Here is a 57,671-nt window from a genome sequence, read left to right as displayed (position 1 = left end):
AGATCGGCTTTCCCAATCTCATTTAATTGAAATTGGATTAAATCAAGACGATGGGCTAACTCTTGTTCATTTTCATTAAAACTTTTTAAGCGTTGTTTCACATTTAAAAAATTCTTATATATGGCTAGGTATTCCTGTAATGCTTGTTTAACGATATCTCCACCGTATTGATCAAGCATATAGATATGTTGTTCCTGATTCATCAAATCCTGATGCTCATGCTGTCCATGAATATCGATTAATGTTCTGCCAAATTCACGAAGAATGGAAATGGTCACGAGTTTCCCATTGATTCTGCAGACACTTTTTCCTGATTTCGAAATATCTCTTCGTAAAACAACCATTCCCTCGCTTATTTCAATACCAAACTCTGTTGCTTTTGCATAACAAGGGTGATTGTCATCTTCAATTAAGAAAAGACCTTCAATTTCTGCCCGTTCTTCCCCATATCGTACAAATTCAACGGAGCCTCTTCCACCAACCAATAAATGAATAGCATCAATGATGATGGATTTACCCGCTCCTGTTTCACCAGTCAGGACAGTTAAACCTTTTTCCAATGAAATCGAAAGAGATTCAATAATGGCGAAATTTTTAATTGATAATTCTGCTAACAATTCCTACACCTCCTCTTCCACTGCCCTGCGTCATAGCATGTCTAGGAATCGATTTGACACCGTTTCAGTTTGCTCTGGGCTTTTGCAAATAATTAAGATGGTATCATCTCCACATATTGTTCCTAAAATTTCTTCCCAATCTAAATGATCAATTAAAGCACCAATAGCATTTGCATTCCCTGGTAGAGTTTTCATCACAAGCATATGGCCAGCTGAATCGATTTTTACGAAAGCATCCATTAATGAACGTTTAAGTTTTTGAAGCGGATTAAATCGTTGGTCTGCTGGTAAACTGTATTTATAACGACCATCAATCATAGGTACCTTTACTAAATGAAGTTCTTTAATGTCACGGGATACGGTCGCCTGTGTAATGTTGTACCCCTCACTTTTCAAAATATCCACAATCTCATCTTGTGTTTCTATATCATGACTCGTGATGATTTCACGAATTTTAATATGTCTTTGCCCCTTATTCATAATGAATTCCTCTCACTTTCATCGTAAAACGTGGTTTATTTACCTCCTATGTTAGCCGATTCAGACAAAATTGTACATTTTTTTTAACAATTTTCAGGTTAACACTATGGATGAACGAATAATATTTTTAGAAAGAAAAAGGACAGCACAGTGGCTATCCCCCTTCGATTATCATTTATCATTCTTTAAGTTTGCATGTGCTGTTTCAACTACCTCTTGTTCGGTCATAGGTAGTCTATTTTCACCAACATTAGTAGGCCCATTCCAACGTAAATGTAGTAAAAATTCGATATTTCCTTCTCCACCTGTTATTGGTGAGTATGATAAATTAATGCAATCATACCCTTCCTTTAAGGAAAATTCAATAATATGCGTAAGTACCGCCTCATGGGTTTTCGGATCACGAACAATGCCCTTCTTACCAACCTGCTCTTTTCCCGCTTCGAATTGTGGTTTTACAAGAGCTACAACATCACTATTTGGTACAAGAAGCGTTTTTAAAACAGGTAAAATCAACCGCAACGAGATAAATGAGACATCAATAGTAGCAAACTCCGGTAAACCACTTTGAAGGTCAGCCGGTGTTACATACCTAAAATTGGTGCGTTCCATGACGACGACACGTTCATCCTGGCGCAACTTCCACGCTAACTGGTTATACCCCACGTCAAGAGCATATGATTTTTTGACGCCATTTTGAAGGGCACAATCGGTAAAGCCACCAGTCGAGGAACCAACATCAATCATGATTTTATCTTGAATGTTTAAATCAAAATCTTTTATCGCTTTTTCAAGCTTCAACCCACCTCTACTAACATAAGGAATAACATTTCCCTTAACAGTGAGAGGTATATCAATTTCTACTTTCTCTCCGGGCTTATCTAGCCGTTCTTCATTAGAATAAACGAGACCAGCCATGATGGTACGTTTCGCTTTTTCTCTTGTTTCGATTAAGCCACGTTCAACTAATAAAACATCAAGTCTTTCTTTTTTTGTACCCATGCCTACACTCTTTTCTTCTTAGGTACGAGCTTTTGAACACGCTCAACTACATTCTCTGTTGTCATACCAATTTCACGAAGTAGTTCATTCACGCTTCCATGCTCAATAAATAGATCCGGAATACCCATACGATCGATTTTGGCATTTTGATAGTCATGATCATTCGCAAATTCAAGAACTGCACTTCCAAATCCACCCATCAACACAGATTCCTCAATTGTTAATACTGGAAGATTTGATCCTAAAATTTGATGCATCATATCATTATCAAGGGGTTTTATAAAGCGAGCATTTACGACTCTTACTGAAATATCTTCTTGTTCGAGTAACTCTGCAGCCTTAAGTGCCATAGGTATGGTTGTCCCAAACGTTAGAATTACGGCATCTGTGCCAGGTTTTAGAATCTCCCATGAACCAATTGGAATAAGTTTAAGATCTTCATCCATTTCGACACCAAGACCATTGCCTCTTGCATATCTTAAGGCAATCGGACCGTCATCATAATGAATTGCCGTATTCACCATATGCTGACCTTCATTCTCGTCCTTTGGCATCATGATAACCATATTAGGAATATGTCTTAAAAAAGCAATATCGAATACACCTTGATGTGTTTCTCCATCTGCCCCTACTAAACCAGAACGATCGATTCCAATGAATACATTCAGATTTTGACGGCACACATCGTGGACAACCTGATCATATGCCCTTTGTAAAAAGGTCGAATATATAGCAAGAAACGGCTTCATACCTTGGGTAGCAAGACCAGCAGCCATTGTAGTTGCATGCTGTTCCGCAATTCCTACATCATACATACGCTCTGGAAATTCCTTCGCAAATTTTTCAAGCTTAGAACCTACAGGCATTGCAGGTGTAATCGCGACAATTCGCTTATCATCTTTCGCAAGCTTTCGAACGGTCTCACTAATGACTGCACTCCATGCCGGAGGTGCATTTTCCGGTTTAACGAAATCACCTGTTTCAATTTTATAAGGTCCTGTACCGTGCCACGTGCCCACTTTGTCTGTTTCAGCAGGGGTGTAGCCTTTTCCTTTTTTCGTAATGACATGAACTAATACTGGCCCTTTTGTTTTCTTAGCATATTCAAGGGTTTCAAATAAATCCTCAAAATTATGTCCATCAATCGGACCTAAGTAGGTAAATCCTAGTTCCTCGAAAAAGACTCCTGATACAAGAAGATATTTAAGACTGTCTTTTACACGTTCAGCTGTTGCTGCAAGCTTTCCGCCTACCGCTGGAATTCTCTTGAGTAAAAGTTCTAGCTCATCTTTAACCCAATTATATTTACCTGCAGTACGCAATCTTGCAAGGACATGGTGAAGAGCACCTACATTTGGTGCAATTGACATTTCATTGTCATTTAGGATCACAATCATGTCTTTCTTTTCATGTCCAATATGATTTAACGCTTCCAATGCCATTCCACCAGTTAAGGCACCATCGCCAATAATGGGGATGACAAATTCCTTTGTTCCTTTTACATCTCGGGCAACCGCCATACCCATAGCTGCGGAAAGACTTGTTGAGCTATGTCCGGTTTCCCAAACGTCATGTTCACTTTCAATACGCTTCGGAAACCCACATAGCCCTTTATATTGACGTAATGTATCAAATTCACAAGCCCGTCCGGTCAAAATTTTATGAACATAAGACTGGTGACCAACATCCCAAATCAATTTATCCTTTGGACTGTCAAACTCCCTATGTAATGCAATTGTTAATTCAACCACACCAAGGTTAGGGCCAATATGTCCACCAGTCTTTGATAGTTTCTCTATTAAAAATTGACGGATTTCCTGACTTAATTTATCCAATTCAGCTATTGACATATTTTTAAGGAACTTAGGGTCTTTAATACTTAGAAGATCCAAAGGTTTCACTCACTTTCATTTACTATTCAGCACTCATATACTTTAAAGCTAAAATACGTGTTCAAAAAGGAGGATAAAAAGGACCAAGAAGTTCGAGGCAGCGAAGCTTTGAGTAGCGGAACGTATGTTGTTAATACGTGAGCAACGGAAAAGCAAGCCAACGAAGAAATTCGCTGTGTCATTTTTACCGGACTTTTTGAACATCCGCTAAAAGTATATTTAATGATCTCTAGATGCGATTAGATTACACATATAGTCTAGTATATCATGTTTCATATCAACACTATATAAAAACCGTTTTGCTTCATCTATATGAAAGGTTAATTTTTCCTTTGCACCCTCAAGCGTTAATAAAGCAGGATATGTATTTTTATGATTACCTGTATCACTGCCGACCGGTTTCCCAAGAACTACTTCTGTGCCTTCAATATCTAAAATGTCATCACGAATTTGAAAGGCTAAGCCTAAATGATGCGCAAATTGTGTGAGCTTCTCTAGCTGTTCACTAGTAGCATCTGCAAGAATCGCTCCTGCAATAACACTGTATGCTAATAATTTCCCAGTTTTATGACGATGAATGTATTCTAGTTCATCAAGATTCAAGACTGCTCCTTCGCCTTCCATATCAGCAACCTGTCCCCCTACCATTCCTTCAGGTCCTGATGCTTTGGCTAACTCAGTAACGAGCAATAGCTTTTTCTCAGGGGATATTTGGTCTCCCAAGGATTCAGAAACAATCTGAAAACTATACGTCAATAAGGCGTCCCCTGCTAAGATCGCAACCGCCTCTCCAAACACTTTATGATTGGTAGGCTTTCCCCTGCGAAGATCATCATCATCCATACTAGGCAAATCATCATGTATAAGTGAATACGTATGAATCATTTCAATTGCACACGCAGTCGGTATTCCGATACTCTCATCTTTTCCAAAGGAGTGAAGCGTGCCTAATAGCAATAATGGGCGAATTCGTTTCCCACCCGCTTCAAGAGAATAGTGCATTGCATCCTTGATAATGTTCGGAGCTGATAAATGTGAAATATACGTTGGGAGCTGTTCTTCTATATTTTTCTTTTGTTTGTCTAAAAATCGCTCTACCTCAGTTCGTCCCACTATTATTCTTCCTCCTGAATCGTAAATGGCTCAAGTTCGCCATCTTCACGCAAGATTTGCTCCATTTGCTTTTCAACATGCTGAAGCTTGTCATGACAAAGCTTTGAAAGCTTCATTCCATCTTGAAAATAAGTGATTGCTTTTTCTAAAGGGACATCCCCTTCTTCAAGTCGTTCAACAATTTGCTCAAGTTGCTCCATTGCTTCCTCAAAGGTTAATACCTTCTCTTCACTCATTTATTGTCTCTCCTCTATTTCAATTACTTCACAGTCAAGGGTACCGTCCATAAGTTTTACCTTGATTAAATTCCCCGATTCAACTTGCTTTACACTTTTAACTAAATGTTGTTCCTGATCATATACGAGGCTATAGCCACGATCCATAATTTTTAATGGGCTTAATGCTTCAAGCTTAGCTACTTTTGATGAAAAAGCATATTGCTTTTGTTTAAGGATTTGGTTGAACTCTTTTACAAGCATTTTCGTATTAAGATCCTGCTTTTGTCTTGCTTGAGTTAACTTTTCACTTGGATGGTTATGTTGCAGCCTAAGCTTTACCTTTTGAAATGCCTCTTGCTTACGAGAGATAGCCCTCACCGCTTCTCTTTCTAAACTTTCTACTAAGCGGTCAAGCTGCTGCTCTTTTTGTTCATAAAGATTCTTTGGAAAACGAAAAGCATAGGACTTTTTCAAAGTATCTAATCGTTGTGTATCATTTACCAGTTTTTCCTTCATAGCACGTAATAAACGTGTATGTCGCACTAATAAACGTTCAGATAGCTCTGCCATGTGTGGAACAGCCAACTCTGCTGCACCTGTTGGTGTGGGAGCCCGTAAATCTGCAACAAAATCAGCAATCGTAATATCGGTCTCATGTCCTACTGCTGAAATCACCGGAACCTTTGACTGAAAAATCGCACGTGCTACAATTTCCTCGTTAAAAGCCCAAAGCTCTTCGATTGAGCCACCACCACGTCCAACAATAAGAACATCAATATTCCCAAGATCATTCGCTTTTTGAATGGCCTGTACGACAGAAGGTCCTGCATTTACTCCTTGAACTAACGCAGGAAAAACGATAACCTTTGCAATTGGAAATCGACGTCTAATCGTTGTGATTATATCTCGGATTGCTGCACCTGTTGGTGATGTAACAATCCCAATATAATTCGGGATCTTAGGAATTGGCTTTTTATACTTTTGCGAAAAAAGTCCTTCTGCCTCAAGACGCTTTTTCATTTCCTCATAGGCTAAGTATAAGTTCCCGATACCATCTGGCTGCATTTCTTTTACATAGAGCTGATAATTTCCGTTCGATTCAAATACAGTTACCTCACCACGAAGTAATACTTTCATCCCGTTTTCAGGAGTAAACTTCAAATCGCGGTTATTCCCAGCAAACATAACTGATTGAATTCGTGCTTGTCCATCTTTAATCGTAAAATACATATGCCCACGACTATGTGCTTTAAAATTTGAGATTTCTCCCTTCACCCAAATATCCTGGAGGTGAGGGTCAGCATCAAATTTTCGTTTAATATACTTCGTTAGAGCTGATACAGTTAAATAACGATTTTGATCCATTTTACCCGATCCCTACTTCCTTGAAAGAAGGGCAACATTCTTTGCGGATTGAACGGTATTATGCAAAAGCATTGTAATTGTCATTGGACCAACTCCACCTGGGACTGGTGTAATATAGCTTGCTTTTTCTTTTGCATCCTCAAACACAACGTCACCCACTAGCTTTCCCGTTGATTCAAGACGGTTTACGCCAACATCGATTACAACTGCACCTTCTTTAATATAATCACCAGGTATAAAATTCGCCTTACCAACAGCAGCAACTAGGATATCAGCTTGAAGAGTCATTTCTTTTAAATTCGTCGTTCTCGAATGGCAATATGTCACTGTAGCATTTTCTTTTAGGAAGAGTTGACCAACAGGTTTTCCGACAATATTACTTCTTCCAACTACAACAACATGTTTGCCCTCAATTGAAATTTGCTTGGATTTCACCATTTCAATGATTCCAAATGGTGTACATGGAAGAAAGGCATCTTGTCCAGTCATCATTCGACCGATATTAATGGGATGGAAGCCATCCACATCTTTTTCAGGTGAGATTCTTTCGATAACAGCTGTCTCATTAATTGTATTTGGCAATGGTAATTGAACAAGAATTCCATGAATAGATGGATCTTGATTTAAGCGGTCAATTTCCCCAAGTAAAAATTCTTCTGTAATTGTTTCCGGATATTCGAGCATTAAGGAGTGGATACCCGTTTCCTTACATGCTTTGTCTTTCCCTTTTACATAAGATCTTGAAGCAGGGTCATTGCCCACCAAAAGCACGGCTAAGCCTGGAACGATCCCTTCCTGAGATAATTTCTGAACTTCTAATGCGATTTCATTACGTTTTGATTGCGCTAATTCTTTCCCACTTATAATCTCTGCTGCCAATTTTCAACTCTCCCTTTTTATACATTTCAACTTTTTTGAATCAATTTATTTTTCAAAACAAACAGATAGGGTTACTTTACTAATGAGTCTTTTATTTTCGATAAAATGGCATTGACAAAACGACTAGAGCTATCATCCCCAAATTCTTTAGCAAGCTCAATTGCCTCATCAATACTGACCTTTACTGGGATTTCCTCCACGTATTTCATTTCAAAGACAGCAATTCGCAAAATTGAGCGATCTACATTTGCAAGTCTTTCAAGATTCCATTTTTCAAGATGCCCTCGTAATAAGTCATCAATTTCTTCCTTATGTTCGACAACTCCATAAACAAGTTGCTTCAAGAAAGGATCTAAAGACTCTTCTTCCAGTACACTTTCAATCGCTTCCTTCGGCTCACTTCCACTTACATCAATCTGAAATAACGATTGTAAAGCCTTTTGTCGTGCTGTACGTCTTTTCATTCTATTTCTCCTTTATGTATATTAAAGCTAGTATTTACATTCTAATAACATGATAATATCATAAAATAATTTCAAAATAAAAACCAACCTTAATGTTGAAAATAAAAAATGCCTGATAGCGTTTGCCATCAGACAATTTTCCCCTTACATTTCTTCTTCAATTAATGCTTCCTGCTTTTGGGTTTCAAATAAGACACCAACAACATGGATGTTTACCTCATTTGCATCTAAAGCTGTCATATTCAATAAAGCTTGGCGTACATTATCCTGAATTTGGCGAGCCACATTTGGAATCGAAACGCCAAAGTTCATGACGCAGAATACATCAACAATAATACCTGTTTCTGTTAATTCGACTTTGACACCTTTTCCGTGATTTTTCTTTCCTAGCTTTTCAACCACTCCAGAAGCAAAGTTACCTCTCATTTGTGCTACTCCTTCAACTTCCGAAGAAGCAATACCTGCAATTACTTCAATCACTTCTGGTGCAATCTCAACCTTACCAAGACCGTTACTACCTTGATCCATTTCTAAAATATTCGTTTCCGCTGCCATCAGCAAGCACCTCCTACATATAACTTTATTCAGTCCCCCACTTCTATATGTGGTGGATAAAACTGTATAAGCCAATCAATTCAGATGAGGGTTCTAATCCCATCTGAATAAAGTTAAGCCTCCGGCGGATGCCACGATTTTTCAAAGGAAATTTTTCGAGCTTGCTCGAAAAAAATCGGGCGCAAATACGCCAAGGCGTATTTGATCTACTACTTCATAACCTCGTATAATTCAAGAAATTTTGTGTTGAAGTCTCCCCCAACAAATTTTTCGTGATTCATAAGCTTGTAATGGAATGGAATGGTCGTGTGTACACCTTCAATGACAAATTCACTGAGCGCACGCTTCATTCTTGCAATCGCTTCTTCTCTCGTTGCCCCATAAGTAATGAGTTTCGCAATCATTGAATCATAATATGGAGGTATTGAATAACCAGGATATGCAGCAGAGTCCACTCTTACCCCAAAACCACCAGGAGGTAAATACATTTCAATTTTTCCAGGAGAAGGCATGAAATTTTTCTCAGGATTCTCTGCATTGATTCGGCATTCAATTGCCCAACCATTAAAGGTTACATCACTTTGGCTTAATGAAAGCTCTTTTCCAGATGCAACGCGAATCATTTCTTTAATTAAGTCTACACCCGTTACCATTTCAGTTACGGGATGCTCAACTTGAATTCTCGTATTCATTTCCATGAAATAAAATTGATCATTAATATGGTCATAAATGAATTCAATTGTTCCCGCACCTGAATAATCAACAGCTTTTGCCGCTTTAACGGCCGCTTCACCCATTTTTTGTCTCGTTGTTTCATTTAGAGCAGGTGATGGAGTTTCCTCCACAAGCTTTTGCAAACGTCGTTGAATTGAGCAATCTCTCTCTCCTAAATGTATCACATTTCCATGGTTATCGGCTAATACTTGAATTTCTACATGGCGGAAATCTTGAATATATTTTTCGATATATACGCCAGGGTTACCAAAGGCAGTTGCTGCTTCTTGCTGAGTAATATTAATTCCTTTAACAAGTTCCTCTTCATTCTTAGCCACTCGGATCCCTTTACCACCGCCACCAGCGGTAGCTTTAATAATAACTGGGTAACCCATTTCATTGGCAAGGGCGATTGCTTCATCTGCATCTTTGATGATCCCTCGAGAACCAGGGACGATTGGTACTCCAGCTTCTCTCATCGTTTCACGAGCTACATCCTTTGTCCCCATCTTGTTAATCGCTTCAGGACTTGGACCGATGAAAGTGAGGTTAACTTCACGACATAGCTCTGCGAAATCAGCATTTTCTGCTAAAAAGCCATATCCAGGATGAATTCCTTCACTCTCTGTCAGCTTTGCAACACTAATGATATTTGTAAAATTTAAATAGCTATCTTTTGAAGATTTAGGACCAATACAATAAGCCTCATCTGCTAATTGAACATGGAGTGATTCACGGTCTGCCTCCGAAAAAACGGCTACCGTTTCAATTCCAAGTTCTTTACAAGCCCGAATTATACGGACTGCAATTTCTCCACGATTTGCTATTAATATCTTTTTTAACATAGGGTAAGCTCCTTACTTTATGTGATGTTCAAAAAGTTGGCGAATCAAATGTAACACATTTCGTCTTTAAAACCCTCCTCCTTTTTGAACAAGACTTTATGCTTTTACTAGGAATAATGGTTGGCCATACTCCACAAGCTGACCATTCTCAACTAATATTTCAACGATTTCTCCATTCACTTCTGCTTCGATTTCGTTAAATAGCTTCATGGCTTCAACGATACAAACAACTGAATCTTCTTTTACTTTATCACCTTTGTTAACATACACATCAGCATCTGGTGATGGAGAAGCATAGAATGTACCAACCATCGGTGAAACGATTTTATGTAAATTTTCATCTACTGCTGGCGCTGGTGAAGTTGCAACAGGTTCTGCTTGCTGTGTTTGTGGCTGTGCCGGTTGCGCTGCAGCCTGAGATACTTCAGTTACAACTGGCGCAACTGGCTGTGCTTGTGCCTTGTTTTCAACTACTGTTTGCACAGTTGTTTCTTTATTTTTTTTCATTTTAATTTTTGAGCCTTCGCTCTCAAATGTAAACTCATCAATATTTGAATGATCAACTAACTTAATAAGCTCACGTAGCTCTTGAATTTTTAACATTCGGTTACACTCCTTGTGATTAAATAAAAATATATTTTCAAATGTAGTCAGCATTTTATTGCTAGTATTAGTACCACATACTAATATGATACGATACTTAAAAGGTGCATTTCAATATTTTACAGAGATTTTTTATCGAAAACGTTTTTATCTGTAAACAAATCATATCAAAACCTTCCCCAAATTTCATTTATTTATGAAAAAAATAAAAAGCACGGCATTTATACCGTGCTTTCATAACGATTATTTTTCTTTTTCACCCGTTACTTCGAATTGTACAGCAAGATTTTGAAGGTCACCTAGCTCACTGCGTACAAGACGTAAAATATCATTTGCTGCTTTTTTAGAACTTTCCTTTGCTTTAACTGTAATCTTAATTTTGTCACCCTCAACGCGAACTAGTGCATCCTCGTAATTATTTCCCTTGATCAACATTTCAATAATCTTTTCCTTTGTTTCAATATCATCAAGCTTCTTTAGTTCATCATAAGCTTTTAGCTTTTGATCCGCTGTAAGCTCTGTTGAAGCCGTTTGATCTTCTAGGTTACTTCTTACTTTACTACGATACTCGTCAATTTCTAAACGTAACGCGGCAAACATATCATCACTTGCAACAGATGAAATGACATTGCCATCTTCATCCTCTTCTACAGTAACACTCGCACCGTCTTTATTTTCAGTAGACGTTTCTACATTTTCTTTTTCATTGTCCTTTTGCTCATCTTGCTCCACTGCCACGTTATTATTGTTGTTTTCAGGTGTTGTAATATAATAGACTGACAACACAACAACTAGACTTAACATTGTTAATAACCATACCGTTTGCTTTTTCAATAACATTTTATGAATCCCCCTTCGTTTTCCTTGGTACAACAGCTACTTTATGATTTGGAACATCAAATCCTTTTGTTACTGCCTCTACTACCATTTGTTTTATTTTTGCGTTCTCAACACCTTTAGCGACGATTAGAACACTTCGAATATCAGGCTTTTCAATTTTCAAGACAATCGGTGTTTCTGAATCACCACTCCGGATGATGACAACTTGTTCATCGCTTGTTATATCCTCTACTTGTCGTTTTCCACCATCCCTGTCCTCCTCACTAGTGATTTGGCTTTGGGTTACGGTGTTCTTTTCAAGTATTTTTGTTTCAGTAGCATCTACGCTAACTGAAACAATCACATCCTCTACTCCAGCAATGGCTTCTAATGCCTCCTTGAGCTCGTTTTCATAACGATCCTCATATTTTGAAATCGCCATTGTCAGGTCATCCTTTTGCTGCCCAAACGCTGGCTCATCTTTTGCACTTTCCACTGATGATGAAGCTGGCATAACAGAAGATGTAGGTTTGTCACCAGAAAACAGATTGCTAATTAACATAAAGGCTATTCCAACTGCTAATAAAAGTAAGAAATATTGGTTTTTTTTGTTTCCTTTTTTATCTGGTGGTCCATCCTTAGACCCGGAGAACATCCCTTTGATTGTATTCAAAATTCCTTTGTTCTTATCCATCTACGACTCTTTCCCCCCTTCCACAGTGACTACGATTTTATCTGAGTCAATTTCCCATCTAGTAGATAATGATTTGGTGATTGCTTTGACGTTGGTTTGATCTACTTTTTTATACACTGGTTCAGTCTGTTTGGAGGTATCAATCTCAACTGGTTTGACAACTGGGACATCATCAGGCTCGGCAGTCTCTTTTGATAACACCACCTCGATTGACTGAATGTCATCCAAAGTAACAGTTTCCTTAACGTCCACTGCACTTGAAAGGAATACATTTACTTTTTGAACAGTTAAATCATATTCGTTTTGCACCAACTCCTCTTCTACTTCAGATTCCAATTGGACAGCCATTGTTTCTAAAATATATGCACGTTGTGAGGCTTGTATTTCTTTTTTCTTCAAATCTATTAAATTTTCTAGATTTTTTTCCGATTGAACCGGTTTAAGATTCATATTTAACAAGGCTTGATCCAAATCAGTTTTAAAAAGTGAGAACAAAGGAGTAAGGATGATCAGGATTAACAATAGCCCCGTTACCATTTTCACGTATTTTTGCATACTCGAGCTTGGCAAAAGCATGTCCACAATGGTAGCAAGTAAGATAAATAAAATAATATTTGTTATCCATTCAGCAATAAAACTCAGTGTCCTCACCTCCAAGACTATTTGTCTAGCTTTTAGGCATCTTCCGCTTTTCTATCTAACCATTAAGGTCAGGTTTCCAGCTGCGACAATAACCGTGATACTTAGGAAAAACATCAGTGACACGATTGCTAATGCAGCAAAAATATAAACAACACTTTTACTGATGATATCTAAGCAAGCAATGACAGGTCCCCCGCCAAGTGGTTGTAAGAGTGCTGCTGCCAATTTATAAATAATGGCTAAAGATAGCACTTTAATTGCCGGAAATACAGCAATTAATAAAAGAATGACCACCCCAAAAATTCCAACCGTATTTTTTAAAAGGACCGAAGCACTTATAACCGTATCGGTGGCATCTGTGAACATCCGGCCTATTACAGGTATAAAATTTCCGGTAATAAATTTTGCAGTCCGAATCGTTATTCCGTCCGCAACCGCTGTCGTGGTACCCTGTACCGATATAACCCCAAGAAAAATGGTCAAGAATACACCAATGATTCCGATACTCGCATTTCTTAGTAACTGGGCAAGCTGTGTTACTTTGTATTGTTCACTCAGAGTGCTTACGATGCTCAATAACGCTGCCATAAACAATAACGGCAAAACGATATATTGAATCAAAAGCCCACTTGTATTCATTAAAAATAAAATCAGTGGGTGGAACAATGCCGCTGAAGCAACTCCACCAGATGACGCGACCAATGCTAGCAACAATGGCACAAGCGCTAAAATAAAATTAATCATCGATTGAATGGCTTCCTCGGTGTACATGATTGCAACCCGGAAGCTATTTAATGCGATAATGATTAACACCATGTATACAATCGCATAGGCCACCTTGCTGACAGTACTTTTCTCAAATGAATTTTGAAGGGTTTGTAAAAACATACTAAAAATCGTAAGCATGATCAGTGTACTTAAAAGCTTTCCATTTGCAATTAACTCATGGAATACGAATTTGACGAGTCCAAGCAACCACTCCTTTAACGAGAGCTCCTTCTCGCCACGGATGAATTCTAGTAAACTACCCTTTTGGCTTTCAGGTAAATATCCACCATAATCCGTTACTATTTCATCCCAAAATTGTTTTATTTCGTCGATGCCGAGGGTTTCTAACTGTTCCTCAACCTGATCTTGAATTTGATTGTCGATGATTTCTTGCTGTGAGGGTGATGCTTGTACAAATTGAGGTAATGAGAAAAAGAAAAGCAACAATGCTACGAAAGAAAAGACTTTACTACTGGTCACTCAACCACCCCCTTGGAAACCAGATTTAACTAGGTATAAGTCCAATGATTGTTTCTATTAAAACTGTTAAAATTGGTATCGCCATTGCTAAAATTAATATTTTTCCTCCGAGTTCAATCTTTGAGGCAATTGATCCTTGACCAGCATCCTTTGTAATTTGTGCTCCAAACTCAGCGATATAGGCAATTCCGATGATCTTAAGAATGGTTTCCACATAAACGGTGTTGACATTTGCATTTATGGCAACTTTCTCAAGCATCCGAATGATATCCGAAATTTCCCCCACTAAAAAGAGAAAAATTACACAACCAATAAACACAACAAGCATAAAGGCAAAGGTTGGTTTTTGTTCTTTTACAATGAGTGCAAGAAAGGTCCCGATTAGACCTAATCCAACGATTTGTATAATCTCAATGGCTCACCCCTCCTTACCCCTGAAAGAGAAATACAGCTTTAATCTTTTTAAAGAGGTCCTCTACGATTGTTGCAACCATAAACAGAATATAGATGAAGCCCAACAATGTTACCCACTGGGCATACTCTTTTTTACCCATCTGATCTAGGATTGTATGGAGAAAGGCAACCACAATTCCTACACCGGCTATTTGAAAAATAATATTTACATCCACTCCCATGCGTTTCTTCTCCCCCTAAATCAATAAAATGACTACTAATAATCCTGACAAAAAGCCCAGGCTTTTCACCATTTTTTCATAACGCAATTGTCTATCTTTTGCTTCGCTTTCTTCTCGTTCTAGATGGGTAATAGCCAGTAAAATGTGTTTTTGTTGTGAGGTTCTGTCATGCTGTCCAAGCGTCTCACCAAACTGCTGAAGAATCTCAATTTCACCTTGGTGAAAAGCAGTCAACTTGGACACCTCTTTCAGACTCTCATCCCAGGCTACCTTTACACTGACCTCTCCTGTTTGAAGCCGTTTTGCAAATCCCTCAAAAAAGTAAGAAACTGGCTTCGGAATTTGTCTTGCAAGATGGGTAGCCACATCTATTAATGGGACATGTCCGTACATGATTTCAGCTTCAAGTGATTGCAATGCTGTTTTAAGCATTCTCAACTGGCGCGGTCGTTCACTTAACTTGCGTGCCGCCTCAAATCCAGTCCATGTGGTTGCAAGTAATATTAAAATAGCTCCAATCATTTTTATCATTTATGTCACGCTCACTTTTGGTAAAAGTTGCTTGCCAGTTGGACCAAGAATGGCTTTAATAGTACCTGGTCCTTTTGTGCGTGAAAGCTCTACAAACCTCTCGATTACCCCTGCGTTGATTATTTTTTCTAGAGACGGCCGTTTCATGAGGTCTGAAATATGATGACCATGTGCTGTAACAATCAAACTTACACCAGCATTTACAGCCTCCATGATCGCCTGACTGTCTTCATCTCTACCAATCTCGTCCACTATTAAAACATCAGGACTCATCGACCTTATCATCATCATCATGCCTTCTGCCTTTGGACAGGCATCTAGGACATCAACCCTTGGTCCTAGTGACGCTTGTGGAACACCTTTTACACATCCGGCAATCTCGGAACGCTCATCCACAATTCCCACCTTCATTGCGGGAATTCGTCTTGTTTCAATACCTGTACTTATCATCCGGGCAAGGTCCCTTAATAATGTTGTTTTACCAGTTTGCGGTGGACCAATTAGGATCGTATTTTTCCAATATAAGTCATAGAGATATGGAGCAAGCGGTTCAGCGACACCGATTTTTTGTTTGGCAACCCGAATATTGAAGGAGGTAACATCGCGAATCGCTTTGACCATTCCACTTTCTGTAATGACCTTACCAGCTAGTCCCACCCGATGCCCACCTTGAATCGTGACATAGCCACGCTTCAGCTCTTCCTCAAGCGTATAAATCGAGTATTGACCAAGCTTGTTAAGGAGCTGCATCGCATCTTCACTTGTCACGATATAGTTGTGGAAAATCGGAATTCCACCCTCAATAATTTCTAGAGGTCTTGATACCCTAATTCGGATTTCTTCCATTTTTTCTTTGCGTGCTGGAGGATACTTGGCTATAAGATTAGCAATTGATTTCGGTAAAACGTCTACGATCTCTTTCATATAGTAAACTCCTCATCTAAACTCTCATAATTCAATGTATGCTAGCTTGGACACATTATGCCTACACATGTGATTTCTAGCGGAAGATTCCATACAAAATAAATGCAACTCCGAGCCCTATGAATAAAAGCTTTGAATAAGACAACTGATCAGCCAATCCAATAAGTCCAATCGACATTGTTGCAATCAAAATAAGTGGCCCTACAATTGCGAGCATCGCATTGACGGCTAGTGCTTTTTTCACATCATTAAAAGTCAGCATTAAAATGGCCGCCGTGATTTCTAAACATCCAGATATGATCCTCAGTCCAGCCATCGTTAAAACCGTTGAATCAAACACCGATAATAATCGTTTCATTGAAGTCCCCACCCAATAATTTTCTTTTGTACAACCTATGCTTGTTCACTGATTTTCAGAAGAGGAAATTTTAGAGGTGTGCATGAGGGGAGGTGGGGTAATGATGTTTGCGGGTTTACTTATTCCTATTTTTATCCATTTACGTGGTTGTTTTTGGTGTTTGCGGATTTTTTTCTCTCCTAATTTTATCTATCTACAAACCTCTTTTTGATGTTTGCAATCAAAAAAAGAACCCACCAAAAATGGTGAGTCCTAAAAAAATCTCAATATTGATTACGCACGTGAGATGTAAGATCCTTCAGTTGTGTTGATGATTAACACATCGCCTTCATTAATGAAGAAAGGAACTTGTACGATTAACCCTGTTTCTAGAGTAGCAGGTTTAGAACCGCCAGAAGCTGTATCCCCTTTGATACCAGGCTCTGTTTCAACAACCTTAAGCTCAACAGTATTTGGGAGCTCAACTCCAAGTGTTTCACTTTGGAACATCATGATGTGAACTTCCATGTTTTCTTTCAAGAACTTTAATTCATACTCAATTGCAGACGCTGGTAATTCGATTTGCTCATAGGATTCATTGTCCATGAATACATGTGAATCACCATTCGCATATAAATACTGCATTCTGCGGTTTTCGATTTGTGCTTTCGCTACTTTTTCACCGGCACGGAATGTTTTTTCTTGAACTGCACCTGTTCGAAGGTTACGAAGCTTTGAACGTACGAACGCAGCTCCTTTGCCTGGCTTAACGTGTTGGAAATCCATTACTCTCCAGATTCCACCGTCTACCTCAATTGTTAAACCTGTACGAAAATCGTTAACTGAAATCATATACTATTTCCTCCTAATCCAATTCCGACAAAACTTTTGCCTATAGAATAATTAATTCCTTTTTAGAGAAAGTAAGAGCATCGTTGCCGTCTTTTCTAACAACAAGATCATCTTCAATTCTCACGCCACCAAGTCCTGCTATGTAAATTCCTGGTTCACAGGTTACAATCATTCCAGGCTCAAGTACATTATCCGATCTGAATGATAGTCCTGGCTGCTCATGAACTTCCATACCTAATCCGTGCCCAGTAGAATGTCCAAAGAATTCACCATAGCCTTTTTCCGTAATATAATCACGGGTTAGAGCATCAGCTTCTTTTCCTGTAATGCCAGCCTTGATGCCTGCCATACCACGAAGTTGAGCTTCTAAAACAACATCATATATGTTTTTTAATTCATCGCTAGGAGTTCCAACTGCAACGGTACGTGTGATATCTGAGCAATATCCTTTATAATAGGCACCATAATCAAGAGTAACGAAATCACCTTTTTCAATCACTTTGTCGCTTGCTACGCCATGTGGTAAAGCAGAGCGATAACCAGATGCAACAATTGTGTCGAATGAAGATGAAGTAGCTCCCTGCTTACGCATAAAGAATTCTAACTCAGTAGATACTTCAATTTCCGTAATACCTGGGCGAATAACATCTAAGATATATGTAAAGGCGGCGTCAGCTATCTCCGCAGCTTCCTTTAATATCTTAATCTCTGACTCTGTCTTAATCAAGCGTAACTTTTCAATTGCACCTGAAACTGGGACAAGTTCAGCTTTCACTTCTGTGTCGTATGCGGTAAATGTCGCATAAGAAAGGTCCTCTTGCTCAAATCCAAGCTTTTTAATTCCCATTTTTTCAGCTTGTTTTGCAACCTCTTCAATAATTGGACCTGAATGTTGAACAATTTCAAATTCCTTTACCTGTTCATTGGCCTGCTCGACATAGCGAAAATCTGTAATAAATACGGCTGCATTTTCAGAAATGAGTGCAACTCCAGCTGTACCGGTGAAATTTGTTATGTAACGTCTGTTATAGCTATTCGTAACTAATAACCCATCGATTCCAAAGCCAGAAAAACTTTCGCGCAATTTTTCTAATTTACTCATCTAGTTTTCCCCCTAAGTACTCTAATACGTAAAACTCCCTTAAAAATAGAATGTTCGAACAAGAACATTCTATCATAATTTTCCCTAATTCACCTACTCATTTGTTGAGACCGCGTGTCTTTCGCCCTTCATTTCATTTTCCTCAAATGAAATCGAGTATCCAATAAAGACACCATATAGAATATAAAAGCATATAGTAGTAATAACTGTATTACGCTCTAGTTCTGCAACGGTTTTAATATCCGGAAAAATCGGATTAAACACATAAAAAACAATAAGCCATAAGACAATGCCAAATATGGCACCAACCCACATGGACTGAAATTTTTTTAGTAAAGCATAATATAAAAGTGCTACACCGATTGAGATAATACCAATCACAAAAATCCCAATAAACTGACCTAACATATGATTTTTCCAATCACCAAGGATCCATGGCTTTAGGATAAGGTTAGGGCTCAGTTCAGTAAAATGAAAAACATACGTAAAATAGGACAGCAAACTCCAAAAAATGCCTCCGAACAAACCTATAACAACAACCTTACCGATTAAGGACATTTCACCATCATGCTTGTTTTGTTCAAGTTCTGGATTCTTTTTTTCAGCATCTACCACAGGTCAACACCTCCATTCGGTAGTATGTCCATAACTTTTTTAATCTATTTGAAAAAATTCATGGAAAAATGTGTAGCAATGGAAATTGCTGGGCACAATAGTAAATGTTTATGAATAATTTATAAATTTTCTAAATAAATGATGTCGTTAACATAGAGGTTTATTAGCATATCCTGTAGAATATATATATAAGAAGTACTAATTTTTCATACAAATATCTATTAACTATGTGAAATATATGAGCAACAACGTTATGAATTTTTAATACAATATAAGGATAGTTTTCAGGAGGTGTATCTCATGAATCGTCGTAAATCAAATATAGTCGTAATGATTTTACTAGGATTAGGTGCACTTGGATTTGTCTACACTCTTTTCACTCGTCCAGGTTCATTACTCGTGCAAGCAGGCATGATTTTCCTATTCATAGGAATAATCTATCTACTATATAAATTTGTGATTAGTCGACGAATGGGAGGAAAAGAACATTCGGCTTATTTACGCGCAGCTAAACAATCAAGAAAGCGATTTAAATCTGGAAGTCAGAGAAAGTCCCAAACTATGGGAATGGGTAATAAGAAACATACGACAGCCGCAACAAAACGATCGACTGTATCGCCTATTCACAAAAAGCGAAAAACGAATACAACACACCTGACCGTAATTGAAGGAAAAAAGGGAAAAAAGAAGAACCGCGCACTATTTTAAGCTTTATTCAGCACAGGCTGAATAAAGTTTTTTTGATTCTTCTTTTATTTATTGGGTTAATAACTCCACGTTCGTAAAAAAGATTCGGTACGGATTTTACCTTGCTGAATAAGCTCTTGCTTTTTTTCATCCGTTAGTCCAAATTCTGTCGTCAACCCACTTTCAATTGGAATAAAAATGATATTCTTTTCATGCCGACGTGAAATATACCTTGCATCATGGGCATTTTTCATGGTTTCGAAGAGGGCTCCAAACATATCGATGGCATTATGAATTTTATTTTGTTTTTGCTGCTGGCTGTTCCCACTTAGCTTGATTCCAAGGACCGGTCGTTTTTTTAACATTTTTTCCTCATCAAAAAGCCAGATTGGAAAGTTTGATAATACCCCACCATCCACAACAATTGTATTACCTTGATAATCTTTTAAACGGACTGGCTCAAAAAAATACGGGAGGCTGCAGCTCATCCGAACCGCTTTTGCAACCGGAAAAGATGATGGATGAATGCCATAGCGCTCTAGGTCATCAGGCAACACAATGATTCTCCCATTGGTTAAGTCGGAAGCAATAATCCTTAAACGGCCAGGAGGGAGGTTTTGAAAGGTGACAACACCCTTGGCGCGAAGTTTTTGATAAATCCATTTCTCTAACATATCGCCTTTATATAAGCCAAGCCGCCAATATAAAAGAAGCCATTTAGCTAAGGGTGTAGGTAAAAGGGCTTTTCGTTGATCTAAAAAGTCACCGAGGTCTAATTCTTCCATAAGATCAATAATCTCACTACTTGTGTACCCCGCTGCGATTAAGGCAGCAATTAGGGAACCTGCACTAGTTCCGGCCATTCGTTTAAAGGCTAATCCTCTTTCTTCGATCGCTTGGTATGCGCCAATTAACGCAAATCCTTTAATACCCCCACCCGAAAAAACGCCATCGATTAACATAGAACCCCTCCCCATCCCCCACTATTGAAGCAAGGACGTTCTGTTGAAAATGTTAAAGCAATGCCTTTATACATTTTTAATCAAGAAGCTTGGGATTTAGTACGTATGATTCTTTTGGAGCATAAAAAAAGAAGGAATCGATTTGATTCCCTCTTCATGTTTAGAATTACAATCCACATTTAAGTTGTGCACCACAATTTGTACATGTGTTACATCCACCAAGGTCTTCGACTGTACCTTGACGACAAACTGGGCAAGTGTCACCCACTTCTGAACCAATGGTTACATCTGTTTGACGTAAATCCATGATTGTATCCATGAGTACGACATGGCTTTTTGGTTTTTCTTCTTCTTGTGTTGTCACTTCTGTATCTTCAAAAGTATTCTCTTCAGCTTTTAATGTAAGAACTTGAGCGTCACGGCTTCCATCAACGTAAACTGTACCACCTTTTGCTCCGCCTTTGTATAGGCGCTCGTATACAGCTTCTACTTGTGATACAGTATAGCCTTTCGGTGCGTTAACAGTTTTACTGATGGAACTGTCAATCCAGCGCTGAATGACGCATTGTACGTCAGCATGCGCTTCTGGCGAAAGTTCCATTGCAGAAACGAACCACTTTGGAAGGTTGTTTGGATCTGCTTCTGGGTGCTGCTCTAGATATTCTTGAACGATATCTGCTTTAACCTCAATAAACTTACCTAAGCGTCCACTTCTGAAATATGAGAATGAGAAGTAAGGTTCTAAACCTGTTGAAACGCCAACCATTGTTCCAGTGCTGCCTGTAGGAGCAACGGTTAGTAAGTGTGAGTTACGAATTCCGTGTTCTTTGATTCCTTCTTTGATATCTTCTGGCATTTTTTCCATGTATCCAGTATTAATTAACGCTTCTCTGATACGATTACCATCCTCTGGTGAATTTCCTTCTAAGAATGGGAAGCTACCTTTTTCTTTTGCGAGTTCAATTGAAGCACGGTAAGCAGTTGTTGCGATTGTTTCGAACACTTCGTCAACCAGCTTATTCCCTTCATCTGAACCATACTCTGTTTCACAATAGATAAGCAGATCGTGCAATCCCATAACACCTAGACCAACACGGCGCTCACCTAATGCTTGGGTTTTATTCGCTTCTAAGAAGTATGGAGTTGCATCGATTACGTTATCCTGCATTCTTACTCCAACCTCAACTGTTTGCTTGAGCTTTTCAAAGTTAACTGTTTTTGTTTCTTTATCAACCATTTCAGCTAAGTTCACCGCTGCAAGGTTACATACTGAATATGGTGCGAGTGGCTGTTCCAATTTTTTGTTATCGTAAAGGTTTTTTATCCTTACTTCTTACAGTTCATTTCCTGTAAGGTCAGCATACCTTTTCACCTGTTAGGTGCTGCGGCCTCGTGGAAGGATTATATTCTGCTTTAGCAGTTTCACCTTCTATGCGTTGCCCCTGACTAACCTGTTAAATTAGCCTTCGGTTCGGATTAGCTTCTCAGCCTTCCCGCTTTATTCCGCAGTTTTTTACGTGAGGCAAACTAAGCCACTACTCTTTTACCACACGGATTTGTTGCAACAACTTTTTGACCGTAGCTTTGTGCATTTGTCATGTCGTTTGCATTATCGATGAAGAATATTCCTGGTTCTGCAGCATAAGTTGCACAGATATTGATTAGGTTCCAAAGTTCTTTAGCTTTAATCTTACGGTATACACGTACTTTGTGGCCAAGTTTCTCCCACTCACGTACGTCCCCAACCTTGTGCCATTCTTCATTATAGTGTTTCATTTCTTCTTCATTGTAGCTTTCTACATCTGGGAATTTTAGTTCATATAATCCATCTTCTTCAACAGCTTGCATGAAATCCTTAGTGATACAGACTGAAATATTTGCACCTGTTAGAAACTCAGGATTATGGACACTATAAGATCCACCATTTACTAATTTTTGTTCAGCGTCTTTTATGATTTTTTCACTAAATCCGCCTAGCCCTGGAATTTGTTTATAGTTTACAATACCCTGGTACATTTGAACTTCCTGCTCTGTAAATGGAGTGAATTTTAGCTTTTCTTGAGCGTATTTTTTAATTGTATCATCTTCTGTATTTTCGATTAAATAACGAAGAATTCTTGGATTTTGCATTTTCGAGATGATGAATTCAATTATGTCCGGATGAAAATCCGCAAGCATGATCATCTGAGCCAAATTTGTTACGTTGATTCGCTAAATCAACTCTCTAAGTTTCCCTAGAGTTCAGACCATATCTTACATTCATTAAGAATGTCCCCGCGCTTCGAATTCGCTTGAATCCTACTCTACTCACTTCCGCCAATATTGACGTGCTTTCGATGGTCGTTGAACCTTCTCCAATTTAGGAGCTTGGCTGCTGATTGTCTTTGTCCACTCATAATTTTCAAACCTTCACGATTGTCGTTTCCAACTTCGTTGTGGTTTATGAGTCATATATGATGTTAAAACCTGTTTCACAACATCAAGATTGTTATTTATGTCATCTTCCCAAAATCTAATAATACAGTATCCATTTTTCATTGCAATCTGATCTTTTTCTTGGTCAATTATTATTCTTTCCTTTTGCCAATCTAAAGGTATCGGATAATATTTTGGATTTGCATGCCAATAATCCCCATCACATTCAATAATTAAATTTAAGTTAGGTAATAAGAAATCATATTGTCTTTTCTCTAAAACAAAGGAGTATTTATAGTTTATCTTTAAGTCTTTTAATAACTGTTCCAGTTTCTTTTCAATTGAGGTCTTTTGAAAAGTTTGGTTCTCCATTTGTTTAAGAGTAGCTAACCTTATTTTTTGAATTGTTTCATCATTATATATTCCAGTTTTCCCACTATTCCACGAAGGTGTGGCATTTTTTCGTCGGGTTTTTGCAGTTTTAGTTATTATTTTGTCAAAATGCTCTTTTTTATCTTTATCAGACATATTATTATGCCATTTAGAAATTTTTTCTGACTTAAGTTGCTTAGCGCATTCTTTACTACAAGTCTTTACTCGTAAGTCATCTTTAGTAAATGACTTTTGACAATATGAGCATTTTCTTACTTTACTTTTAACTTGCCAACAACCACTACTACAAAAACTATTTGGAATACCTCTCCTAACCTTTACTTGTTTATTACATACGGGATTATTGCATCTTAATTCTTCACTAGAATAATAGAACTTTGCAAGATAATCATCTAATGAAATGGAATGTATTTTTAAATGGGAAGTAAACTTACCTTGCTTATTGTGAACGAAAGTTTCATTACAGATTTTACATATCTGGCTATTTTTAGCATCATATGGTTTCATAGATAAATTCACCTCTAATAAGATTTTGTTTAATTAATCTGAGGTGTCCTCACTACGAAAACCTAAAGATTTCCCAGCAATTCACGAGGTTTGTTTATAGACGAGGCACTTTATCTACCACGTCTTGACCCGCCCTGCTCAACAAGATGTGTTAATTTCGCAATGTCATCTAACCATGAAACAGAACCAGATGACTTACCATTTACACCGCGTGCTAGTGTGTTACGTGGGCGTAATGTAGAACCGTTTGTTCCTACACCCCCACCACGGCTCATGATTTCCATGACTTGTTTGCGGTGCTCAGAGATCCCTTCTCGAGAATCCTGAACATACGGCATTACGTAACAGTTAAAATACGTAACATCCGTATCCGCACCTGCACCGTAAAGAACTCGACCAGCTGGAATGAAGTTTAGGCTTACAAGTTCTTGATAAAACTTTTCAAACCATTCCTTACGCTTTTCTTCCGTTTTCTCAACTGAAGCTAAACCAGTGGCATTTCTTTTTGCGATTTGCTCATATAAAATTTCAAGTGGTTTCTCAATAACATCTAGTGAGCGATTCACAATTCCTGTCTCGACTTCCTCAGGGTTGTCCAACACACCACGATACTCTTCTTCTACCAGTACCTGGGCTGTCTTCTTCTCCCAATCGATGTCAACGATGAAACCTAAACCACGTGCAGGAAACTTTGGATCCTCTTTGATCGTTAGAACAACAAAGTCACCTTCTGCTAAAGTAAGCTTCTCAGTATCCTTAAACGTATACCGGTCAAGCATTACAAGCCTAGACACGCCCTTATGCGTAATCTTCATGTCCTCTGTAATTGGATGGACCTGAGGAAAAAGGCGTATGTCCTGGTTCAACCTTTCAACATTAATATTCATTTTTTCTAGCACAACAGTCATTCCCACATCTCCCTTTAAATCTATTAAATCATTTGTGATTGTTTTATTGTGATAAAATTAAAGTATCATATATCCATATGAAAGACAACACAAAAATCAATATATAGTGTTAAAATAATTTTAGACACCACTACATATTGATTTTTATATAAACAAAATCTATTTTGTCAAACTGAAAATAATATAATATATAAAGAAAAACAGAGGAAAAACTAGGTAAACTAAATTTTTTCGCTTATTTTGAAGAATTTTGTCGGTTGCTTTTTACCTATATAGACGAAACTCAGTTATACCAAAGATTTCAAGTTTTGCCCTAGTAAAAAACGACTAAAAAAAGTCGTTTATCGTTTAAAATTCCATTCATCTGTTTTGTATCGTCTTTCTGCAATTTCATTTACATAGTTCAATTCTTCATTTGTCAATTGATATGGCTCAAGTACAACATTCAGGCCTTCCTCAAACCCTTCCTTAAAAGCTTTCTTCGCCTCTTCAATCGTAACTGGAATCTCCCTTAATGCATTTATAGCAACTGCTTTATTTTTAAAATTGCGCTGCATCCTTTCTTTGACACGCTCACTTGGATATTTAAATAGATCGAATAATTTATCCTCATCTATATCTAGTAAGATCGATCCATGTTGAAGAATAACACCCTTTTGTCTTGTTTGCGCACTCCCCGCAACTTTCCTTCCTTCAACAACAAGCTCGTACCAAGAAGGTGCATCAAAGCAAACAGCAGAACGTGGATTTTTTAATCCTTCACGCTCTTCAGCCGTCTTTGGAACAGCAAAATATGCATCAAGACCTAATTTGCGAAAACCTTGCAAAACACCTTCAGATATAACACGGTATGCCTCTGTCACCGTTTTAGGCATTTCAGGATGTTCCTCTGACACAATCACACTATAAGTAAGCTCCTGATCGTGTAAAACACCTCTTCCGCCTGTCGGACGACGAACAAAACCTAAACCATATTTTTTCACAGCATCTAAATCAATTTCTCTTTCAACTTTTTGAAAATAACCAATTGAAAGTGTCGCTGGATCCCAACCATAAAAACGAATTGTCGGTGGAATTTTCCCTTCACTGTTCCAATCAAGTAAGGCCTCATCTAAAGCCATATTAAACGCTGGCGAACAATTGCCAGAATCAATAAATCTCCATACCTCTTTTTCCATACGAAACCCTCTTTGTTCAATATTGTTTGCCATTCCTTAGTCTATCAGAACAAAAATTGTTTTTCAAAATCAAAACCTCCAGAGAATTCCTTTGATTCTTTTTAAACACACGAATATAATAGAAAAGAGAGATAGAAAAAGGAGTAGATTGATTTTGGAAATACTTTTAATTGTTTTAGGTGCAATCATTGCATATGGGGTTATCACATTCTTCTACCAAAGAAAAATAGTTACTGTTTTAAATGAAGAGAAATTTCGTGAAGGATATCGTAAAGCACAACTAATCGATGTCCGTGAACCAAACGAATTTGACGGGGGTCATATTCTAGGTGCACGTAACATACCATTATCACAAATGAAAATGCGCTTAACTGAAATCAGACCTGATAAACCAGTCTACTTATACTGCCAAAACACTGTCCGTAGTGGCCGTGCAGCACAATTACTTCGTAGAAAAGGCTATAAAGAACTTTACCAGCTGCAAGGTGGTTTTAAAAAGTGGTCAGGTAAAATAAAGAAAAAATAACCTATTCCATTTTGGGAATAGGTTTTTTCATGTGTGGTTTATGATAAAATATGGAAAGAATAGCCCGAGGTGATACTTTGAACATTTCGAAAGGACTTTACCATACCATCTACCATCCAAGACTAATCATCATTCCGCTTATCGTAAACGTATTTCTAACATTCATAGGAACATTAGGAGCATATGCTGGCTTCCGTATATTATATTTTAGCAATAGCTACGCAGCACCCTTTGGAATCCCTTTATTAGATGATGTTATATTTCCTTTTCAGGGGCTAACAACAAATTGGTTGCTTACCAGCATAGCCACCATTGGCATACTATTATTAAAAAGCTATGCGCTTAGCACCTACCTCGGCTCCATGAAATGCTTTTTAATAGGACCTGATAATACATATTCCATCTTAAAAATAGCCCCTTATTATTTTGATAGAATGGTGAAGTTTTCAATAATCGAGTTCTTCATCAGTGGAGTATTCTTCACTTTCTCAAATGTTATTTGGCCATTAGCCTTTTTAGGAATTTTAATTGTATTATTTTATTCCCTAACCCCGTACATCATAGTTCTAGAGGACACCACTGTAAGGGATGCAATTGCAAGATCACCAAAACTATTAATAAAAAACTTCGGAGCATTATTTTTCATTGCGTTGATTTCACTAACTTTGACATTTTTAATAACGGAGATTCCATTTACTAACACAAAAATGGAATACTATGTTGTTTCACTCCTATATAGTTTTTTCGGGACCATCATGATCTTTTCTGTAATGAATTGTTTACATAAAAGCATCTATACATTCAGTCTTCCGTCAAAGAGAGTAATAAAATCCAGAAAGCTTTTCCTACCATTATGGATCGTAGCCCTTCTTTTACCATTACTTGGGGCTTTGCTCATTATTGATTAAGGAAGGAAGAGTTAAATGAATGGATCTGGAAGAAGTTTAGTTGGAGTAATCTATCAAATAGAGAGTTATTTTAATTTTATGTAACATGGTATACGGTTTTTGTGGTTTACGGTATACCATTTATTGTTTTACGATTGGGTGATATACCGCTAATGCTGTTTGCGGTATACCATTTATCGTTTTGCGATTGGGTGATATACCGCTTGGGTGATATACTGTTAATGGTATTTGCGGGTTTGACTTCCCCTAATTTTTTACAAATAAGAACCTCTTTATGACGTTCGCTTAGTCATCATTACCTAATTTTTTGTCGTTATTAAAAATGACAATCTAAAAAAGCTTTTGTATTTGCCAGCGTTACTATTCCTATATTTAATCCATGAACTAGGAATAAATCGCCACTTTTCGTTACCACAAAAATAATACAAAAAAAGACCAACCATATTGGCTGATCTTTAGTGTGCCTAGCGACGTCCTACTCTCACAGGGACAAAGTCCCAACTACCATCGGCGCTGAAGAGCTTAACTTCCGTGTTCGGTATGGGAACGGGTGTGACCTCTTCGCTATCGCCACTAGACTATGTTGAAGGATTCATTCCCTCAAAACTAGATAACGCTCCTACATTCATCATTTTGGTTAAGTCCTCGATCGATTAGTATCAGTCAGCTGCACATGTCACCATGCTTCCACCTCTAACCTATCAACCTCGTCATCTTCGAGGGATCTTACTAGTTTAACACTATGGGAAATTTCATCTTGAGGGGGGCTTCATGCTTAGATGCTTTCAGCACTTATCCCTTCCACACATAGCTACCCAGCTATGCCCTTGGCAGGACAACTGGTACACCAGCGGTGTGTCCATCCCGGTCCTCTCGTACTAAGGACAGCTCCTCTCAAATTTCCTACGCCCACGACGGATAGGGACCGAACTGTCTCACGACGTTCTGAACCCAGCTCGCGTACCGCTTTAATGGGCGAACAGCCCAACCCTTGGGACCGACTACAGCCCCAGGATGCGATGAGCCGACATCGAGGTGCCAAACCTCCCCGTCGATGTGGACTCTTGGGGGAGATAAGCCTGTTATCCCCGGGGTAGCTTTTATCCGTTGAGCGATGGCCCTTCCATGCGGAACCACCGGATCACTAAGCCCGACTTTCGTCCCTGCTCGACTTGTAGGTCTCGCAGTCAAGCTCCCTTGTGCCTTTACACTCTACGAATGATTTCCAACCATTCTGAGGGAACCTTTGGGCGCCTCCGTTACTCTTTAGGAGGCGACCGCCCCAGTCAAACTGCCCACCTGACACTGTCTCCAAGGCCGATAAGGCCTTCGGGTTAGAATTTCAATACAGCCAGGGTAGTATCCCACCGACGCCTCCACCGAAGCTGGCGCTCCGGCTTCCAAGGCTCCTACCTATCCTGTACAAGCTGTACCAAAATTCAATATCAGGTTGCAGTAAAGCTCCACGGGGTCTTTCCGTCCTGTCGCGGGTAACCTGCATCTTCACAGGTACTATAATTTCACCGAGTCTCTCGTTGAGACAGTGCCCAGATCGTTACACCTTTCGTGCGGGTCAGAACTTACCTGACAAGGAATTTCGCTACCTTAGGACCGTTATAGTTACGGCCGCCGTTTACTGGGGCTTCGATTCAGAGCTTCGCTTACGCTAACCCCTCCTCTTAACCTTCCAGCACCGGGCAGGTGTCAGCCCCTATACTTCGCCTTGCGGCTTCGCAGAGACCTGTGTTTTTGCTAAACAGTCGCCTGGGCCTATTCACTGCGGCTTTTCAGGGCTATTCACCCTAAAAAGCACCCCTTCTCCCGAAGTTACGGGGTCATTTTGCCGAGTTCCTTAACGAGAGTTCTCTCGATCACCTTAGGATTCTCTCCTCGCCTACCTGTGTCGGTTTGCGGTACGGGCACCTTCTACCTCGCTAGAAGCTTTTCTTGGCAGTGTGGAATCAGGAACTTCGGTACTTTATTTCCCTCGCCATCACAGCTCAACCTTACGGTAAGCGGATTTGCCTACTTACCAGTCTAACTGCTTGGACGCGCATATCCAACAGCGCGCTTACCCTATCCTCCTGCGTCCCTCCATTGCTCAAACGGTAATGAGGTGGTACAGGAATTTCAACCTGTTGTCCATCGCCTACGCTTTTCAGCCTCGGCTTAGGTCCCGACTAACCCTGAGCGGACGAGCCTTCCTCAGGAAACCTTAGGCATTCGGTGGAGGGGATTCTCACCCCTCTTTCGCTACTCATACCGGCATTCTCACTTCTAAGCGCTCCACCAGTCCTCTCGGTCTGACTTCGCTGCACTTAGAACGCTCTCCTACCATTGTTCGTAAGAACAATCCACAGCTTCGGTGATACGTTTAGCCCCGGTACATTTTCGGCGCAGAGTCACTCGACCAGTGAGCTATTACGCACTCTTTAAATGGTGGCTGCTTCTGAGCCAACATCCTGGTTGTCTAAGCAACTCCACATCCTTTTCCACTTAACGTATACTTTGGGACCTTAGCTGGTGGTCTGGGCTGTTTCCCTCTTGACTACGGATCTTATCACTCGCAGTCTGACTCCCGAGAATCAAGTCTTTGGCATTCGGAGTTTGACTGAATTCGGTAACCCGATGAGGGCCCCTAGTCCAATCAGTGCTCTACCTCCAAGACTCTAACTCGAGGCTAGCCCTAAAGCTATTTCGGAGAGAACCAGCTATCTCCAAGTTCGATTGGAATTTCTCCGCTACCCACACCTCATCCCCGCACTTTTCAACGTGCGTGGGTTCGGGCCTCCATTCAGTGTTACCTGAACTTCACCCTGGACATGGGTAGATCACCTGGTTTCGGGTCTACGACCACGTACTATATCGCCCTATTCAGACTCGCTTTCGCTGCGGCTCCGTCTCTTCAACTTAACCTTGCACGGAATCGTAACTCGCCGGTTCATTCTACAAAAGGCACGCCATCACACATAAATGTGCTTTGACTACTTGTAGGCACACGGTTTCAGGTTCTATTTCACTCCCCTCCCGGGGTGCTTTTCACCTTTCCCTCACGGTACTGGTTCACTATCGGTCACTAGGGAGTATTTAGCCTTGGGAGATGGTCCTCCCAGCTTCCGACGGGATTTCTCGTGTCCCGCCGTACTCAGGATCCACTCAAGAGAGAACGAAGTTTCAACTACAGGGTTGTTACCTTCTCTGACGGACCTTTCCAGGTCACTTCGTCTACTTCGCTCTTTTGTAACTCCGTATAGAGTGTCCTACAACCCCAAGAGGCAAGCCTCTTGGTTTGGGCTATCTTCCGTTTCGCTCGCCGCTACTCAGGAAATCGCGTTTGCTTTCTCTTCCTCCGGGTACTAAGATGTTTCAGTTCCCCGGGTCTACCTTCACTTACCCTATGAATTCAGGTAAGGATACTGCCCCATTACGAGCAGTGGGTTTCCCCATTCGGAAATCTTCGGATCAATGCTTACTTACAGCTCCCCGAAGCATATCGGTGTTAGTACCGTCCTTCATCGGCTCCTAGTGCCAAGGCATCCACCGTGCGCCCTTCATAACTTAACCTATTCGGCTTTGATAAGCTTCGAATCTCTTCGTCATCGCTTGTCGTCATCATCCTCACGTACGTTAAAGTACGCTCCGGTGATTCCTCAATCGGTTCCTCGACCTTCTCGCTTCTCATTCACCTTTAAGTTTTAAAGAACTTTTACTACTTCAATGAATGTTTTGTTACGTTATCTAGTTTTCAAGGAACGAGGCTACTGACTTCAATCACATCGTGATTAATCATCAGTGAGTTATCTTCATGCTGCCTTGCGCTGAGGAATCAATCATCTTCGATTTATCTTTTAGACGCAAGCGCAAATGATTTTTGCCGAAAGCAAAAATCGACCTCTGAAAGCACAAAAGCACTCTCAAAACTGACCACAATACAAAGCGTCTTTTTATGAAGTTCGTAGAACTTCAGTTTCCTTAGAAAGGAGGTGATCCAGCCGCACCTTCCGATACGGCTACCTTGTTACGACTTCACCCCAATCATCTGTCCCACCTTAGGCGGCTGGCTCCTTACGGTTACCCCACCGACTTCGGGTGTTACAAACTCTCGTGGTGTGACGGGCGGTGTGTACAAGGCCCGGGAACGTATTCACCGCGGCATGCTGATCCGCGATTACTAGCGATTCCGGCTTCATGCAGGCGAGTTGCAGCCTGCAATCCGAACTGAGAATGGTTTTATGGGATTGGCTTAACCTCGCGGTTTCGCTGCCCTTTGTACCATCCATTGTAGCACGTGTGTAGCCCAGGTCATAAGGGGCATGATGATTTGACGTCATCCCCACCTTCCTCCGGTTTGTCACCGGCAGTCACCTTAGAGTGCCCAACTGAATGCTGGCAACTAAGATCAAGGGTTGCGCTCGTTGCGGGACTTAACCCAACATCTCACGACACGAGCTGACGACAACCATGCACCACCTGTCACTCTGTCCCCGAAGGGAAAATCCTATCTCTAGGAGTGTCAGAGGATGTCAAGACCTGGTAAGGTTCTTCGCGTTGCTTCGAATTAAACCACATGCTCCACCGCTTGTGCGGGCCCCCGTCAATTCCTTTGAGTTTCAGTCTTGCGACCGTACTCCCCAGGCGGAGTGCTTAATGCGTTTGCTGCAGCACTAAAGGGCGGAAACCCTCTAACACTTAGCACTCATCGTTTACGGCGTGGACTACCAGGGTATCTAATCCTGTTCGCTCCCCACGCTTTCGCGCCTCAGCGTCAGTTACAGACCAGAGAGCCGCCTTCGCCACTGGTGTTCCTCCACATCTCTACGCATTTCACCGCTACACGTGGAATTCCGCTCTCCTCTTCTGCACTCAAGTCCCCCAGTTTCCAATGACCCTCCACGGTTGAGCCGTGGGCTTTCACATCAGACTTAAAGGACCGCCTGCGCGCGCTTTACGCCCAATAATTCCGGATAACGCTTGCCACCTACGTATTACCGCGGCTGCTGGCACGTAGTTAGCCGTGGCTTTCTGGTTAGGTACCGTCAAGGTACCGCCCTATTCGAACGATACTTGTTCTTCCCTAACAACAGAGCTTTACGATCCGAAGACCTTCTTCGCTCACGCGGCGTTGCTCCGTCAGACTTTCGTCCATTGCGGAAGATTCCCTACTGCTGCCTCCCGTAGGAGTCTGGGCCGTGTCTCAGTCCCAGTGTGGCCGATCACCCTCTCAGGTCGGCTACGCATCGTTGCCTTGGTGAGCCGTTACCTCACCAACTAGCTAATGCGCCGCGGGCCCATCTGTAAGTGATAGCTAAAAGCCATCTTTTAATATAAGACCATGTGGTCTCATGTGTTATCCGGTATTAGCTCCGGTTTCCCGAAGTTATCCCAGTCTTACAGGCAGGTTGCCCACGTGTTACTCACCCGTCCGCCGCTAACCTTTGGGAGCAAGCTCCCTCAGGTTCGCTCGACTTGCATGTATTAGGCACGCCGCCAGCGTTCATCCTGAGCCAGGATCAAACTCTCCAATAAGAGTATTGATTGCTCAATAAATAAAAAATTAAAATTAACGTTGACGCTTGTATTGTGTTCAGTTTTCAAAGAACTTTTTAACCCGCCGCTCAAAAGCGACTTTGTTAATATATCATCTATCAATCATTTGTGTCAACAACTTTTTCAAAAACAATTTTCTTCTTTAAAAGTTGTTAAGCAATCAATCACGTTGTCGTAATAACTTAATCTATATTAACAGCCCCCCATTCATTTTTCAATACTTTTAACCACGGTAAATAATGGTAAAAAAAGAGACTCATCCAAAACAGGATGAATCTCTTCTATATATTGTTTATTGTTTTTGATATCGTAAAACAGGTTTTCTTGCTGCTAATGTTTCATCTAGTCGACTAACAACCGTTGTGTGTGGTGCTTCTTGAACGATTTCTGGATTTTCTTCCGCTTCTTTCGCAATTTGGATCATTGCTTCGATGAATGAATCCAGTGTTTCTTTTGATTCTGTTTCAGTTGGTTCAATCATCATACATTCCTCAACATTTAATGGGAAGTAGATGGTTGGTGGATGATAGCCAAAATCGAGTAATCGTTTTGCAATATCTAATGTACGAACCCCTAATTTCTTTTGACGTCTGCCAGATAAAACGAATTCGTGCTTACAGTGTTTATCATATGGTAGGTCAAAATATGGTGCTAGACGACGCATCATGTAGTTTGCATTAATAACAGCATTTTCAGTTACAGCTTTTAGACCATCCGGACCAATTGAACGAATGTACGTATATGCACGAACATTGATTCCAAAGTTTCCATAGAACGGTTTTACGCGACCAATTGATTGTGGACGGTTATAATCGAAATGATAGCCTTCCTCTGTTTTAACAAGTACTGGTTTTGGTAGGAATGGAATTAAATCTTCCTTCACTCCAACAGGACCCGATCCTGGACCGCCACCGCCATGTGGACCCGTAAATGTTTTGTGTAAGTTTAAGTGAACAACGTCAAATCCCATGTCACCAGGACGAGCCTTACTTAATACCGCATTTAAGTTCGCTCCGTCATAATAAACTTTACCACCAGCTAAGTGGATGATTTCTGTCATTTCTAGGATGTTTTCTTCAAAAAGACCTAAAGTATTAGGATTTGTGAGCATCAATGCAGCAGTGTCTGGTCCAACTACTCGACGTAAATCTTCTAAATCTACAAGTCCGTCTTCACCAGATTTTACTGTAATTGTTTCAAAACCTGCTACTGTTGAAGACGCTGGGTTTGTACCATGTGCTGAGTCAGGCACAATTACTTTTGTACGAGCAGTATCATTGTTTGCTTCATGATATGCACGGATCATCATTAATCCAGTCCACTCACCATGTGCACCAGCTGCTGGTTGAAGGGTTACTTCATCCATTCCTGTAATTTCTTTTAGATGCTCTTGAAGGTCATACATTAATTCCATCGCACCTTGAACTGTACTCTCGTCTTGTAAAGGATGGATATGAGCAAATCCATTATAGCGAGCCACATTTTCATTAATTTTCGGATTGTACTTCATAGTACATGATCCTAGTGGATAAAACCCTGAATCCACCCCATGATTACGTTTGGATAATGCAGTATAATGTCGCATGATATCTAATTCTGATACTTCTGGTAGCTCTGGCTCCTCTACGCGAAGATAGTCACTAGGGATAACATCATCGAGATTTACCTGAGGTACGTCTAATTCTGGCAAACTATAACCAATTCGACCTGGCTTTGATAGTTCAAAAATTAATGGTTGATCTTGCTTATTCATGGCTATCCCCCAATTCTTTTACAAGAGTATCAATCTCTTCTTTTGTACGAAGCTCAGTTACTGCCACTAACATATACCCCTCAAGTTCTGGGTAATCACGACCTAAGTCGTATCCACCTATCAGTCCTTTTTCTATTAAACGAGCATTTACGTCTTTTACAGACTTACCAACTTTTACAACAAATTCATTAAAGAATGGGCCTTCAAATCCAATTTCGAAACCATTTTCTTTAAATTGTTGCTTTGCATAGTAGGCTTTTTGGATGTTTTGGGTTGCAATTTCTTTTACACCCTTTTTCCCTAATGCTGTCATTGCAACAGATGCTGCTAATGCGTTCAAGGCTTGGTTTGAACAAATATTTGATGTTGCTTTATCACGACGGATATGTTGTTCACGCGCCTGAAGTGTTAATACAAAGCCGCGTTTTCCTTCTTCATCAACTGTTTGACCAACTAGACGACCCGGCACTTTACGCATTAATTTTGACGTAACCGCGAAATACCCACAGTGTGGCCCACCAAACGCTGCTGGAATTCCAAATGGCTGTGCATCCCCAACCACGATATCAGCTCCAAGTTTTCCAGGAGGTGTTAAAGCTCCAAGTGCTAATGGATTACTTGATACAACAAACATGCTCTTTCCAGTGTGAGCAACTGCTTCGATTTCTTTTAGAGGTTCAATTTGGCCCAAGAAATTTGGATACTGAACGATAACACAAGCTACCTCGTCATCCATTAAAGAGCTAAGTGCGTCAACATCAGTTACACCGTTCTTAGCTGGGACTTCAACCACTTCAATGTATTGACCCTTTGCATAGGTTTCTAGAACCAGTCTAGATTCGGGATGTACTGCTTGAGAAACGAGTACTTTTTTCTTTTTTGTATGGCCAGATGCTAGCATTGCAGCTTCAGCTAAAGCTGTTCCACCATCATACATTGAAGAGTTTGCTACATCCATTCCTGTTAACTCACAAATCATAGTTTGGAATTCAAATATGGCTTGTAATTCACCCTGAGAAATTTCAGGTTGGTATGGTGTATAAGCTGTATAAAATTCTGAGCGTGAAAGAACATGGTCTACAATAACCGGCATATAGTGATCGTAAACACCTGCTCCTAAGAACGAAGCATTTTGACGTAAATCAGCATTTTTCGCAGCAAGTACAGAAAGTTCTTTCATTAAAGCAGTCTCTGATTTTACCTTCTTGATCTTGTATTCGCCTTTAAATTGAACACTTTCTGGAATATCACTAAAAAGCTCATCGACTGTGGATACGCCGATTGCTTGAAGCATTTCGTTTTTATCTTGTTCCGTCATTGGTAAATAACGATGTTTCATGAATGTACCCCTTTCCCACAACTCCATTTATTTTTTTGGTCGCTTATAAAAAGGTGTTGCCACCACAACTGCTTTAAGACGCTTTTTACGAACTTGAACTTCAACTTCTCTTCCTAGTTCGGCATGTTCCGTTTTAATAAGTACTAAACCAATATTTTTTTGAAGGGTTGGTGATTGTGTTCCTGTTGTAACTTCGCCCACTTGCTCGTCACCAACATAAACTTTATAGCCATGACGTGGTATACCTTTATCAATCATTTCGATTCCCACGATTTTTCGAGGAGCTCCCTCTTCTTTTTGCTGTTTTAAAACTGTTTTCCCAATAAAGTCAGCTTCTTTATTAGGTTTTACGGCAAAACCGATACCAGCTTCGATTGGAGTGATATCTTTAGATAGTTCTTGTCCATAAAGCGCAAGATTAGCTTCAAAGCGCAATGTATCACGCGCACCTAATCCACAAGGTAATACACCTTCTGGTTCACCAGCTTCTATAACAGCATTCCATAAGATAGGAGTATCATCAGCTTGACAATATATTTCAAAACCATCTTCCCCTGTATAACCCGTTCTTGAAACAAGTGTTTTCTTTCCTGCAATTTCAACTTCATCTTGGAATTTAAAAAATTTAATTTCATTTAAATTTGTATTTGTTAGTTTCTGTAAAACAGCTTCAGCTAATGGTCCTTGTAGTGCAAGTTGTCCAATCTCGTTTGAAATGTTGACTACTTCTACATCGCCAAAGACATGCTCTTTCAACCAATCAAAATCTTTTTCTGTATTTGAGGCATTTACAACTAGTAAGTAATGTTCATCGGATTTTTTATAGATAAGTAGGTCATCAATTGTTCCACCATTTTCATAGCACATGGCCGTGTATTGTGTTGCACCATCTTTTAAAGTTGAAACATCATTTGTCATCAATTTTTGAAGATATGCTAAGCTGTCCTTTCCTTTTACATCGATTTCACCCATGTGGGAAACGTCAAAAAGACCTGCTTTTGTACGAACAGCTTCATGCTCTTCTTTAATACTTGAGAATTGGACTGGGAGATCCCATCCACCAAAATCAATTGTTTTGGCGCCATGCTTTTGATACTCATCAAATAATGGTGTTCGTTTTAATTCAGTCAACCCGATTCCTCCTTCACATTTCCTCAATTTAATTGGTATTTAGGGCTTCGTTACAAAACCGAAAGATTCTGAAAACGCAAAAAAGGACAGATAAACTCCACAGCATTGTGAAGTCTCTGTCCTTGCACCTGAAAGTTTACCCATTGCTTATTAAAAGCATATTAGGTTTGCCCCTTTGGTGGCCATGCGGGTCATTATAAGCTTCGAATCTCTTCGTCAGTTTCATTTTTCCGGTCCTCACGTATTTTTTAATACGCTCTGGTCCTCAAAACTTCACTTCCTTGACCTTCTCGCTTCTAATACCCCTCAATTTACCGGCTCTCTCCAGAGTTGCGTCAAACAAGAGTCTTTTTGCCTGAGAGATTCACAATTGTCCTTGCTTGCTCCTTCGGCGCTACAAAAATGTAGTCTCTCCCCTTGTTATCATTCGCGGTCTTCATATTTTTCATTTTTTTGGTAACACTAACGAAATGACTATGGAAAATTTATCATATCCAGCCCAAAAGCTTTTATTTTCTTTATAAAAGATAGGACGCTAAACCCTTGTTTAAAACAAAGAGAAGCGTTTTCCAACTACCTTCATCCTACCATCATCCAGCGATTTGGGCAATATATTATTTTCTTAACATTATTTTATTTTTCCAGTAAAACGTTCGGGTTTTGAAGAAAAGTTCTGTATTTTCTATATGAATATCATACTCAACTAAGAAAGGACTGTGAAAATATGAATGTCGATTTTGAATTTGATCAGTCGTGGCAAGGTGACTTTTTGCAAAGAATTGACGATGACGGTCCTTGGGCGAACTGGGAGTTATACAAGCTTGCATATGAAGTAGAAAAACACCAGTCGATACCTGAATTCGAGGGTCTTCAGGCTCCTAAGCATTTACCACAATTAACACCACTTCCCCATCAACTTGAGGTTGCGAAGCAAGTGGTTGAAAAAATGAATGGTAAAGCGATTTTAGCCGATGAGGTAGGGCTTGGAAAAACAATTGAGGCAGGCCTGATTTTAAAAGAATATATGATTCGCGGCCTTGTAAAAAAGGTTTTGATTCTTGTTCCAGCCTCCCTTGTATCCCAATGGGCTTCGGAATTAAATCAAAAGTTTTATATTCCTGCGGTCCAGCAGAAAAAGAGCTATATGTGGGAGCAATATGATGTCATTGTTTCATCCATAGATACAGCTAAAAGAAGTCCACATCGGGAAATTGTGTATGAGCAAGATTACGATTTGATCATCATTGACGAGGCTCACAAGCTTAAAAACAATAAAACGAAAAACTATGAATTTGTTCAAAATCTAAAAAAGAAGTTTTGTTTACTATTAACAGCTACCCCTATTCAAAACAGAATTGATGAAATCTTTAACCTTGTGTCGTTACTTAAACCAGGTCATTTAGGTAATCAGGAAAATTTTGAGGAATCATTCGGGAAAAAGAGCCGCTCGATGGATGATCATGAGCATTTAAAAGAACTGGTCAATAAGGTGATGATACGTAATCGCCGTGATGACACAGGAATTGAGTGGACAAAGCGGAAGGTTGAAACTGTTCCGATTGAGTTCTCAGAGACTGAACAGGAGCTATATGATGCGATTTCTGCCTATAGGTCTAGTTTGTCAGGCTTTGCGTCCAGTATGTTCTCCATTCTAACTTTGCAAAGAGAGGCTTGCAGTAGTCGGGAGGCCGTCTATTTTACATTGAAAAAGATGCTTGAGAAGAAGAATGAGGATGGCAGTGCCGCGGCACCTGAGGATATAGTGATGGGACTCATGAAAAAGGTCGAACAGGTCACGCAAAATTCAAAGGCTGAGAAAGCAGTGGAATTAATCAAACAAATTGATGATAAAGTCATCATTTTTACCGAATATCGTGCGACGCAATTGTACTTGCAATGGTTCCTGCAGCAAAATGGAATATCATCTGTTCCATTTAGAGGTGGATTCAAGCGTGGGAAAAAGGATTGGATGCGAGAATTATTTAAAGGTAAGTTCCAGGTTTTGATTGCAACTGAGGCTGGTGGCGAAGGGATTAACCTGCAATTCTGTAACCATATAATCAATTATGACCTTCCTTGGAATCCAATGAGACTTGAACAGCGCATTGGGCGTATTCATCGTCTTGGTCAGGAAAAAGATGTTCATATCTATAATTTCGCAACAAAGAACACGGTTGAAGAGCATATTTTAAAGCTATTATATGAAAAAATTAATCTGTTTGAACGTGTCATCGGTCAATTAGACGATATTTTAACAAGGCTCGATCTTGGTAATATTGAAGATCACATTCAAGACATCATGCTTCGGTCTCGGAGTGAGGGTGAAATGAGAATTAAAATGGAAAATTTAACGTCGATTATTAGCTTTGAAGAACAAAACGGTGGTGAGCAGCGTGCAGCAACAGGAAATCGTTAATTTTCTAGAGAAATATTTTGTATCAAATCATTGTGAAATTCTTGTACGACATCCAGGATATATGTCCGTGCAATTGACAATTGATTTGGATAAGCAACTCATGAACCGCCCCTTTTATTGGACATATGTTGAAAAAACAGGCGGAGAACCGAATCCAATGAAGCTAACGTTAATTACGGACCGGGACCAAACGCCTGACAATGTAAAGGGTGACTTTATCCATTTCGGGGCTCCCCGCTTACATCAAATTTTTGAATCAACAAAAAAGCTAGCAAGCTATATTCGATTGTATCAGCAAAAGCCCCCGGGTGCTCAAGGAAATACACCCCTTTTCCCATGGCTTGGGTTAAATGTGAAGGTTTCCTATAAAAGTGACCGTAAGCGTGATGTGTTAATGTCACTGGGCTTACAGCTAATCAACGGAATCATTGTTGAGGACTTTCAGGAAAAACTAGAGGAACTACCACTCACACCAAAAATTCCTGATTTAACGTACACGATGTCACCACTTGTGAAGCCGCAAAGTGGTGTCAATCGTCTTCAACAATATGTGAGAGGCTTCGTTGAATCACAGGATCATGCATGGGCAGATGAAGCGAGACAACGTTGGGATGAGGATTTAGCTTTGTTAGATGCCTTTTATGAGGGAATCGACGAAAAACCTGAAAGCTATGAAATTGAAAAAGAAGCCCTTAAGGATCAATACGAACCGAGAGTTCTTGTCGAAATAATCAATGGAGGATTGTTTTATCTTTGTCAAAACGCGATCTGAAATAGGCCTATCCTCATTTTTGGGGGTAGGTTACATTTTTTTAGGCTTTCTTCTAAAAAATCGTTCGACAAATACCTTGCATTTCATTGAAAAAATTACAAAAAATCGTGTTAGAATTTCGTTATACATTAACCACACCTTCTAACTAGTTAACAAATCATAGGCCTTTCTCCCTATCTTTCGAGTTAATTCTACAAATACAGGAAAAAATAACCATATTTCGATAGCTCACCCGTTTAGTTATTTGTATTTTGTAAATATTTTGACATCGACAGTTTTTTACAGAAACATCAATTCCCATGTTTTATACTTCTAAATGTAATACTAAGGTTCTATACATATATGGACTATCGTTTTAGGTCAGTCAGCTTAGCTTCGAACAGACAAAGGCAAACCTTTTGAAAAATTGGGACGCAAAGTCACAGGTCTAAGGTTGGAGATTTCAATTATGATGGCTGGACTGCCTGGAATACTAATGTATTTTGGGAGGGTATTAAAAAGTATGGTAAAAGTAGAAAACGAAACACTTGATCAGGAATGGGTAGACCTAATTTTAGAAGCACTAGATATGGGCATTAGTGTGAATGAAATCAAAGCGTTCTTTGCAGAAAAAGCTGACGGACTTAACACTATGATTGGATAAAGAACAGAGAAACCCACTCCTACTTCAAGAAAACACATTTTTTTGCAATATTTTTGATTAAATCGTTCGTCATACAAAACAATTTTCTTCATTTTATGTTATAATCATAAATGGAGGAAGGTGGATTTTATGATTGGTCAACGTATCAAAGAATACCGTTTGCAAAGAAAATTATCCTTATCCGAATTGGCTGAAAGAGCAGGGGTTGCAAAATCTTATTTAAGTTCAATCGAACGCAACCTTCAATCAAATCCTTCTATTCAATTTTTAGAGAAAATCTCTGCGGTCCTTGGGGTATCAGTGAATACTCTACTCCATAATGAGGATCACGAAGTTCAAATAGAAGATCTTGATTCTGATTGGGCACAACTTGTACAGGAAGCAATGAAATCTGGAGTATCAAAGGATGAATTTAAGGCATTCTTAGAATTTAACAAATGGAAAAATACCAATAACAAATAAAAAAGCAATTCAGGAAGGTGAAAAAAATTCATCTCTTGAAGGGCTTTTTTATTTTATATGGAGAAATTCTTTTTAAGTTCGGTAATTCCTCTTAAAAATTTCCCTATCCTTGATTGTTTGTGATTAAAATACTTTTTGTGGATGATATATGAAACAACAACGACGCCTATCGTATCTTTTATTAAATCGGTAACCGAAAAGGATCTGAACGGAACATAATATTGATGGATTTCATCTAACGCACCATATAAAACAGCGATTACAAAAAGAAGAATTTCTATCTTGAGTGAAAGCTTTCTAAAGGTCAGGAAAGCCATCACTAATAAGGCATACAAAATAGCAAACTGAAATAAGTGACCAATTTCTAGTGCTGCACCTAGCATTAAATAGATTGGTAAGCCAATCTGAACATGAATACCCTCTAATTTGCTAGGATTAAAATGACTTGATTGTAACCATATCCAAAGCATATATACAACTGGTAATATTCGTAAAATAAAGCGAATGATATATAAGTGCATAAAAAACCTACCTTTACCCTCAAACAATATACTTCGTTATAATCATGTCCTGATTCCTATTCATTTAAACTTGCCTACTCCCTCTTCTCCATAATAATAGAAACGGCCGTAATGGAAAGTACAAGAAATGCAGTTTCTTAGGTAATGGCAATGTTTCCTTGTCCATATAATAAGGATGCAATGTACTTAAAATAAACATAAACTTTTGTTGGATTGACATAAGTGAAAATAAATGGCGTGAATGATATTTTGAAATATCCTGGGGGACTGGTTCTGTATGTAAATTTATCATTCTCTCAATATAAAAGATTGCTTGCTGGGCCAACAATTGACTTCGGGTACTTTTGATGAACGGCTTCATCTCTTTCGTTATTTTTGTTTTCAATAAATTAGCCGAAAGAATCAAGGTTTGCCCTGCTAGATGTGTAGTTTTATATTTTTGTACTAAATTTCGAAGTGTTGACCAATGAAGATCTTTTTGAACAAGCATATGGATATCGAATAACCAGCGTAACCTTGACCAACCATGCCTAGCTCCATGCGTTATTAAAAAGAAAAACAAGTCCTCACTACCTAAAATATAAACTGGATACTTCGTAATCGTGCTTACTCTTTTTCTGTTCCATAATTCTTGAAAACTAGGCTCTTTTGTTGGAGCTGGGTTTAGCCTCCAATGGATTTCAAGCTTTATCCTCTTTTTCGGATGAAAATGAGTAAAATGATGATGTCGCCACTTCCAATCATTCAGAACGGATTGAATATATTCATCCTTTATGTACCCTTCTTCACTAAGAAGCTCTTCAGCTCTTTCTAAGTCTTCGATCGGAATAAGAACATCTATATCTCCAGAAGTACGTAGAGAAATATCACCATAAAGGTCTGTAGCAAGTACGGGACCTTTTAAAAACAAAGGAGAGATTCCATTTGATATAAACAATCTACTCACATACTCCATTTGTCCACAAAGATGCAGCATCTGAAACGTATTTTTTTGATAATAATGCGAAATCGAATTTACGACTTTCGTTGGGACCTTACTCTCTTCTAATACTTTAATCTTTGAATATAAAAGTGGATATAGACGGTGGTGAAGAATCAATTTAAGAAAGTGTTCCCAGTCCATTTGATCAAGGGATTTCTTATATTTTTCCGTAATATCAGTTACGGTTTCCATTTTAATAATATCTAATAGAAAGGTAAGTTCTTTAGGAACCTTTGTAACATCAAGTTGATAAATGTTGTTCATTTCGATCTCCCTTGACCCCATTATTACGAACTCTTTTTGCAAACATGCCAACAACCGCAAATTTTTCCATTCCTTCTGAACCCGACACATAAAAGCTTCCACTTCTTAACCAAGCGTGAGCAATCATACTCCCCTTCTCATCCCTTGCAGTACCAAGATAAAGGGTACTCTCTATTTGTCGTCTTTCAAGCATCTTCATCCCAGCAAACGCTTTAACTAGACATTGGCTCTCCCAAAATGTGTACCTACTCATGATTTGAATCGCATTTGCCACATTTTTCAATTCCTTCATATTAGAAACATTTTTCTTATAAGATGTTTCCTTCAAAGCCACCCCTAAAGTAGGTGCAACTTTTGCAAAAGGTAATGCTTTTAACATACGACCCAAGGCTAAATAAAAATAAGCTTCTATTAAAATCACTTTCGTAGCAAAATCAAGAGTAAAAAACTTCTTAATTTTTTTATTAATTTTCATGTCACCTCTTATTTCAATTCAATTAGTTTTTCATTATATAAGTGTTCAAGAAAAGATTGTACTTGCTCTTCACATTCAGTTTGGGTCACATCGTAATCATTGACTAAAGAAGAAATCACTTCATTTACAGATTTAGGGCTCTCAATTAGATCCCAGATTTCTCCTCCAATTTCTCCTAAGTTATAATACTTACCATTTTGAACACTCAACATTACCTTTTCTTCGCCCATGTTACTTACAATGTTGCCTTCGGATTGTGAAACGGTGTTATTTAATGAAATTGTTTGATTCTTAATCATAATGTACCTCCTCGTTTTTTTCTTAATAAAGAACAAAACATTTATAAACTTGCCTTCATCTGCTTATTTAGTAAATTACTAAACATCCCTTGTTTATCCCTTGCAAGTTGCTTAAATTCCCCTTTTTGTATTACTCTTCCTTCATCCAACACGATTACTTGATCTGCATTCCTTATTGTTGATAATCGATGTGCAATAACAATTACTGTCATTTTTCCTTTTAATCTTTCAATCGCTTCTTGAATTTTTGTTTCATTCTCGGAATCTAATGCACTTGTTGCCTCATCTAGGACAAGAATTGATGGTTTACGTAAAATAGCTCTTGTAAGTACTATTCTTTGACGCTCTCCACCGGATAACCTAATTCCCCGATCACCGATTAATGTATCGATCCCTTGAGGTAATTTTTGCACAAATTCAGCAGCTGAGGAAAATTCTAAAGCCTTCCAAATATCTTCTTCACTTGCATTTTGGTTTACAATTAATAAATTGTCCCTAATACTACCATTAAATAAGAATGGCTCTTGTGGTACATAACTGATTGATCGTCTTAATGACAAAATATTAGAACTGGACAAAAGTTCCCCATCAATAAGCACTTGACCTTTCTCATGTTGATTTAATCCCATTAATAAATCAATCAGTGTACTCTTTCCTGCACCCGATTTACCGACAATGGCAGTCATTTTGTTAGCTGGAATAAAAATATTTATATTTTTTAGAGCATGGTCTTCATCGATTTTACTGTAACGAAAGTATACTTCTTTACATTCTATTCCACTTGTAATATCGAGAGCACTTTGTTCAATATTAGCTGCTACTTCTTTGGATTGCATACATTCCTGTTGTAACCTAATAACGGCTTTTAGAGCTGGGACGATGGTTGCCATTTGTTCTAATCCAGCCTGTATTGATGTGATTCTTGGCCAAAGCCTCGAGAAAATAACTATGATAAGCATTAAGTGAGCAACCTCAGCGTGAAAGAATGTAACAGATAAAAAAATAAAAATAGCAATCAGTATTGTCGAGGCGGTTTTATAATAAAATTGAGATAAGGATTTAAGCTTTGTATATTTAATTCGCTCATCGTGTAATTGTTTCGTTATTGAGCTATACCAATTAATACGGGATTCCTCAAGATTATTACTTTTAATTTCCTTTATACCATTAAAACTGTCTGTAATTCCAGCTAAATAATTTTGACCAAATTCCCAATTTAGCTGGCCTAACGCTCTGGATTTTCTAATAAATCTATATGAAAAAATGGTTAAGATAAAACCACTAAGCAAAACAAAAACAGTAATTTTTGGAGACAAAATAAAAGCAATAATAACTTGAATAATAGTAAAAATAATTGCTGTTATAAATTGTAAAAACGCATTAGTTCCTGCACTTGCTTGAGCAATCTCAGCAGTTAAAGAATTAATAATGTCTGATTTTCTTCTTTTTAAAAAAAATGCCCAATTTGAATACATTAAAGCACTATACGTTTCGATGCGGAGCTTTCTAAAATAACCATCTTGAATTTTTGCGTTTTGAATGGTTAAAAATCTTTGTATAAGGTTTTGAAATAATCCTATGATGACAAAAACCATTAGAATTATAGTAAAGCTAAAGCCACCTTCAATATTATTTAAATATTCAAACACAAAGGAAACAGGCATCTCATCCGAATCGATGTTTAAAATGCCACTCATACTAATTATTGGAATTAACATTATTATTCCAATTCCATCAAGAAAGCTAATAAGAACCATTGCAAGGAGGTTATAATAGAGTTTTTTACCTGCATACAATCTTAATTTTTTATAAAAATATAGGATGTGATTCAATTTTCAGCCTCCATTACTAAGTTCCTCATAGATTACTCCTTATTTTTTAAAGTTGAGAGAATATGTGAAGTTAGTTCATTAACCGAAAAGAAACTATCTGATCTCTCCAAACGAAGTATAGTAATTTTTGGAGAAATTTTCGCTAAGAGATTAAAATGCCATTCAAGCATACCAAGAGGTTCAATAAGAAAATTTCGATATGTATGCATATATAGTGTCTGTAACCTTTTAAGGTTCAATAATGAATTCATTTTTATCGAAACACCTTCCGTTTTGACAAGTTCAAATACTCCTGCTAGAGGCATTTTTTCTGAACAAAACCTTGCATGAACTGGGATGGCAAACTTTGACTCCCTATCAATAATCGGATGAAAACCTTGAGAACTCATTCCAAATTGATCTAAACTTTCTTGCCATAGTTTTTGTTGTGGATAAGCTGGAGCTACAACTGGAATTCCTTCATTATTTATGGAAACCGGGATTACATCATCACTTATTAATTTATAGCCCCTCTCAAGAAATGCTGCTGCAAGAGTTGACTTGCCTGCACCTGAATGACCAATAATTGCATATGCTTTCCCGTCAATTTCAATGGCACTACCGTGTAAAGGGAGAATTTGTCTCTGCAATAAAAGAACACCCATACATGTTCCGAGTAGATAAAGGCGAACCTGGTTTTCTCTTACCCCATTTAGCGGTGACACAATAATCTTATTTCCATTTTCAATTTGATATATCGCTACATTAGGAACTGTAAAAATGACTTGACTTTCTTTAAAATAAAAGTAGGGAGCCACTTCACTTAATTTTGAGCACTTCATCCTTAATTCTTTTACCTCTATATGTAGATCTTTTCTGTAATAATCCATGTTGATTAGTGGCATCTCGGGTAATTGAATTTGACTTGTTATATATAATCCAAAACCCTTATAGGTATAAACTTTATTAGCTGTCAACATAAGTCCACCATCTTATTAATTATTAAAATGTCCTATTATTTTTACTATCTAAATGCCAAAATACTAAATGCCAAAATACTGACTAAATATTTTAATTAACTTCCTAAATTGTCCCCAATTGATTCATTATATTCATTATAAAGAACATCAAAGCTATAAGTTTTTTATATATTGTAGAAATGCAGTAATAAAAATGAGATTCGTTTCTTTATTAAGAACACACATGAAAAATTTATCATCTTTCCATTATGAAGTCAACGACCTTTTAAAATTAATTGAAGGAATTATTTTGATTTAAGAATTAAACATTTATTTCTGGAGTATTAAAAAAATGGAAATTTAAATATGGTCTTGCGTTACTACTACCAAGACCCGCACCACACATTGTTGTAAATTTCGGTATTCACAAAGTCCTTTTTTCCTTTCCGTGGGGGAAACAATCCATTATTTTCACTCCACGATTCTGGTACGAAAACTGCGCCAAAAATGGGCAAACGAATTTGTCCTCCATGGTAATGGCCAGCAAGAATTAAATCAATATCCACTATGCATTCATTTTCTTTGAAATGAAAACAACTATCAATGTGTTGGTGCAACTAAGATATGATTATCTTCTTTTTTTGTTAACTGTTTGCAAATTTTTATAAAGCCTTTTATAATATTCTAAATGTCCTATGTGTATGTGTATAAGTGCTTATTCGATTTTATCTTTTCATTAATTGAGTTTATGTACGCATCATTCAAAATGAATAGTTTAAAATTAATAAAATATCTTTGATTCGCCATTTCAAATTATCATAATTAACTTCGATCTCTGGGGTAGTTGTGTTATATTTATCTAATCCTAAATTGAAAAGAATTCACAAAATAATACCACTAAAAATGCATCATTTGATATTATCTTAGTTTTAAGAGCAGAACAATTTGTTTAGATAAGTGAAGCACAAAATACTTATAATTTTAATAATATTTTCTTCAAAGAATGATTACTTTTTCATAATATGAATAACCCTCATACAAATTGATCTGTATAAGGGTTAATGGAATTACTGATAATAATTAGTTAATGCTATTTTTATAATATTCTACGTGATAGAAAGTGATATTTTAAGTAAAAATCAACACTTTCTTATTAGTTAGATTAACTTCTATTGTCGCCGCCACCAAAAATAGGCCCAATAGTATCGTCTGGGACCCACCCTTTATCATCCTTGTCGAATAATAAATCATGGCCACCTTCCCAACTCCCCCACATAGTCTCTCTAATATCCAACAATTCTAGTGTAGGCTCTTTCCATTTCTTTTTCATAAGTCTCACCTCCTTCAAGTCTTAATGATTTAAGGAATCGATAGACGATTATACTACGTAGTAGAGTTCGAATTTCAGGACTAGGTATAGTATCCCCAGTTGGATATTCCATTGCTTTAGAAAGTGACTTTCTTAAAGTATCCATATTCAAATATGCAGGTATATCTTTATCTATAAGCATTTGTTTTGCTTCTAAAATTAAATTTGTCCAATACGGTGCCATACGATGAACCCAATCTGCTCCTTGAACACCCTGAATTTTTTGATTTAATCTCACATTATCCGGTAAAAATCCTTCTGTTGCTCTTCTGATAAGAGCTCGATCCAAACCGTTATTAAAAAATTGATCTAGAGGAAGGGACATACAATAATTTATTACACGAATATCATTTGTAGGATCACGCATCATTACCCCATATTGTAAAGATAATTTCGAAAAAGAGGTCCCATTTGCGTTCCAAACATATTCATTACCAATGAAGTATTTCCTTTCTCTAGAAATATCGAATTCAGGAAACCTTCCACCTTCTCTTAGTCCATAATCTTGAAGTTTTTTAAATACACCCGTCTTTTCAGCAAAGTCAGAATGTATAAGCATCGGAAAACGATAGTCGTCTCTAGTGTTAGAAAAAGGAAATACCCTTTTTCTTATAACGGAAAGCAGCTTTAACCTTCCTACCCCCATGTTTCTACTATAAGACTTTAGTTCATGGGAAAATCGAACCCACTTTATATTCTTTAATAAATAACTAAAATACTCTAATCCTGGTCCCCAGGAAATCGTAATGTTACCTCGTGCTCCGCTTAATAAAATCCCAATTTCATCTTTACTTGCTTGCTCAATAATCCCCTTTACCCAATATGAATTCTCGAAAAACTTGTAGGGAGTTTCGATAATTTCTAACCAGTCATCGATATCAGTGTATGAATTATTGCCATTAAGACTTAAATAGTTGTCTTCTATATTCCCAACATAATCAACAGTTGCACGGATCAATGGACGTTCGTCTGTGAGATGATGCCTTGGTGTATAGTCGTTAAAACTTTCCACAGGGATTGAGCTGTAGGTATGTAATGTTTTATTTTGTTTTTGTAAAATTCTAGAAGCAAAACTAACAACCGATCCCGAATCGAGTCCACCACTTAATTGTGATCCAACTGATTTAAATGTTCTTAACTTTGAATCTACTGACTTCTGAAAAATTTCACGAAAAGCCTCTGTGTAATCAACATCTTTATTAAATCTAATTTTTTTATCAAAAAAAAGTACATTATATTTAGAGAGTGTTACTTTTCCATTTGATACAGTAATCGAATGTGAAGGCGGAACTTGTTGGATATCCTTAATGACCGTTTTTGACACTTCAACTGAATCTATCATATTGGCAATTGCCAAATACTCTGCTAGCCACTCTTCATTTAATTGCTTTTTAATAAAAGGCAACTTTAACAGAGGTCCCATAACTGTACAAAATGCAAATCGTTGATCATTTTCGTGATAATAAAGACTTCTTGCACCCGAAAAATCTCTCGCTCCAAATAGTTTATGTTTTTTTTCATCCCAAATCATAAATGCAAAATCACCAATCAAATGTTTAGGAACTTCATCACCCCATTTCGAGTAGGCAAGAAGAATCAATTGACTATCTGGCATTATGTTTCTGTCTTCACGATGAACTCCTAATCTATCAAACAATTCTTCACGATTATCAATCATAGCATCAGACGTAATTGCCAATTGTCTATCATAATCATAAAAAGGTAATTGCTCACCAATCGATTCGGGTGTAATCCACTGGGCGTGACAACCCAAAAATACATTTTCTTGGTCCCATATCCTAACATCATCAGCTGGAAACTTCCTTAATGTTTGCATCATTCGTATACCAAGATTCTTGGGAATAGCTTCTTTTACGTAATATATCCCAGCAATCGCACTCATCATATCTTCTCCAATACAAAAGTACTAATTTCCATGTTTGTTATTAAGAATATAATCTTTGTAACTAAGTGAAAATTATTAGTATAGTTTTCAGCATTTAAATATAAATAGCTTAAACATCTAATATGCTTTCACGTAGATTCTCACATCATTTTCAATGTTATACTAAAATTATCCTACTGCTCTATAAACTCACAAATAATATATTATAAGAGGTTCTAACTATTTGTTTTTTTGTTCTTAATAACACATTTTTATAAAAAATACCATTTTATTTAATATGAACCTATTATATAAAATTATTAAAAACATTACTTTGTTTGATATGATTCTAACTGACTTTTTTCGCTTTCATATCCATAAAAATTATTTATTGCCATGCCAAGAGTCATTACACATATCCTCAGGTATCGCAAGCTTATTGCAATCTAAAATGATGTGTTATAAATTTTTTCTGTGAGTAATAGAAATAATTGCACCTTGCCCTTTAAGATAAAGGGATGTTAGTCCAAAAGGAAGTGTAAAGACTATCTGCTCTTACTTTTCAAAATTAATAAATTTATTTCTGGGGTATTAAAAAGCCGGAATTCGAATAATTTATTTGCCTTACTACTTCCTAGTCCGGTACTAACATATTGTTTTATATTTCTATATTCCCATAAACCTTTTACCCTATTCTTTGGAGGAAAAAGGCCACCCATATCATACCATGCTTCCGGGACAAATAATGCCCCAAAGAACGGCAAACGAATCTGCCCCCCATGGTAATGACCGGCTATAATTAAATCATAACTTCTCAATGACGTTAGAGAGTTTGAAAGAATACTATCCAAATGTTGGTCTACGACAGGAAAATGTGTTAATGCAATAACAACATCTTTACTATCAAGGTTTTCAATTGCAGGCGATTCATTAAACAATTTGATTTTATACTTTATTACTTCACTACTTTTAGGGTCGCCTTGATTAAGTTTCATTTTTAAAGATTCGATATATCTTTCATTTTGTATTGAAAAATCAAAGTCAACGAAATGCACCTTTGAATTACCTTTTTCGACGACAAAAGAGGATTCTAATAGTATTACCCCTTTTTGTTCCATTTCTGTTACAAACTTTGTTTTTTTATAATTCAAATTACCATCAAAATCATACGGAGATGGATCCGTGTTTCCAGGTACAAACATTGAAAAATCTTTGTTTTCTATCCCTTCTATTAAAGTAAAATAGGGATAATAATTTTTACTATTATTTTCTTTCAACATATCTCCAGTGAACACCAAAGCATCATACGATAATGAATTAATTTTATTTACCAGTTTAGCTTGATTCTTTCCGAATTCTTTTTCATGCAGATCAGAAATTTGTAGAATTGTAAATCCATCTAATTCCTTAGGTAAATTTTCTATTAGTATTTCTTTTTTTACAGTTTTTATTTGGTTATTGTCCCATATCGTATAAACAATAATAACTATAAGTAAAGAAATAGCAATGAAAAAATATCTTAACATTCTCCTCATTTTTCTCACCAAGCCATTCCTTTGATAACCGTGATTTTATCAGAGGTGGTTATTCTTTAACATTTTGAACACAATTATATTTGTGTTGCATGGGGTTGCGATTAAGATAGCTTTCTTAAGAAGAATAATTGTTTCTAAATAATAAAGGTATTACATTAACGACATTTGGGAATATGGCGATTCCCAAATGTCGTTTGTCGACACTCTGATAAATATACATTCATTAGTCGTTAAAACATCTTTTTCATTTAATATTAATCCATTTTGTGGTTTTTTTTTGAAATGGTAATCCACTATTTTCTTTCAAAGCTTTATTATACCTTTCAATTCCATTTATTAAGTTTACTGCTGCTATTGAAAGTCCAAAAGCTATTCCTGTTGCAACTATTTTTTTCAAATTTCTCCACCCCTTTCTCCCTGTGAAGAATTTTTAAAATATAATAGAATTAAATTCGTTTTGCCGGAATTCCAAATACTGAAGTTTCCTCTTTTACGTGAGTAACAACTATACTCCCTGCCCCAATTTTTGCAAAGTCTTGAACTTTGACATTTGGAGTTATTACTGAATGGCTCCCAAGAAATACTCCTCTTCCAAGAGTGGTATTACCGGTAACATCAGAATGAGCATTAACTGTAACCCCATCAGCTATCTTGGCGTCATGTCCAACAGTAGTATTTATATTAATAAATACAAAATTTTCAATTTCAATATCACATGTTAAAATACTTCTAGGACAAATCACACAACCACGCCCAATTTTTACGTTTAGCCCTATGATTGAGGTCGGATGTATAAGGGTTATAAAAGTAGCTCCACGGCTCTCTAACATCTTTGCTATTTTCATCTTATTTTTAGGATCTGCAATAGCCATTACCAATACGTCGTTTTCTTCTGGATAATAATCTATGATCTTACTAATAATTGACTCATCATAGTTATAATTCTGAAGATCACTTAATTTATCACTTATAAACCCCCTAAACTCCCAGTTTTCGTTTTGTAAGAAATCGGGTAACCAACTATAAATCATTCTTGCTAAGCCACCTGCACCGACAATAACAATCCTTTTATTCATAACTCTCTTCCTTTTTCTAATCTTTATGAAGCCTAGACTTCTACTTTACCAATCTTGCCATTAATTAAACCTAATAACTCCCCTAAATTATTACATTTTCGAAGAGAATCATTTGTTAATGAAATTTTAAAGTGTTCATCAATAATTACAATTACTGATATCAGCGTCAATGAGTCCCAATTTTCATTTTCATCAAATTTGTAGGAATCCACTAATTCTGATACTTCAATTTCTAATAACTCTGATAATTCATTTAAAAATTCTTTCATACTATTTTACCCCCTTCTCATCTTTTTAAATCTATCATTATGGATCCAATCATCTACTAATACCAACTTTTGTGGTATTTTATAAATTGGTAGTTTATCAGCACAAAATTTGTACATACGTTTTCTGAATTCACTAATATTTTCTTCAGTTGAAATTTTTACGACTGCTTTTACAATGTGGCCTGTAATTGGACTTGGCTCACTACTTACTGCAACTTCTTGAACTCCTTCCATCAATTGGACAATATTTTCAATTTCAACTGGAAAAACTTTTTCTCCGCCTACATTAATTATTTCAGATGACCTTCCAAGAATTTTAATGTACTCACCATCAACCTCTACCTCATCTTGAGTCATAAACCATCCATCTTTGGTAAATGGTGATGATGCATTTAAATAACCTAACATGGCAGATTTTGCTTTTATTTCTAGCATTCCATTTCTAACACGTGTTTGGAAATCTTCACCACCTACTTTAACCCATAAGGAATCGGAAGATTTTGATTTTGAACGTAATATTCCAACTTCAGAAAGGCCATATGTTTGTAATAAACGTATCTGTGGGAATAAACTATGAAACTTCTTTAATGTTGATTCAGGCATAACTTCAGTGCCATAAGTAACTAATTCTAAACTACTTAAATCGCTGTCTTTATAAGCCTCACTTAGCATTAATAGATTAATGAAAGTTGGTGAAGTTGGTAATGACTGAACTCCATACTTTTCAATGGCTGAACAAACTAATTTAGGAGAACGTTCTGAAACAGTTATTAAACATCCACCATTAGAAAATGTATATAGCATTGTATTAATTCCACCAATATGATCAAATAGTAAAAATGCCATCGTACGTTTTGCATGTCTTTTAGTTTTGAATTTTTCTAATAAAGGAACTAAATCATGAACTGCAGCCTTACTTTTTCCTGTTGAACCAGAAGAAAAAAGGATTAAACCTGGATGTCCGACTCCTTTTAAATAATTTAATATTTTATGTTTTGCTTTTTTATCTTCCTTTATAAATGACACACAATCATCAGAATCTAAAGAAATAATATATTCTGCTTCTGCGATTTCACAGAATTCATTTTTCTTTTCCTTTACTGCTTTACTTAGTAATGCAATTATGCACTTTGATTCTACTAATGCTAAAAATAGAGCAATTGATGATGGGGAAAAATCTGCATCTAGAGCTACAACACTGCCCTCGCAGAAATTTTCTTTTACTAATCGCCGCTTCCATTTTTCTACCAATTCAATTAATTTTCCATAAGCAATTGTCTTATCTTTCCAAACCAGTGCATCCTTATCAACATTCAACTTAAATTGATCTATTATAAAATCGATATACATTATACTCCTCCAAGAAATAATGTTTGCCCAGTAATAAAAGAACTCTCTTTTTTAAGAAAAAATTCAATTGCATTAGCCACATCTTCAAAAGTACCATACCTAGAAATAGCTTGCTTTTTCAATAATTCTTCTAGCTTTTCTTTTGGTACAGAACGAATTAAATCGGTCTCAATTGGCGTTGGCCCAATCGTATTTACTGTAATTCCACTAGAAGAAAGTTCTCTAGAAATAACCTCGGTAAATGAAATAACAGCAGCTTTAGAAGCAGCATAAATAGCTTCCCCTTCAAGTTTAAGCGGTGCTGCAACAGTTGAAAAGTTAACTATCCTTCCGTACCTGTTCTTTTGCATTAGTTTCGCCGCTTCTCGACTAAACAAAAATGTTCCAACTACATTTGTATTTAAGATTTGATGTACTGTTGAAACCGGAGTTAATAGAAAATGATTCATAGATGCGATTCCAGCATTATTAATTAAATTATCTAATTTTCCAAATTTCTTTTTAATCGAAAAAAAAAGCTTTTTTACAGCAAGCTCATCAGCAACATCAAGTAGAAAATGTTCATAACCCTCAATGCTCCATTCTGGTTTACTCCTACTACATCCAATTACGTTATGTCCTTGTCTTACAAAATGCTCAACTAAATATTTACCTATTCCTTTACGAGTACCCGTAATTAATGTTACTGGCTTATCCACAATTGACTCTCCTTGTCTAAAATAGTAAGAATATACTCAATTAATGTGCCAGAGGTAAGGAAAGGACTAGATTTTTGGGACATTGCTTTTTCATCTGCTAAAATTATAGAAATGTCAAGCTCATCTTCTATTGATTGCTCAATCATGACAATCAATGAAACTAATCCAAGTGAATCCAACACCCCATCTTTTCCAAATAGCGGAATACTTTCACCTAATTCAATTGGAATATCCTTTTCAAAGGTCTCATTAAAATCTTTTAAATTCGCTAATACAATATTAGAAATCTTACCTCGCATTTTATTACCTCGCTTTAATAGGGAATTATTAACATTCTATTGGCCCTAATATGACTGTTGAAGATAGATCGAGGGTACACGCTGCCCAAGATAAACCAACACCAAATCCACAACAAACTATTTTATCGAGCTGTTTTCCTTCACGCAGTTCCTGGCTTTTTAAACTAAGCATAAGTGGTATTGAAGCAGGTCCTGTATTACCTACAGTTTCTACTGCAATAGGAACTGTACTTTTATCTAATTTCATTTTCCTACGTAGATATTCAAGCATAAATTTATTGGCTTGATGAAGTGCAAATATCCCTACATCATTTTTATTCCAATTCACATATTCTAATAGTTCATCAACCATTATTGGTATTTCCCGTAGTGCAAAGCTCATTATTTCCATCCCATTCATATGAACAGTTTCTTCAGTCCGTATATTTCCATCATTAGTCTCATATGGAATTGATGTTTTATCACTAATTGGATTGCGACTTCCACCTGCAGGAATAATTAAATGCTTAGCACCAGAACCATCAGTTTTTAGGTTGAAATATGAAGTGTTCTCTCCTCTTTCAACAAGAGTTGCACTACCTCCATCACCAAATACCATCCTCACAGAACGATCTTCTGGATATACTAATTTAGTTGTTACATCACCAACACAGACTAAGACTCTTTTACAACCACCAGAACTTACAAGCATTGATGCTTGATATAACCCATAAACATATCCAGAACATCCATAATTAATGTCAAAGGCTACAGCAGTAGTGGGTAAACCCAGTTTATGCTGTAAAATGGTGCTGGTAGCAGGTATTTTATAATCAGGAGTTTGTGAAACAAATACTAGACCATCAATGGTTAATGGATCTATTTCTAAAATTGAAAATAACCGTTCAGCTGCAGTAGCACAAAAGTCTGATGCGCATTGATTTTCACCTGCAACTCGTATCTGTTCAATACCAGTACTAGCTATTATTCTATTAACTTCAGCCGTTCCGTATAAAGAACTTAATGATGACTTTAAATCTAATATGTTTCGTGGTATTGCAGTGGCAATACCCTTTATTGAAAGTTTTTCAAATTTTACTTTCATAAAACCACCTCCTCTTTATAATAAAAAAATTTTGGAACTTAAGTTTACTAAAAGAAATCGTCCTTTATAATGTATAATAACTCTAACGTTGTTCTTTGTAAAGAACATTTTGTTTTTATTCACTATTTAGATGCAGTTCTATTTAACTTGAACTTTCCTGGAACTTTTATAATAAGTTTTTGAAATTTATTTATTCCCAAACTAATATGTTCACTCTTTTTAATATATTCGTATAGATATATTACATAAATTAAAATAAATGAAGTAATTATAGCGATTACAAAACTACTAAATTCTGAAAGCTGTATACTAAAGATTGTAATCGGTAATTTAATTACACCGATTCTTATTATTTCAGACAATATAAACGCAAAAAGTGAGTTTCTTCCAACAACCCTGATGAATTTATCAATATAGCTACCTTTTGCCTTTTGGTAAATAAAACATAAAATAAATACATAAATAGGAGCCAAATAGAACGTATTCAGTAATTTCCCATACGTGTATGGAAATTTAACAATTGATTCACTGAACCAGGTTAAATGTATTATTAGAGCTAAGGGAGCTAAAACAAAATAAATTCTCGTCATGCTTGGTAAAAGTTTTTTAAATTCATTTGTTTTATATAAGTCACCCAGTTTAATTCCTATAACAAAAAACAACTGCCATTGGACCAACATCATGAGAGTTTGAGAAATAAAGAAGCTGCTCTCTTTGCTTGATTGACTATAATACAAAATACTACTCAAAAAGAAAATAAATATCGAAGATATAATAGTAGTTTTTTGTACCTTCCTGTAAAACCAAAGAATTATTGGTAACATTAAAAAAATTAATCCATAAAACCTCAATATGTTTATTGCTGTAGGATCTTCCATCATCAAAATTACTTTTAATATTATTTCGGAAACTGGTTGGTTCGATTGATCTAGAAAAATTGATTTTCCAATAGTAAAGGGTATCGCAACAATGTAGAATACAAGTAATATTTTTAACCCTCTTTTTAACAAATAATAATCATTATTTCTATATAAATAAATCATTCCTACCATAAAACCAGCCAATCCAACAAAAAGTTCAGCAAACGGACTAAGATACTGCA

Annotated in this window: 54 protein-coding genes, 3 rRNA genes, 2 pseudogenes and 2 riboswitches (2 of these 61 cut by a window edge); of the genes and pseudogenes, 7 read left to right on the top strand and 52 right to left on the bottom strand. The window is 37.5% G+C overall.

The features are described 5' to 3' along the window. The 24 genes from recN to ABC371_RS14310 form a co-directional block, all read right to left on the bottom strand. Window positions 1-617, bottom strand: the start of a protein-coding gene (gene recN / locus ABC371_RS14425; protein WP_412897418.1) for a DNA repair protein RecN. 1,093 nt of this gene lie to the left of the window's left edge; 617 of the gene's 1,710 nt are visible here — the first part of the coding sequence; the start codon lies at window positions 615-617; its stop codon lies beyond the left edge, outside the window. A gap of 30 nt (window positions 618-647) precedes the next feature. Next, the gene (ahrC, locus tag ABC371_RS14420) at window positions 648-1,097 is read right to left on the bottom strand and encodes a transcriptional regulator AhrC/ArgR (protein WP_412897417.1); all 450 of its coding nucleotides are present in this window, start codon (window positions 1,095-1,097) and stop codon (window positions 648-650) included. A 171-nt stretch (window positions 1,098-1,268) separates the two neighbouring features. Next, on the bottom strand, window positions 1,269-2,099 hold the full coding sequence (locus tag ABC371_RS14415) for a TlyA family RNA methyltransferase (protein WP_412897416.1): 831 nt from the start codon (window positions 2,097-2,099) through the stop codon (window positions 1,269-1,271). A gap of 2 nt (window positions 2,100-2,101) precedes the next feature. Continuing rightward, window positions 2,102-3,991 carry a 1-deoxy-D-xylulose-5-phosphate synthase gene (gene dxs / locus ABC371_RS14410; protein ID WP_412897415.1) on the bottom strand — a complete coding sequence of 630 codons (1,890 nt, stop codon included), beginning with the start codon at window positions 3,989-3,991 and terminating at the stop codon, window positions 2,102-2,104. Window positions 3,992-4,210: 219 nt separating this feature from the next. Further along, window positions 4,211-5,104 (bottom strand): polyprenyl synthetase family protein, encoded by an 894-nt coding sequence (locus tag ABC371_RS14405; protein WP_412897414.1) that lies wholly within the window; start codon window positions 5,102-5,104, stop codon window positions 4,211-4,213. 2 nt (window positions 5,105-5,106) lie between these two features. Next, window positions 5,107-5,340 carry an exodeoxyribonuclease VII small subunit gene (locus ABC371_RS14400; RefSeq protein WP_116352515.1) on the bottom strand — a complete coding sequence of 78 codons (234 nt, stop codon included), beginning with the start codon at window positions 5,338-5,340 and terminating at the stop codon, window positions 5,107-5,109. Next, window positions 5,341-6,687: an exodeoxyribonuclease VII large subunit gene (xseA, locus tag ABC371_RS14395; RefSeq protein ID WP_412897413.1), complete on the bottom strand. Its 1,347-nt coding sequence runs from the start codon at window positions 6,685-6,687 to the stop codon at window positions 5,341-5,343. A 12-nt stretch (window positions 6,688-6,699) separates the two neighbouring features. Then, on the bottom strand, window positions 6,700-7,566 hold the full coding sequence (gene folD / locus ABC371_RS14390) for a bifunctional methylenetetrahydrofolate dehydrogenase/methenyltetrahydrofolate cyclohydrolase FolD (RefSeq protein WP_412897412.1): 867 nt from the start codon (window positions 7,564-7,566) through the stop codon (window positions 6,700-6,702). Window positions 7,567-7,637: 71 nt separating this feature from the next. Further along, window positions 7,638-8,030 carry a transcription antitermination factor NusB gene (nusB, locus tag ABC371_RS14385; RefSeq protein ID WP_412897411.1) on the bottom strand — a complete coding sequence of 131 codons (393 nt, stop codon included), beginning with the start codon at window positions 8,028-8,030 and terminating at the stop codon, window positions 7,638-7,640. 144 nt (window positions 8,031-8,174) lie between these two features. Then, complete coding sequence (locus ABC371_RS14380; protein WP_412897410.1) at window positions 8,175-8,585, bottom strand: Asp23/Gls24 family envelope stress response protein; 411 nt, start codon at window positions 8,583-8,585, stop codon at window positions 8,175-8,177. Between the two features lie 209 nt (window positions 8,586-8,794). Beyond that, on the bottom strand, window positions 8,795-10,144 hold the full coding sequence (accC, locus tag ABC371_RS14375) for an acetyl-CoA carboxylase biotin carboxylase subunit (protein WP_412897409.1): 1,350 nt from the start codon (window positions 10,142-10,144) through the stop codon (window positions 8,795-8,797). A gap of 96 nt (window positions 10,145-10,240) precedes the next feature. Then, window positions 10,241-10,747, bottom strand: coding sequence for an acetyl-CoA carboxylase biotin carboxyl carrier protein (gene accB / locus ABC371_RS14370; protein WP_412897408.1), 507 nt, complete (start codon window positions 10,745-10,747; stop codon window positions 10,241-10,243). 243 nt (window positions 10,748-10,990) lie between these two features. Then, window positions 10,991-11,587 (bottom strand): SpoIIIAH-like family protein, encoded by a 597-nt coding sequence (locus ABC371_RS14365; RefSeq protein ID WP_412897407.1) that lies wholly within the window; start codon window positions 11,585-11,587, stop codon window positions 10,991-10,993. Window position 11,588: 1 nt separating this feature from the next. Next, window positions 11,589-12,260 carry a stage III sporulation protein AG gene (gene spoIIIAG / locus ABC371_RS14360; RefSeq protein ID WP_412897406.1) on the bottom strand — a complete coding sequence of 224 codons (672 nt, stop codon included), beginning with the start codon at window positions 12,258-12,260 and terminating at the stop codon, window positions 11,589-11,591. Then, complete coding sequence (spoIIIAF, locus tag ABC371_RS14355; protein WP_412897405.1) at window positions 12,261-12,911, bottom strand: stage III sporulation protein AF; 651 nt, start codon at window positions 12,909-12,911, stop codon at window positions 12,261-12,263. A 42-nt stretch (window positions 12,912-12,953) separates the two neighbouring features. Then, window positions 12,954-14,150 (bottom strand): stage III sporulation protein AE, encoded by a 1,197-nt coding sequence (gene spoIIIAE, locus ABC371_RS14350; RefSeq protein ID WP_412897404.1) that lies wholly within the window; start codon window positions 14,148-14,150, stop codon window positions 12,954-12,956. A gap of 25 nt (window positions 14,151-14,175) precedes the next feature. Beyond that, complete coding sequence (gene spoIIIAD / locus ABC371_RS14345) at window positions 14,176-14,565, bottom strand: stage III sporulation protein AD (protein ID WP_083849220.1); 390 nt, start codon at window positions 14,563-14,565, stop codon at window positions 14,176-14,178. Between the two features lie 13 nt (window positions 14,566-14,578). Then, the gene (spoIIIAC, locus tag ABC371_RS14340; RefSeq protein WP_010284588.1) at window positions 14,579-14,785 is read right to left on the bottom strand and encodes a stage III sporulation protein AC; all 207 of its coding nucleotides are present in this window, start codon (window positions 14,783-14,785) and stop codon (window positions 14,579-14,581) included. A 15-nt stretch (window positions 14,786-14,800) separates the two neighbouring features. After that, window positions 14,801-15,316 carry a stage III sporulation protein SpoIIIAB gene (gene spoIIIAB / locus ABC371_RS14335; protein WP_136380500.1) on the bottom strand — a complete coding sequence of 172 codons (516 nt, stop codon included), beginning with the start codon at window positions 15,314-15,316 and terminating at the stop codon, window positions 14,801-14,803. Beyond that, a complete protein-coding gene (gene spoIIIAA, locus ABC371_RS14330; RefSeq protein WP_412897403.1) occupies window positions 15,317-16,240 on the bottom strand; it encodes a stage III sporulation protein AA in 924 nt (307 codons plus the stop codon). A 76-nt stretch (window positions 16,241-16,316) separates the two neighbouring features. After that, a complete protein-coding gene (locus ABC371_RS14325; RefSeq protein WP_116352528.1) occupies window positions 16,317-16,598 on the bottom strand; it encodes a YqhV family protein in 282 nt (93 codons plus the stop codon). A 273-nt stretch (window positions 16,599-16,871) separates the two neighbouring features. Further along, window positions 16,872-17,429 carry an elongation factor P gene (efp, locus tag ABC371_RS14320; protein ID WP_136380502.1) on the bottom strand — a complete coding sequence of 186 codons (558 nt, stop codon included), beginning with the start codon at window positions 17,427-17,429 and terminating at the stop codon, window positions 16,872-16,874. 40 nt (window positions 17,430-17,469) lie between these two features. Beyond that, entirely contained in the window at window positions 17,470-18,531 is a 1,062-nt protein-coding gene (locus ABC371_RS14315) for a M24 family metallopeptidase (protein WP_412897402.1), read from the bottom strand. Between the two features lie 93 nt (window positions 18,532-18,624). Beyond that, entirely contained in the window at window positions 18,625-19,146 is a 522-nt protein-coding gene (locus ABC371_RS14310; protein ID WP_412897401.1) for a YqhR family membrane protein, read from the bottom strand. 300 nt (window positions 19,147-19,446) lie between these two features. Between ABC371_RS14310 and ABC371_RS14305 the strand changes: the two genes are divergently transcribed. Next, window positions 19,447-19,854, top strand: coding sequence for an SA1362 family protein (locus tag ABC371_RS14305; RefSeq protein WP_412897400.1), 408 nt, complete (start codon window positions 19,447-19,449; stop codon window positions 19,852-19,854). A gap of 56 nt (window positions 19,855-19,910) precedes the next feature. Here the strand turns inward: ABC371_RS14305 and ABC371_RS14300 are convergent, their stop codons facing one another. From ABC371_RS14300 to ABC371_RS14280, 5 genes and pseudogenes are all read right to left on the bottom strand, one after another. Then, window positions 19,911-20,795 carry a patatin-like phospholipase family protein gene (locus ABC371_RS14300; protein ID WP_412897399.1) on the bottom strand — a complete coding sequence of 295 codons (885 nt, stop codon included), beginning with the start codon at window positions 20,793-20,795 and terminating at the stop codon, window positions 19,911-19,913. Window positions 20,796-20,961: 166 nt separating this feature from the next. Continuing rightward, window positions 20,962-22,988: pseudogene (locus ABC371_RS14295) on the bottom strand (hypothetical protein). Window positions 22,989-23,204: 216 nt separating this feature from the next. Then, a complete protein-coding gene (locus tag ABC371_RS14290) occupies window positions 23,205-24,110 on the bottom strand; it encodes a DUF559 domain-containing protein (RefSeq protein WP_412897398.1) in 906 nt (301 codons plus the stop codon). Between the two features lie 116 nt (window positions 24,111-24,226). Further along, a pseudogene (locus tag ABC371_RS14285) lies at window positions 24,227-25,018 on the bottom strand (ribonucleotide reductase N-terminal alpha domain-containing protein); the annotation flags it as partial. A 341-nt stretch (window positions 25,019-25,359) separates the two neighbouring features. Continuing rightward, a complete protein-coding gene (locus ABC371_RS14280; RefSeq protein ID WP_412897397.1) occupies window positions 25,360-26,196 on the bottom strand; it encodes a lipoate--protein ligase family protein in 837 nt (278 codons plus the stop codon). A gap of 154 nt (window positions 26,197-26,350) precedes the next feature. Between ABC371_RS14280 and ABC371_RS14275 the strand changes: the two genes are divergently transcribed. Further along, window positions 26,351-26,722: a rhodanese-like domain-containing protein gene (locus ABC371_RS14275; protein ID WP_136380511.1), complete on the top strand. Its 372-nt coding sequence runs from the start codon at window positions 26,351-26,353 to the stop codon at window positions 26,720-26,722. A 77-nt stretch (window positions 26,723-26,799) separates the two neighbouring features. Next, window positions 26,800-27,630 carry a hypothetical protein gene (locus tag ABC371_RS14270; protein ID WP_412897396.1) on the top strand — a complete coding sequence of 277 codons (831 nt, stop codon included), beginning with the start codon at window positions 26,800-26,802 and terminating at the stop codon, window positions 27,628-27,630. A gap of 462 nt (window positions 27,631-28,092) precedes the next feature. Here the strand turns inward: ABC371_RS14270 and rrf are convergent. The 6 genes from rrf to gcvT form a co-directional block, all read right to left on the bottom strand. Next, window positions 28,093-28,208: ribosomal RNA gene (rrf, locus tag ABC371_RS14265) — 5S ribosomal RNA — on the bottom strand. A gap of 55 nt (window positions 28,209-28,263) precedes the next feature. Continuing rightward, window positions 28,264-31,194: ribosomal RNA gene (locus ABC371_RS14260) — 23S ribosomal RNA — on the bottom strand. Window positions 31,195-31,606: 412 nt separating this feature from the next. Beyond that, window positions 31,607-33,156: ribosomal RNA gene (locus ABC371_RS14255) — 16S ribosomal RNA — on the bottom strand. Together the 16S, 23S and 5S rRNA genes form the textbook arrangement of a ribosomal RNA operon. Window positions 33,157-33,469: 313 nt before the next feature. Beyond that, the gene (gcvPB, locus tag ABC371_RS14250; RefSeq protein WP_412897395.1) at window positions 33,470-34,930 is read right to left on the bottom strand and encodes an aminomethyl-transferring glycine dehydrogenase subunit GcvPB; all 1,461 of its coding nucleotides are present in this window, start codon (window positions 34,928-34,930) and stop codon (window positions 33,470-33,472) included. Beyond that, window positions 34,923-36,269, bottom strand: a complete 1,347-nt coding sequence (gene gcvPA / locus ABC371_RS14245; RefSeq protein WP_412897394.1) for an aminomethyl-transferring glycine dehydrogenase subunit GcvPA — start codon at window positions 36,267-36,269, stop codon at window positions 34,923-34,925. Before gcvPA ends, gcvPB begins: the two co-directional genes overlap by 8 nt. 27 nt (window positions 36,270-36,296) lie before the next feature. Next, window positions 36,297-37,400, bottom strand: coding sequence for a glycine cleavage system aminomethyltransferase GcvT (gene gcvT, locus ABC371_RS14240; RefSeq protein ID WP_412897393.1), 1,104 nt, complete (start codon window positions 37,398-37,400; stop codon window positions 36,297-36,299). 333 nt (window positions 37,401-37,733) lie between these two features. Continuing rightward, window positions 37,734-37,827, bottom strand: a riboswitch (glycine riboswitch). Window positions 37,828-38,124: 297 nt separating this feature from the next. On the opposite strand from gcvT, the gene ABC371_RS14235 reads away from it, so the two are divergent. From ABC371_RS14235 to ABC371_RS14220, 4 genes are all read left to right on the top strand, one after another. Further along, window positions 38,125-39,816 carry a DEAD/DEAH box helicase gene (locus ABC371_RS14235; RefSeq protein ID WP_412897392.1) on the top strand — a complete coding sequence of 564 codons (1,692 nt, stop codon included), beginning with the start codon at window positions 38,125-38,127 and terminating at the stop codon, window positions 39,814-39,816. Continuing rightward, a complete protein-coding gene (locus ABC371_RS14230) occupies window positions 39,794-40,588 on the top strand; it encodes a YqhG family protein (RefSeq protein ID WP_412897391.1) in 795 nt (264 codons plus the stop codon). Before ABC371_RS14235 ends, ABC371_RS14230 begins: the two co-directional genes overlap by 23 nt. Before the next feature lie 378 nt (window positions 40,589-40,966). Then, a riboswitch (cyclic di-GMP riboswitch) is annotated at window positions 40,967-41,056 on the top strand. A gap of 34 nt (window positions 41,057-41,090) precedes the next feature. Further along, window positions 41,091-41,231 carry an anti-repressor SinI family protein gene (locus tag ABC371_RS14225; RefSeq protein ID WP_412897390.1) on the top strand — a complete coding sequence of 47 codons (141 nt, stop codon included), beginning with the start codon at window positions 41,091-41,093 and terminating at the stop codon, window positions 41,229-41,231. A gap of 129 nt (window positions 41,232-41,360) precedes the next feature. Then, window positions 41,361-41,693, top strand: coding sequence for a helix-turn-helix domain-containing protein (locus ABC371_RS14220; RefSeq protein WP_412897389.1), 333 nt, complete (start codon window positions 41,361-41,363; stop codon window positions 41,691-41,693). A gap of 53 nt (window positions 41,694-41,746) precedes the next feature. On the opposite strand, the gene ABC371_RS14215 is transcribed toward ABC371_RS14220, so the two are convergent. The 17 genes from ABC371_RS14215 to opgC form a co-directional block, all read right to left on the bottom strand. Then, a complete protein-coding gene (locus ABC371_RS14215; RefSeq protein ID WP_412897388.1) occupies window positions 41,747-42,214 on the bottom strand; it encodes a VanZ family protein in 468 nt (155 codons plus the stop codon). A 64-nt stretch (window positions 42,215-42,278) separates the two neighbouring features. Beyond that, complete coding sequence (locus ABC371_RS14210) at window positions 42,279-43,460, bottom strand: nucleotidyltransferase domain-containing protein (RefSeq protein WP_412897387.1); 1,182 nt, start codon at window positions 43,458-43,460, stop codon at window positions 42,279-42,281. Further along, window positions 43,438-43,935: a lasso peptide biosynthesis B2 protein gene (locus ABC371_RS14205; RefSeq protein ID WP_412897386.1), complete on the bottom strand. Its 498-nt coding sequence runs from the start codon at window positions 43,933-43,935 to the stop codon at window positions 43,438-43,440. Before ABC371_RS14205 ends, ABC371_RS14210 begins: the two co-directional genes overlap by 23 nt. An 8-nt stretch (window positions 43,936-43,943) precedes the next feature. Further along, complete coding sequence (locus ABC371_RS14200) at window positions 43,944-44,237, bottom strand: lasso peptide biosynthesis PqqD family chaperone (RefSeq protein ID WP_412899360.1); 294 nt, start codon at window positions 44,235-44,237, stop codon at window positions 43,944-43,946. A 38-nt stretch (window positions 44,238-44,275) separates the two neighbouring features. Continuing rightward, window positions 44,276-46,066 (bottom strand): ABC transporter ATP-binding protein, encoded by a 1,791-nt coding sequence (locus tag ABC371_RS14195; protein WP_412897385.1) that lies wholly within the window; start codon window positions 46,064-46,066, stop codon window positions 44,276-44,278. Between the two features lie 32 nt (window positions 46,067-46,098). Then, entirely contained in the window at window positions 46,099-47,025 is a 927-nt protein-coding gene (locus ABC371_RS14190; protein WP_412897384.1) for an HPr kinase/phosphorylase, read from the bottom strand. Window positions 47,026-48,166: 1,141 nt separating this feature from the next. Further along, on the bottom strand, window positions 48,167-48,334 hold the full coding sequence (locus tag ABC371_RS14185; protein ID WP_412897383.1) for a paeninodin family lasso peptide: 168 nt from the start codon (window positions 48,332-48,334) through the stop codon (window positions 48,167-48,169). Continuing rightward, on the bottom strand, window positions 48,288-50,276 hold the full coding sequence (locus ABC371_RS14180) for an asparagine synthase-related protein (RefSeq protein ID WP_412899359.1): 1,989 nt from the start codon (window positions 50,274-50,276) through the stop codon (window positions 48,288-48,290). The genes ABC371_RS14185 and ABC371_RS14180 overlap by 47 nt, the downstream gene beginning before the upstream one ends. Before the next feature lie 527 nt (window positions 50,277-50,803). After that, the gene (locus ABC371_RS14175; RefSeq protein ID WP_412897382.1) at window positions 50,804-51,784 is read right to left on the bottom strand and encodes a metallophosphoesterase; all 981 of its coding nucleotides are present in this window, start codon (window positions 51,782-51,784) and stop codon (window positions 50,804-50,806) included. Between the two features lie 253 nt (window positions 51,785-52,037). Next, entirely contained in the window at window positions 52,038-52,190 is a 153-nt protein-coding gene (locus ABC371_RS14170; RefSeq protein WP_412897381.1) for a hypothetical protein, read from the bottom strand. Between the two features lie 49 nt (window positions 52,191-52,239). After that, window positions 52,240-52,869 (bottom strand): acetyltransferase, encoded by a 630-nt coding sequence (locus tag ABC371_RS14165; RefSeq protein WP_412897380.1) that lies wholly within the window; start codon window positions 52,867-52,869, stop codon window positions 52,240-52,242. A gap of 32 nt (window positions 52,870-52,901) precedes the next feature. Next, window positions 52,902-53,138 carry an acyl carrier protein gene (locus ABC371_RS14160; RefSeq protein WP_412897379.1) on the bottom strand — a complete coding sequence of 79 codons (237 nt, stop codon included), beginning with the start codon at window positions 53,136-53,138 and terminating at the stop codon, window positions 52,902-52,904. Between the two features lie 6 nt (window positions 53,139-53,144). Next, a complete protein-coding gene (locus ABC371_RS14155; RefSeq protein WP_412897378.1) occupies window positions 53,145-54,488 on the bottom strand; it encodes an ANL family adenylate-forming protein in 1,344 nt (447 codons plus the stop codon). Further along, window positions 54,488-55,186 carry an SDR family NAD(P)-dependent oxidoreductase gene (locus tag ABC371_RS14150; protein WP_412897377.1) on the bottom strand — a complete coding sequence of 233 codons (699 nt, stop codon included), beginning with the start codon at window positions 55,184-55,186 and terminating at the stop codon, window positions 54,488-54,490. Before ABC371_RS14150 ends, ABC371_RS14155 begins: the two co-directional genes overlap by 1 nt. Next, entirely contained in the window at window positions 55,171-55,485 is a 315-nt protein-coding gene (locus ABC371_RS14145) for an acyl carrier protein (RefSeq protein WP_412897376.1), read from the bottom strand. The genes ABC371_RS14150 and ABC371_RS14145 overlap by 16 nt, the downstream gene beginning before the upstream one ends. A 28-nt stretch (window positions 55,486-55,513) precedes the next feature. Further along, window positions 55,514-56,569 (bottom strand): ketoacyl-ACP synthase III, encoded by a 1,056-nt coding sequence (locus ABC371_RS14140; RefSeq protein WP_412897375.1) that lies wholly within the window; start codon window positions 56,567-56,569, stop codon window positions 55,514-55,516. A gap of 122 nt (window positions 56,570-56,691) precedes the next feature. Continuing rightward, on the bottom strand, window positions 56,692-57,671 hold the 3' portion of the coding sequence (gene opgC / locus ABC371_RS14135) for an OpgC domain-containing protein (RefSeq protein ID WP_412897374.1). It continues 127 nt past the right edge of the window; 980 of the gene's 1,107 nt are visible here — the last part of the coding sequence; its start codon lies off the right edge, out of view; it ends in the stop codon at window positions 56,692-56,694.

It is taken from the genome of Bacillus jepli, from assembly GCF_047238305.1.
Classification (GTDB): domain Bacteria; phylum Bacillota; class Bacilli; order Bacillales; family Bacillaceae_L; genus Ferdinandcohnia.
Note: the sequence above shows the minus strand (reverse complement) of the source record. Positions and strands in the feature narration are given on the sequence as shown.

Coding starts and splice junctions, on each gene's coding strand:
- ahrC (WP_412897417.1), bottom strand. CDS start 1,097: ATGAATAAGGGGCAAAGACATATTAAAATTCGTGAAATCATCACGAGT.
- ABC371_RS14415 (WP_412897416.1), bottom strand. CDS start 2,099: ATGGGTACAAAAAAAGAAAGACTTGATGTTTTATTAGTTGAACGTGGC.
- ABC371_RS14400 (WP_116352515.1), bottom strand. CDS start 5,340: ATGAGTGAAGAGAAGGTATTAACCTTTGAGGAAGCAATGGAGCAACTT.
- xseA (WP_412897413.1), bottom strand. CDS start 6,687: ATGGATCAAAATCGTTATTTAACTGTATCAGCTCTAACGAAGTATATT.
- nusB (WP_412897411.1), bottom strand. CDS start 8,030: ATGAAAAGACGTACAGCACGACAAAAGGCTTTACAATCGTTATTTCAG.
- ABC371_RS14380 (WP_412897410.1), bottom strand. CDS start 8,585: ATGGCAGCGGAAACGAATATTTTAGAAATGGATCAAGGTAGTAACGGT.
- accC (WP_412897409.1), bottom strand. CDS start 10,144: ATGTTAAAAAAGATATTAATAGCAAATCGTGGAGAAATTGCAGTCCGT.
- accB (WP_412897408.1), bottom strand. CDS start 10,747: ATGTTAAAAATTCAAGAGCTACGTGAGCTTATTAAGTTAGTTGATCAT.
- ABC371_RS14365 (WP_412897407.1), bottom strand. CDS start 11,587: ATGTTATTGAAAAAGCAAACGGTATGGTTATTAACAATGTTAAGTCTA.
- spoIIIAG (WP_412897406.1), bottom strand. CDS start 12,260: ATGGATAAGAACAAAGGAATTTTGAATACAATCAAAGGGATGTTCTCC.
- spoIIIAC (WP_010284588.1), bottom strand. CDS start 14,785: ATGGGAGTGGATGTAAATATTATTTTTCAAATAGCCGGTGTAGGAATT.
- spoIIIAB (WP_136380500.1), bottom strand. CDS start 15,316: ATGATAAAAATGATTGGAGCTATTTTAATATTACTTGCAACCACATGG.
- spoIIIAA (WP_412897403.1), bottom strand. CDS start 16,240: ATGAAAGAGATCGTAGACGTTTTACCGAAATCAATTGCTAATCTTATA.
- ABC371_RS14325 (WP_116352528.1), bottom strand. CDS start 16,598: ATGAAACGATTATTATCGGTGTTTGATTCAACGGTTTTAACGATGGCT.
- efp (WP_136380502.1), bottom strand. CDS start 17,429: ATGATTTCAGTTAACGATTTTCGTACAGGTTTAACAATTGAGGTAGAC.
- ABC371_RS14315 (WP_412897402.1), bottom strand. CDS start 18,531: ATGAGTAAATTAGAAAAATTGCGCGAAAGTTTTTCTGGCTTTGGAATC.
- ABC371_RS14305 (WP_412897400.1), top strand. CDS start 19,447: ATGAATCGTCGTAAATCAAATATAGTCGTAATGATTTTACTAGGATTA.
- ABC371_RS14300 (WP_412897399.1), bottom strand. CDS start 20,795: ATGTTAATCGATGGCGTTTTTTCGGGTGGGGGTATTAAAGGATTTGCG.
- ABC371_RS14290 (WP_412897398.1), bottom strand. CDS start 24,110: ATGAAACCATATGATGCTAAAAATAGCCAGATATGTAAAATCTGTAAT.
- ABC371_RS14280 (WP_412897397.1), bottom strand. CDS start 26,196: ATGGAAAAAGAGGTATGGAGATTTATTGATTCTGGCAATTGTTCGCCA.
- gcvPB (WP_412897395.1), bottom strand. CDS start 34,930: ATGAATAAGCAAGATCAACCATTAATTTTTGAACTATCAAAGCCAGGT.
- gcvPA (WP_412897394.1), bottom strand. CDS start 36,269: ATGAAACATCGTTATTTACCAATGACGGAACAAGATAAAAACGAAATG.
- ABC371_RS14235 (WP_412897392.1), top strand. CDS start 38,125: ATGAATGTCGATTTTGAATTTGATCAGTCGTGGCAAGGTGACTTTTTG.
- ABC371_RS14225 (WP_412897390.1), top strand. CDS start 41,091: ATGGTAAAAGTAGAAAACGAAACACTTGATCAGGAATGGGTAGACCTA.
- ABC371_RS14220 (WP_412897389.1), top strand. CDS start 41,361: ATGATTGGTCAACGTATCAAAGAATACCGTTTGCAAAGAAAATTATCC.
- ABC371_RS14215 (WP_412897388.1), bottom strand. CDS start 42,214: ATGCACTTATATATCATTCGCTTTATTTTACGAATATTACCAGTTGTA.
- ABC371_RS14210 (WP_412897387.1), bottom strand. CDS start 43,460: ATGAACAACATTTATCAACTTGATGTTACAAAGGTTCCTAAAGAACTT.
- ABC371_RS14205 (WP_412897386.1), bottom strand. CDS start 43,935: ATGAAAATTAATAAAAAAATTAAGAAGTTTTTTACTCTTGATTTTGCT.
- ABC371_RS14190 (WP_412897384.1), bottom strand. CDS start 47,025: ATGTTGACAGCTAATAAAGTTTATACCTATAAGGGTTTTGGATTATAT.
- ABC371_RS14185 (WP_412897383.1), bottom strand. CDS start 48,334: ATGAAAAAGAAATGGAAAGAGCCTACACTAGAATTGTTGGATATTAGA.
- ABC371_RS14180 (WP_412899359.1), bottom strand. CDS start 50,276: ATGAGTGCGATTGCTGGGATATATTACGTAAAAGAAGCTATTCCCAAG.
- ABC371_RS14175 (WP_412897382.1), bottom strand. CDS start 51,784: ATGTTAAGATATTTTTTCATTGCTATTTCTTTACTTATAGTTATTATT.
- ABC371_RS14165 (WP_412897380.1), bottom strand. CDS start 52,869: ATGAATAAAAGGATTGTTATTGTCGGTGCAGGTGGCTTAGCAAGAATG.
- ABC371_RS14160 (WP_412897379.1), bottom strand. CDS start 53,138: ATGAAAGAATTTTTAAATGAATTATCAGAGTTATTAGAAATTGAAGTA.
- ABC371_RS14155 (WP_412897378.1), bottom strand. CDS start 54,488: ATGTATATCGATTTTATAATAGATCAATTTAAGTTGAATGTTGATAAG.
- ABC371_RS14145 (WP_412897376.1), bottom strand. CDS start 55,485: ATGCGAGGTAAGATTTCTAATATTGTATTAGCGAATTTAAAAGATTTT.
- ABC371_RS14140 (WP_412897375.1), bottom strand. CDS start 56,569: ATGAAAGTAAAATTTGAAAAACTTTCAATAAAGGGTATTGCCACTGCA.